Annotated in this window: 36 protein-coding genes and 1 pseudogene; 18 read left to right on the plus strand and 19 right to left on the minus strand. The window is 40.6% G+C overall.

From position 1 onward, the window contains the following. A partial coding sequence (locus ACC612_RS00005) for a disaggregatase related repeat-containing protein (protein ID WP_371852410.1) occupies positions 1 to 5,495 on the plus strand: 5,495 nt, incomplete at its 5' end. 398 nt (positions 5,496 to 5,893) lie between these two features. Here ACC612_RS00005 and ACC612_RS00010 read toward each other — a convergent pair. Further along, complete coding sequence (locus ACC612_RS00010) at positions 5,894 to 6,277, minus strand: transcriptional regulator (RefSeq protein WP_015324375.1); 384 nt, start codon at positions 6,275 to 6,277, stop codon at positions 5,894 to 5,896. Between the two features lie 108 nt (positions 6,278 to 6,385). After that, positions 6,386 to 7,537: a DUF2117 family protein gene (locus ACC612_RS00015; protein ID WP_371852411.1), complete on the minus strand. Its 1,152-nt coding sequence runs from the start codon at positions 7,535 to 7,537 to the stop codon at positions 6,386 to 6,388. Between the two features lie 76 nt (positions 7,538 to 7,613). Here ACC612_RS00015 and ACC612_RS00020 point away from each other — a divergent pair, with 76 nt between their 5' ends. Then, positions 7,614 to 8,306, plus strand: coding sequence for a metal-dependent hydrolase (locus tag ACC612_RS00020; protein WP_371852412.1), 693 nt, complete (start codon positions 7,614 to 7,616; stop codon positions 8,304 to 8,306). Between the two features lie 268 nt (positions 8,307 to 8,574). Here ACC612_RS00020 and ACC612_RS00025 read toward each other — a convergent pair whose 3' ends face one another. The 5 genes from ACC612_RS00025 to ACC612_RS00045 all read right to left on the minus strand — a co-directional run bounded on the left by ACC612_RS00025 (position 8,575) and on the right by ACC612_RS00045 (position 13,273). Beyond that, entirely contained in the window at positions 8,575 to 10,167 is a 1,593-nt protein-coding gene (locus ACC612_RS00025; protein WP_371852413.1) for a sodium:solute symporter, read from the minus strand. Further along, complete coding sequence (locus ACC612_RS00030) at positions 10,167 to 10,352, minus strand: symporter small accessory protein (protein ID WP_371852414.1); 186 nt, start codon at positions 10,350 to 10,352, stop codon at positions 10,167 to 10,169. Before ACC612_RS00030 ends, ACC612_RS00025 begins: the two co-directional genes overlap by 1 nt. Positions 10,353 to 10,460: 108 nt before the next feature. Continuing rightward, entirely contained in the window at positions 10,461 to 12,044 is a 1,584-nt protein-coding gene (locus ACC612_RS00035; RefSeq protein ID WP_371852415.1) for a sodium:solute symporter, read from the minus strand. Beyond that, on the minus strand, positions 12,044 to 12,205 hold the full coding sequence (locus tag ACC612_RS00040; RefSeq protein ID WP_371852416.1) for a symporter small accessory protein: 162 nt from the start codon (positions 12,203 to 12,205) through the stop codon (positions 12,044 to 12,046). The genes ACC612_RS00035 and ACC612_RS00040 overlap by 1 nt, the downstream gene beginning before the upstream one ends. Before the next feature lie 204 nt (positions 12,206 to 12,409). Beyond that, entirely contained in the window at positions 12,410 to 13,273 is an 864-nt protein-coding gene (locus ACC612_RS00045; RefSeq protein WP_371852417.1) for a class I SAM-dependent methyltransferase, read from the minus strand. 131 nt (positions 13,274 to 13,404) lie between these two features. Between ACC612_RS00045 and ACC612_RS00050 the strand changes: the two genes are divergently transcribed. Beyond that, positions 13,405 to 13,587 (plus strand): 4Fe-4S binding protein, encoded by a 183-nt coding sequence (locus ACC612_RS00050; RefSeq protein WP_371852443.1) that lies wholly within the window; start codon positions 13,405 to 13,407, stop codon positions 13,585 to 13,587. 48 nt (positions 13,588 to 13,635) lie between these two features. On the opposite strand, the gene ACC612_RS00055 is transcribed toward ACC612_RS00050, so the two are convergent. From ACC612_RS00055 to ACC612_RS00065, 3 genes are all read right to left on the minus strand, one after another. Then, a complete protein-coding gene (locus ACC612_RS00055) occupies positions 13,636 to 14,127 on the minus strand; it encodes a metallophosphoesterase (RefSeq protein ID WP_371852418.1) in 492 nt (163 codons plus the stop codon). A 51-nt stretch (positions 14,128 to 14,178) separates the two neighbouring features. Continuing rightward, complete coding sequence (locus tag ACC612_RS00060; RefSeq protein ID WP_371852419.1) at positions 14,179 to 14,886, minus strand: type 1 glutamine amidotransferase; 708 nt, start codon at positions 14,884 to 14,886, stop codon at positions 14,179 to 14,181. 352 nt (positions 14,887 to 15,238) lie between these two features. Then, positions 15,239 to 15,760 (minus strand): O-acetyl-ADP-ribose deacetylase, encoded by a 522-nt coding sequence (locus ACC612_RS00065; RefSeq protein ID WP_371852420.1) that lies wholly within the window; start codon positions 15,758 to 15,760, stop codon positions 15,239 to 15,241. Between the two features lie 110 nt (positions 15,761 to 15,870). Here ACC612_RS00065 and ACC612_RS00070 point away from each other — a divergent pair, with 110 nt between their 5' ends. From ACC612_RS00070 to fpoB, 5 genes are all read left to right on the plus strand, one after another. Next, positions 15,871 to 17,313 carry an aminoacyl-histidine dipeptidase gene (locus tag ACC612_RS00070; protein WP_371852421.1) on the plus strand — a complete coding sequence of 481 codons (1,443 nt, stop codon included), beginning with the start codon at positions 15,871 to 15,873 and terminating at the stop codon, positions 17,311 to 17,313. Positions 17,314 to 17,366: 53 nt separating this feature from the next. Beyond that, positions 17,367 to 18,341 (plus strand): YbgA family protein, encoded by a 975-nt coding sequence (locus ACC612_RS00075; protein WP_371852422.1) that lies wholly within the window; start codon positions 17,367 to 17,369, stop codon positions 18,339 to 18,341. A gap of 4 nt (positions 18,342 to 18,345) precedes the next feature. Beyond that, on the plus strand, positions 18,346 to 19,440 hold the full coding sequence (locus ACC612_RS00080) for a (Fe-S)-binding protein (RefSeq protein WP_371852423.1): 1,095 nt from the start codon (positions 18,346 to 18,348) through the stop codon (positions 19,438 to 19,440). Positions 19,441 to 19,632: 192 nt separating this feature from the next. After that, positions 19,633 to 22,335 carry a restriction endonuclease gene (locus ACC612_RS00085; protein WP_371852424.1) on the plus strand — a complete coding sequence of 901 codons (2,703 nt, stop codon included), beginning with the start codon at positions 19,633 to 19,635 and terminating at the stop codon, positions 22,333 to 22,335. A 417-nt stretch (positions 22,336 to 22,752) separates the two neighbouring features. Beyond that, the gene (gene fpoB, locus ACC612_RS00090) at positions 22,753 to 23,283 is read left to right on the plus strand and encodes a F(420)H(2) dehydrogenase subunit B (RefSeq protein ID WP_371852425.1); all 531 of its coding nucleotides are present in this window, start codon (positions 22,753 to 22,755) and stop codon (positions 23,281 to 23,283) included. A gap of 208 nt (positions 23,284 to 23,491) precedes the next feature. Here the strand turns inward: fpoB and ACC612_RS00095 are convergent, their stop codons facing one another. After that, a complete protein-coding gene (locus ACC612_RS00095) occupies positions 23,492 to 23,653 on the minus strand; it encodes a hypothetical protein (RefSeq protein WP_371852426.1) in 162 nt (53 codons plus the stop codon). Here ACC612_RS00095 and ACC612_RS00100 point away from each other — a divergent pair. Together ACC612_RS00100 and ACC612_RS00105 are read left to right on the plus strand one after the other, a co-directional pair. Beyond that, positions 23,629 to 24,105 carry a MarR family winged helix-turn-helix transcriptional regulator gene (locus tag ACC612_RS00100; RefSeq protein WP_371852427.1) on the plus strand — a complete coding sequence of 159 codons (477 nt, stop codon included), beginning with the start codon at positions 23,629 to 23,631 and terminating at the stop codon, positions 24,103 to 24,105. The two genes, ACC612_RS00095 and ACC612_RS00100, sit on opposite strands and share 25 nt — an antisense overlap. A gap of 103 nt (positions 24,106 to 24,208) precedes the next feature. Beyond that, positions 24,209 to 25,357 (plus strand): annotated as a pseudogene (locus ACC612_RS00105) (MFS transporter). 72 nt (positions 25,358 to 25,429) lie between these two features. On the opposite strand, the gene ACC612_RS00110 reads toward ACC612_RS00105, so the two are convergent. The 4 genes from ACC612_RS00110 to ACC612_RS00125 all read right to left on the minus strand — a co-directional run bounded on the left by ACC612_RS00110 (position 25,430) and on the right by ACC612_RS00125 (position 29,965). Beyond that, complete coding sequence (locus ACC612_RS00110; RefSeq protein WP_371852428.1) at positions 25,430 to 25,867, minus strand: hypothetical protein; 438 nt, start codon at positions 25,865 to 25,867, stop codon at positions 25,430 to 25,432. A gap of 297 nt (positions 25,868 to 26,164) precedes the next feature. Further along, positions 26,165 to 26,977, minus strand: a complete 813-nt coding sequence (locus tag ACC612_RS00115; RefSeq protein ID WP_371852429.1) for a hypothetical protein — start codon at positions 26,975 to 26,977, stop codon at positions 26,165 to 26,167. Between the two features lie 277 nt (positions 26,978 to 27,254). Continuing rightward, positions 27,255 to 29,435 (minus strand): diphthine--ammonia ligase, encoded by a 2,181-nt coding sequence (locus ACC612_RS00120; protein ID WP_371852430.1) that lies wholly within the window; start codon positions 29,433 to 29,435, stop codon positions 27,255 to 27,257. Positions 29,436 to 29,563: 128 nt separating this feature from the next. Further along, positions 29,564 to 29,965 (minus strand): hypothetical protein, encoded by a 402-nt coding sequence (locus ACC612_RS00125; protein WP_371852431.1) that lies wholly within the window; start codon positions 29,963 to 29,965, stop codon positions 29,564 to 29,566. A 175-nt stretch (positions 29,966 to 30,140) separates the two neighbouring features. Between ACC612_RS00125 and ACC612_RS00130 the strand changes: the two genes are divergently transcribed. From ACC612_RS00130 to purQ, 3 genes are all read left to right on the plus strand, one after another. Further along, entirely contained in the window at positions 30,141 to 30,800 is a 660-nt protein-coding gene (locus ACC612_RS00130) for a CDP-alcohol phosphatidyltransferase family protein (RefSeq protein WP_371852432.1), read from the plus strand. A 62-nt stretch (positions 30,801 to 30,862) separates the two neighbouring features. After that, complete coding sequence (purS, locus tag ACC612_RS00135) at positions 30,863 to 31,111, plus strand: phosphoribosylformylglycinamidine synthase subunit PurS (protein WP_321420832.1); 249 nt, start codon at positions 30,863 to 30,865, stop codon at positions 31,109 to 31,111. Beyond that, positions 31,111 to 31,809 (plus strand): phosphoribosylformylglycinamidine synthase subunit PurQ, encoded by a 699-nt coding sequence (gene purQ, locus ACC612_RS00140; RefSeq protein WP_371852433.1) that lies wholly within the window; start codon positions 31,111 to 31,113, stop codon positions 31,807 to 31,809. Before purS ends, purQ begins: the two co-directional genes overlap by 1 nt. A gap of 2 nt (positions 31,810 to 31,811) precedes the next feature. Here purQ and rnhB read toward each other — a convergent pair whose 3' ends face one another. The 3 genes from rnhB to ACC612_RS00155 are packed head-to-tail and all read right to left on the minus strand — an operon-like array spanning position 31,812 to position 37,138. Next, on the minus strand, positions 31,812 to 32,465 hold the full coding sequence (gene rnhB, locus ACC612_RS00145; protein WP_371852434.1) for a ribonuclease HII: 654 nt from the start codon (positions 32,463 to 32,465) through the stop codon (positions 31,812 to 31,814). A 40-nt stretch (positions 32,466 to 32,505) separates the two neighbouring features. Next, positions 32,506 to 34,761, minus strand: a complete 2,256-nt coding sequence (locus ACC612_RS00150; protein WP_371852435.1) for a type II secretion system F family protein — start codon at positions 34,759 to 34,761, stop codon at positions 32,506 to 32,508. A gap of 19 nt (positions 34,762 to 34,780) precedes the next feature. After that, complete coding sequence (locus ACC612_RS00155) at positions 34,781 to 37,138, minus strand: type II/IV secretion system ATPase subunit (protein WP_371852436.1); 2,358 nt, start codon at positions 37,136 to 37,138, stop codon at positions 34,781 to 34,783. Positions 37,139 to 37,472: 334 nt separating this feature from the next. Here ACC612_RS00155 and ACC612_RS00160 point away from each other — a divergent pair, with 334 nt between their 5' ends. The 4 genes from ACC612_RS00160 to ACC612_RS00175 all read left to right on the plus strand — a co-directional run bounded on the left by ACC612_RS00160 (position 37,473) and on the right by ACC612_RS00175 (position 43,408). Continuing rightward, positions 37,473 to 39,449: a PAS domain S-box protein gene (locus tag ACC612_RS00160; protein ID WP_371852437.1), complete on the plus strand. Its 1,977-nt coding sequence runs from the start codon at positions 37,473 to 37,475 to the stop codon at positions 39,447 to 39,449. Positions 39,450 to 40,054: 605 nt separating this feature from the next. Beyond that, the gene (locus tag ACC612_RS00165) at positions 40,055 to 40,978 is read left to right on the plus strand and encodes a UbiA family prenyltransferase (RefSeq protein ID WP_371852438.1); all 924 of its coding nucleotides are present in this window, start codon (positions 40,055 to 40,057) and stop codon (positions 40,976 to 40,978) included. Positions 40,979 to 41,074: 96 nt separating this feature from the next. After that, positions 41,075 to 42,691 carry a phenylalanine--tRNA ligase subunit beta gene (gene pheT, locus ACC612_RS00170; protein ID WP_371852439.1) on the plus strand — a complete coding sequence of 539 codons (1,617 nt, stop codon included), beginning with the start codon at positions 41,075 to 41,077 and terminating at the stop codon, positions 42,689 to 42,691. A gap of 210 nt (positions 42,692 to 42,901) precedes the next feature. Further along, on the plus strand, positions 42,902 to 43,408 hold the full coding sequence (locus tag ACC612_RS00175) for a chemotaxis protein CheW (protein ID WP_371852440.1): 507 nt from the start codon (positions 42,902 to 42,904) through the stop codon (positions 43,406 to 43,408). Between the two features lie 126 nt (positions 43,409 to 43,534). On the opposite strand, the gene ACC612_RS00180 is transcribed toward ACC612_RS00175, so the two are convergent. After that, on the minus strand, positions 43,535 to 44,470 hold the full coding sequence (locus ACC612_RS00180; RefSeq protein ID WP_371852441.1) for a magnesium transporter CorA family protein: 936 nt from the start codon (positions 44,468 to 44,470) through the stop codon (positions 43,535 to 43,537). 514 nt (positions 44,471 to 44,984) lie between these two features. On the opposite strand from ACC612_RS00180, the gene ACC612_RS00185 reads away from it, so the two are divergent. Further along, the gene (locus tag ACC612_RS00185; protein WP_371852442.1) at positions 44,985 to 47,798 is read left to right on the plus strand and encodes a PAS domain S-box protein; all 2,814 of its coding nucleotides are present in this window, start codon (positions 44,985 to 44,987) and stop codon (positions 47,796 to 47,798) included. Positions 47,799 to 48,069 lie beyond the last annotated feature (271 nt).

Below are 48,069 nucleotides of genomic sequence, written 5' to 3' on the forward strand. Positions count from 1 at the left end.
TAAGCGGTGATAACGGTAACAACATCCTTGAACCTGGAGAAGTCTGGGTATACAATGCAACCGGTACTGCAACTGCCGGTCAGTATGCTAACATCGGTAATGTTAGTGCCGATTACAGTGGTACTCCAGTAACCGATGAAGATCCAAGCCATTACTTCGGATCCAACTCTTCAGTTGACATTGAGAAGTACACTAATGGCGAAGACGCTGATGATCCGACCGGACCGTTCATACCCATCGGTTCTACAGTTACTTGGACTTACGACGTTACCAATAATGGTAACGTGAATCTTACCAATGTTGCTGTAACTGATAACATGGGTGTTGCACTGACTTATGTTGGCGGTGATAATGGTAACGATATCCTTGAACCTGGAGAAGTCTGGGTATACAATGCAACCGGTACTGCAACTGCCGGTCAGTACGCCAACATCGGTAATGTTAGTGCCGATTACAGTGGTACTCCAGTAACCGATGAAGATCCAAGCCACTACTTCGGATCCAACTCTTCAGTTGATATTGAGAAGTACACTAATGGTGAGGATGCTGATGATCCGACCGGACCATTCATACCCATCGGATCTACAGTTACCTGGACATACAACGTTACCAACAACGGTAACGTGAACCTGACCAATGTTGTTGTAAGCGACAACATGGGTGTAACTCCAGTTCTTGTTAGCGGTGATAACGGTAACGATATCCTTGAAGTTGGTGAAGTCTGGGTATACAGTGCCACAGGAGTAGCTACTGAAGGTCAGTACGCTAACATCGGTAATGTTACAGCTGATTACAGCGGTACTCCAGTCAATGACAGTGATCCGAGCCACTACTTCGGTTCCAACTCTTCAGTTGACATCGAGAAGTACACTAATGGCGAGGATGCTGATGATCCAACCGGACCATTCATACCCATCGGTTCTACAGTTACCTGGACATACAACGTTACTAACAATGGTAACGTGAACCTTACCAATGTTGTTGTAAGCGACAACATGGGTGTTAGCCCAGTGTATGTCAGCGGTGACAATGGTGATGGTATCCTGCAACCCGGTGAGGTCTGGGTGTACAGTGCAACCGGTACTGCTACTGCCGGTCAGTATGCCAACATCGGTAACGTCAGTGCCGATTACAGCGGTACTCCAGTCAACGATACTGATGAAAGCCATTACTTCGGCTCCAACTCTTCAGTTGACATCGAGAAGTACACTAATGGCGAGGATGCTGACGATCCAACTGGACCGTTCATCCCAATCGGATCTACAGTTACCTGGACATACAACGTTACTAACAACGGTAACGTGAACCTGACCAATGTTGTTGTAAGCGACAACATGGGTGTCAGCCCAGTGTATGTCAGTGGTGACAATGGTGATGGTATCCTGCAACCTGGTGAAGTCTGGGTGTACAGTGCCACAGGAGTAGCTACTGAAGGTCAGTATGCCAACATCGGTAATGTTACTGGCTACTACAATGAAGCTCCTGTAACCGATGAAGATCCAAGCCATTACTTCGGTGCTAACTCTTCAGTTGATATCGAGAAGTACACTAATGGCGAGGATGCTGATGATCCGACCGGACCGTTCATACCCATCGGTTCTACAGTTACCTGGACTTACGACGTTACCAATAATGGTAACGTGAATCTGACCAATGTTGCTGTAACAGATAACATGGGTGTTGCACCGACTTATGTAAGCGGTGATAACGGTAACAACATCCTTGAACCTGGAGAAGTCTGGGTATACAATGCAACCGGTACTGCTACTGCCGGTCAGTATGCCAACATCGGTAACGTCAGTGCCGATTACAGCGGTACTCCAGTCAACGATACTGATGAAAGCCATTACTTCGGCTCCAACTCTTCAGTTGACATCGAGAAGTACACTAATGGCGAGGATGCTGACGATCCAACTGGACCGTTCATCCCAATCGGATCTACAGTTACCTGGACATACAACGTTACTAACAACGGTAACGTGAACCTGACCAATGTTGTTGTAAGCGACAACATGGGTGTCAGCCCAGTGTATGTAAGTGGTGACAATGGTGATGGTATCCTGCAACCTGGTGAAGTCTGGGTGTACAGTGCCACAGGAGTAGCTACTGAAGGTCAGTATGCTAACATCGGTAATGTTACTGGCTACTACAATGAAGCTCCTGTAACCGATGAAGATCCAAGCCACTACTTCGGTTCCAGTACAGCTATTGATATCAAGAAGTATACCAATGGTGAAGATGCCGATAGTGCACCTGGACCTTATATTGGAATAGGTTCTCCAGTAACCTGGACTTACAATGTTACTAACACAGGTAATGTGAATCTGACAAGTGTTGTTGTAACTGATAACATTCCAGGAGTTACACCTGCTTATGTAAGCGGTGATAACGGTAACGGTATCCTTGAAGTTGGTGAAGTCTGGATCTACAGTGCAACCGGTATTGCAACTGTTGGTCAGTATGCTAACATCGGTAATGTAACTGCAGATTACAAGGGTACTCCAGTAACCGATGAAGATCCAAGCCACTACTTTGGTCTAAGTGGTGCTATTGATATTGAAAAGTATGTGTGGAACGGTACTGGCTGGGAAGATGCCGATACAGTTACAGGTCCTTCTCTGTCATCGGGTCCAGTTAAGTTCAAGATAATAGTTGCCAACATCGGTAATGTTGAACTTACTGGAATCAATGTAACTGACGACAAGTATGGTCCAGTCACTCTGACAACTACTACTCTCGCAGTTGGAGCTTCAACTGAAGCTGAGTACAATATGAGTTGGGCTTCAGGTCAGCAGGTAAACACTGCTGAGGTTGAAGGTTACTATGGCAGTACTAAGTATACAGACAGCGATGATGCGCACTACTATGGTCCTGCCTCTTACAAGGCTCAGTATGACAACAGATTGCGTGAGTCGTCTTCATGTGTTGTATTCTCTACTGCCACATATCTTGATGTAGGAAAGAATGTATCACGTAGCAGGGATGTGCTATGGTTTGATCTTAGCAAGTTCAACAAGACAGACACAGTATCCAAGGCGACTCTCTCGCTCTTCTGGTATTATCCGGAAGGTGCTACTCGGTCTTCTGATACTGTAGTCGATATCTACAGACCAATTAAGTGGGATCCAAATTATGTGACTTGGTACTACGTTAGCCAGAATAAGAAGTGGCCGATAGTAGGAGGAACCTGGTTCGATAAGAACAATGTTTCCCAGGGTAGTACACCATATGGCTCTGTAACCTTCCGGGCAAGCACAGTGCCTGATAACAAGTACTACGAGTTTGATGTCACTCAGCTTGTGCAGCAATACATAAATGGTACGTACGAGAACACTGGTTTCTTCCTCAAGGCCAGAACAGAGAGTGGCAATTACATCGCCTTCTACAGTTCAGATTGGACCAATCCAGATCAGAGGCCAAAGCTGACTGTAAGTCTTGCGAGTGCTCCAGCACCAACCATTGTAGCTCCAATAGCACCTGTTGATGAAGCACCAGTTGCAGAAGCTGGTGGCGCTCAGACAGTTATTACAGGTTCCACTGTGAGTTTCGATGGTAGTGGTTCAACAGATGACAATGGCATAATGTTGTACTCGTGGGACTTTGATGATGGTGCAACAGCTGAAGATGCGGTAGCTACAGCCAGTCATGCATATACAACAGCAGGTACTTACAATGTGAATCTCACTGTCACAGATACCATTGGACAGAAGGATTCAGATACAATGCAGGTAGTTGTAAATGACCCATCAAGTGCAACAACTCCAACAGATTGCACTTCATCTGCAGTTGTAGCCGATAACAGATTGCGTCAGACATCCCCAAGCACAGTTTACGCCACAACCACGTATATTGACGTTGGAAAGGGTGCATCTACTAGCAGGGATGTGATGATGTTCGACCTTAGTGCCTACGAACCAAATACTGTATCCAAGGCAACTCTGTCTCTGTACTGGTATTATGAGAATCCACGTACTTCTGATACTGTAGTCGATATCTACAGACCGGCAGAAGAGTGGGATCCAAAGTATGTGAGCTGGAACAACCGTGCGTCTGGTAAGCTATGGACTACAGCAGGAGGGGATTGGTTCGATAAGAATAATGTTCTTCAGGGCAGTACTCCGTATGCTTCTGTGACTTTCCCGAAGGGCACTGCACCTGACAACAGGTACTATGAGTTTGATGTCACAAAGCTTGTGCAGGAGTATACAAACGGTACGTATAAGAATAATGGTTTCTTCCTCAAGGCAAGAACCGAGAGCGGCAATTACATTGCCTTCTACAGTTCAGACTATTCAAATGCTGCCATGAGGCCGAAACTGACCGTGTGCATTGGTGGTGCTTCAGCACCCACTGCACCCGTAGCTCCAACACTACCTGTTGATGAAGCACCAGTTGCAGAAGCTGGTGCTAATCAGACAGTTACCACAGGCTCCACTGTAAGTTTCGATGGAAGTGGTTCAACAGATGACAAGGGTATAGTGTTGTACTCGTGGGACTTTGGTGATGGCACAACATCTACTGGAGTCTCAGTCACTCACGCATATGCAACAGCGGGTACTTACACTGTGACTCTTAATGTCACAGATGAAAGCAGCCAGAGCGATTCAGACACACTAAAGGTGGTTGTAAATGATCCAGTTGGTCCAGTTGACAATGCACCTGTAGCTGATGCTGGTGAAGATCAGGCAACTACTACAGGTTCATCTGTAAGTTTCGATGGCAGTGGCTCCACAGATGACAAGGGTATAGTGTTGTACTCGTGGGACTTTGATGATGGCACAACATCTACTGGAGTCTCAGTCACTCACGCATATACAACAGCAGGTACTTACACTGTGACTCTTAATGTCACAGATGAAAGCAGCCAGAGCGATTCAGATACACTGAAGGTAGTTGTGAGTGAACCAACAACTCCAACAGGAAGTGATTATGCGGTGGGTGTAGCTGACAACAGATTGCGTCAGAATAAGCCGAGTGTAGTTTATTCCACCACTACCTATATTGATATTGGAAAGAGCCAAAATTCAACTAGCAGGGATGTGATGTTGTTCGACCTTAGTGCCTACAAGCCAACGGATACAATATCCAAGGCAACTCTGTCTCTTTACTGGTATTATGCAGAAAGTGGTCGCACTTCTGACACTGTAGTAGATATCTACAGGCCTGCGGAGAAGTGGGATTCAAAGTATGTGAGTTGGAATAACCGTGTGTCTGGTGTCTCATGGACTACAGCCGGAGGAAATTGGTCCGATATGAACGGAGTTTCTCAGGGCAACACACCGTATGCTTCTGTGACTTTCCCGAAGGGCATGACGCCAGATAACAAATACTATGAGTTTGATGTTACAGAACTTGTACGGGCTTATATAAGAGGTGATTATGAGAATACTGGTTTCTTCCTCAAGGCAAGAATGGAGGACGGCAATTACATTGCCTTCTATAGCTTGGACTGCCCAGATCCTGCCATGAGGCCGAAACTGACTATTACTCGGTGAGAAGAGAAAGTATGAGTAATCACAAGAGATTAGTTCACAAATTTGAGTGAAAAAGTTCGCTCAAATTCTTTTTTACTCTGAATTTTCTTTTGTCTTTCAGGGTGTTAGATTTTTTATTCTCTGTAAGAGTAAATGAATACCGTTTTCTTTAGTAAACTCATGAGGCTTTTAGTAAATATTTACTGGGAACTATATGTTATTTTAAGAGTCTGTTTATGAGCTCAGCTCATTGAATTTTCGACCAGAAACTCGTTTATTATTTTGCAGATAATACTTGATTCATAACATAAGTTAGCAGAATTTATATGATAAGTAATAACTGTGAAACTTTATACCGAAAAATAGAACCATCAAACATGAATATTTAGAGTAAAAAAATCCACTGCAAAGAATGGATATTATTCCATTCCTTTGCTTATGGTCTTCAGCTTCTTTATTGCGATCATCGTAGTCTTTGTGTCTTCGATGATCTTTTCCTCGTAGTGCTTTATTATCTCTTCGATAGGAGCATTGAGGGTGTAGATCTTTGTTGGTCTGCCCTTTCCGACAGCCTTCTTATTGTGGACGCTGATCCAGTGCTTTTCACGCATCTGCCTCATTGCCACGCTGACTTCAGGCTGTCTTAGGCCCGTGCTCATTTCTATTTCCTGGGATGAAGCTTCTCTTACATTTGATAGATATGTAAGGGTTGTAGCAACATTCCTTGACATTCCTAGGTTCTTCAGTGCATCTATGAACCGATAGTCGGTATCATCCAATATTTTTACTTCAAAGTCCTTCATAAAATAACCCCTTATTCTATGTTAAATCTCTTCCGTGAGATCTAAGCTATAGTATGTACATTATTATATTTAAACTTTTATAGCCGGACTTTTTGTACGACAGGATATTTAATATTCCTTTATATATTTTATGGCACCAACTGCTTGTTTTATGATCATATCTTTCAATTCATCCTGGCTTGCAAAGTTCATATTCTTTTTATTCATGAACAAATTTATGAGTATTTTGCGGCCTATTACGTCATCGCTATCTGGTATTAATCTTAGAATTGTTGAACCTGGAAATATGTGTGTCTTATGAGAAATGCCGTCTGAATCTCCATCTGTAATTCCAATGATCGGTATGCCTAGCCTATACAGTATGTCTGCTGCAAGAATAGTTGTATCATCTCCTACGGTCACGGCAACATCTGCACCCGGTACGATTTCAAATACTTTTTCTGCCGCATGGTCAACTATAACTGCACATATTCCTTGTTTCTGCATCTTGTTTTCTTTATTTGAGAATGTACCAAGCTCGCATGTTTTTAGTGTACGTGCTTTAAAATTATCTGAGCGCAACCTGCCACTTTTAACCCAGGCACTTTTCAGATCGATAGGAGTAAGATTCTCATAATCGTGAATTTTTTCCACACCATGTTCTTTCATAGTTCCTCCCTTGATCTGAGTTATGTACCCATTCTCAGCAATTATGCTAACTTCAAAGGAAGTTGCTGAGCCTACTACTATGCCATTGACGAGTATCTTTTCTCCAGGTTGCACTCCAGTAAGATGCCTTACAACACGCTCTCCTTCTTTCTCCAGTAGGATTTCTTTTTCCTGCTCTGAAGCTATAATTATGGATAAGCCCAGCTCATTGGCAATAGTCTTTGCATGCTCATGCGCAAGTTTATTCCAGGGGATAACAACACCATCAGAGCTTCCAGGACTTTCGATATGTACTATAGGTTTTTCATCTTTCCTTTTTACGTGAGAAATGACCATGCGTGCAAATGCTATCCCCGTTTCCAGTTTCTTTCCATGGTTAAGCAGGTAGATCACATCTTTCGTGTCAATGCATTTTTCGATGCATTCACTTGGTTTAAGACTCCTGCGAATATCAATTATATTTTCCATGTGGGCATCGATCACAGCAGTTTTACCCATTGTGCCTGCTATCATAGACGTGACAGTTCCTTTTGAGCTCAGAAGCTCAATTATCTTTTTAGCCTGCCCCGAGTCAATGACCTCCGGACCATGAATCACTAGTCCAATTTCCATGATTTTCCATATATCAGTGATGAATATAACGTTCCCGCACGGAAAATATTAGTCTGAGAACATATTCTATTCTTTCATGCATGGAATTCAATTAATATGGCATGGTCATGCCTGTTTTGAGATAAGGGCTGCTTATAATATGCTGATTGATCCTTTTTTCAGGGGTAATCCAAGTGCAAAGCTACTTCCGGAAGATGTAAATCCTGATATCATATTTGTGACCCATGGCCATTATGACCATCTGGGAGATACAGTTGAGATCGCTCAAAGAACAGGGTGTAGAGTTATTGCAATGCATGAACTGGCTAATTACCTTAAATCTCAGAATGTAAAGGCGGAAGGCATGAACATAGGAGGTAAAGTCCAGGTTAATGGTATCTCAGTAATAATGACAGATGCAAATCATTCTTCATCCATATCTGATTCAGGACAAAGGTTATACGGAGGCAGAGCCGCAGGCTTCATATTACAGATTAATGGCTGTTCCATCTATCACACTGGCGATACTGGTATTTTTGGAGATATGCGGCTCATTGGAGATATCTATAAGCCAGAAATTGTGCTATTGCCCATAGGGGGTAAATATACAATGGATCCTGAAGATGCAGCAAAAGCCGTGGCCATGATTGGTCCAGGAATCGCAATACCGATGCATTATAATACATTTGATGTAATTTCTCAGAATCCAGTAGAATTTATGCACAAGGTAAAGGATATATGTGAAACAAAAGTACTGATACTGTCTGTAGAAGATGTATTGGAGCTATAAAAGCAGTGGCTTTCGAGATGAGGAGTATGTTTATATATAATTAATACTGAAGATAAGATGGCAAAAGTCGAACATCATTGTTCTCTATATCCCCTCTAGTTCTCGTCATACGGCTTTTGCCTTATTCATGCTATAATGTTGCCCGCTATATGGATTATTCTGTTTGGCAGACTTGTATCTTTTAATTGTCATTTATTCTCAATCTGAGCTGTTGCCTTGGCTGGATATGTCTTGTTTTAAAAATTAAATGATATGGTTAACAACCATATCATTTGATGTTCTCAAAGCATTTTTTCAGATGCTCACTGTTTAGAGGCTGTGTGAGTAGGCTAACCAAAATACCTATTAACAAAGCAACAGGTGTAGCGACTAGAATCGGGTCTACTAATGTCCATGTGCCTGTAAGTAAAGTTGCCTTACCAAAAAGTGCCTGACTTATGCCAAGTGGAACTGCTTCTTTTGCATGTACCAATACAAGCCATGCCAGACTACTAATGCTGCCTATCACCATACTGGCAATAGCTCCTTCTTTTGTCATCCGTTTCCAGAAAAGAGCCCCAATGTACATGGGCAGGAAAGCTGCAGCACATAATCCAAAAAATATCGATGTAGCAGGGGCTATAATGCTAGGTGGCAGAGTGTATGCCAAAATTACGCTTACAAGTATAGTGAAAGCTATCCCTAACTTTGTCACATTTGTGGTATGACTTATCTCTCCTTTCTTTAAGAACTGCCTGTATAGATCATGTCCTATAGCAGTACCCATTGTGTGGTACTGTGAGCTTAATGTAGACATGGCAGCAGCCAGCAGTACAAGCATGAATAGGACAACAAATATCTCTGGCATTGCCATGTTTATGTATTCCGGAATTATTAGGTCGACATTGCCGCCAGCAGCAGTAAGTGCTATTACTCCCTTTTCCCTGAAGAAATATACATTAGAAAGTGCACCTACTACAAAAGCAACGCCTGTCATCATGACGATGAAGGGTCCACCAACGAGCAATGCCCTGTATAAAGATCGGTCATTTTTAACTGTCATGAACCTTACGACCAGCTGCGGCTGTGCTAGCACTCCTATACCTACTCCCAGGACAAGTGTAGACACAACTGTCCACCATATAGGTGATCCTGTACTGGGCATTGCGGTCCACCCCACCTGTCCTCCTTTTGCGAGGGCTTCAGGGACCAGATATGCCATGTTTGTCAGAGCCTGATGGGCTTCGGTTATACCTCCCAATTTTGTGTATGTCAGGATAAGCAAAGTCGCCATACCAATGAACATGAGCACTCCCTGGAAGGCATCTGTGTACATGACAGCTATGATTCCTCCAGTTATAACGTAAGCCGCAGTTATTACAGTAAGGATTAGAAGAGCACTATTATAATTTATACCGAGTGTAGTTTCAACAAATCGTGCTCCTCCTATCAATACTATTCCAGTATATAATGGCATGAAAACACCTATGATCAAACCAGCATAACCCTGAATGAACCTTGAATCAAAACGTCTTCCAAGCAGTTCAGGGAATGTAACAGCTCGCAGGTTCTTTCCCATTTGTCGGGTTCTTGGACCAAATAGGGCAAAAGCGATGAAGATTCCCACCACTACATTCATAACCGCAAGCCAGAGTAATCCCATTCCCATAGCTCCTGCCGCACCCCCAAAACCTACTATTGCCGATGTGCTGATGAAAGTTGCACCGTATGAAAGTGCAAGAATGTAAGGGTTTGCCTTGCGGCCTGCAACCATGAAGTCATCAACTGCTTTGGTATTTTTGTAACCCAACCATCCAAGGTAGAAGATGATCATTAAATATACTAATACTGCTATTCCAAGCAAAGGTGTGCTTACAGCCATTAATTTTCCTCCTCAGGGTCTTTCTCGTTCCAACGTCTCAGGCCATATATTATGCAACCAAGTGCACCACCTATGCAGAGCAAGTATGCCATCCATATTTGCGGGTCATCTATTCCAAACATTTGTCTCTTTATCTCCTTATATTGGTTAATCGTGCTAAAATGTACCATGTCACGCGTTAGCATGGATTATTAATTAACCTTTCGATTTATAATTAGTCAAAAAGCACAAATCGATTCGAATAGATCACACACAGTGTGGTTCAATAAAAGAATGTAAGAGGATATTTCCTCTTACTCGCCAAAGCATTTATCGATGTGTTCCTTTGGTGCTGGTTTTGTTAGAATACTAACAACTATGGCAACAAGCATTGAAAGCGGTGTAGCTACAAGTATGGGGTCAACCAATGTCCAAGTACCTGTAAGCAATGTTGCCTGGCCAAAGATAGCCTGGCTTATCCCCAGTGCTGTTGCTTCTTTTGCATGCACGAAAGTAAGCCATCCAAGGCTGCTGAACGTACCTACCAGAAGGCTTGCAATAGCTCCCTCTTTTGTCATACGTTTCCAGAATATAGCTCCTATGTACATAGGCAGAAATGCAGCAGCTGTTAAACCAAAGAAAATAGCTGTTGCCCTGGCTATGATACCTGCTGGCAAAATATATGCAAGAATGACGCTTATTATAATTGTAACAGCAATGCCTAATTTTGTAATGTTTATTGTCTGTCCGATCTTTCCACGCATTATGTATTCTCTGTATAGGTCATGACCTATAGCTGTACCCATGTTGTGGAACTGTGAACTCAGGGTTGACATGGCAGCTGCAAGAAGGGTGAGCATGAAGAATACAACGAATATTTCAGGCATTGAGCTGTTTATATACTCTGGCATTATCTTGTCAATGTTTCCACCAGCTACATCAAATGCTAACATGCCTTTGGTATTGAAGAAATAAACGTTGGAAAGGGCTCCAACCACATAGGCGACTCCAACCATCATGAAGATAAAGGGTCCGCCGGACAATACTGCCCTTTTCAGTGAGGTAGTGTTTTTAACAGTCATGAACCTAACAGCCAGCTGAGGCTGGGCGAGAGTTCCTATTCCCACTCCGAGAATGATTGTAGAAACAAGGGTCCACCATATAGGGGAGCCAAAGGTGGGCATTGAGGTCCAGCCATTGTGTCCTTGCTGTACCATGGTTTCAGGTACCAGATATGCAAGATTGGTGAGTGCCTGATGTGCTTCAACTATACCTCCAAGTTTAGAGTAGGTGAGCACCATGAGAATTGCCATGCCTACAAACATAAGAACCCCCTGCATTGCATCTGTATACATCACAGCCAGGAGTCCACCTGTGATCACATAAGCTGCGGTTATTATTGTAAGCATAAGCACAGATGTATTATAGTCGACACCAAGGGCAGTTTCCATGAAACGGGCCCCACCTATAAGCACACCGCTTGTATAAATTGGCATAAATATGGCTATTAAAAGGCCTGAAAAGCCCTGAATAAAACGGGATTGAAACCTTCTGCCTATTAGTTCAGGAAACGTAACAGCTTTTAGATTAACTCCCATTCTTCTTGTTCTTGAGCCGAATGCAACGAATGCAATGAATATTCCAACAAAGATGTTCAGGAACACGAGCCACAATATACCCATTCCGAAAGCACCGGCATATCCTCCAAAGCCAATTATGGCTGAAGTGCTTATAAAAGCAGCTCCATAAGAAAGTGCCAGCACGAAAGGATTTACTTTCCTTCCGCCCACCATGAAATCATCAGTACTCTTAGTATGTTTGTATCCCATCCATCCACAATAGAAAGTAAGCATAAGATAAATGAGTACAGCAATTCCAAGGACCATCGTACTTGCCATTAGTTTTCCTCCAGTGGGTCTTTGTCATTCCAGTGCATTAATCCGTATATTATGCATCCCAAGGCACTACCTATACTGAGCAAATATGCTATCCATATCTGTGGATCATCGATTCCAAGCATTTCCATATCTCCATTAATTATAGTGACATTTGTTAGCATGGCTCATTCTTTAACCTTTCGAAGATGATCGGAACCTTCTCAGCTTATAGTTATTATAATTGAGGTGACAGAATATAACTATGTATTACTATGCAGTTAGTTTTTAATACTATAATGTCTTATAAGAAAAGTGCAACAGCCTAGCCTGGGTGTACAGGCTTTTCATTATTGGGGTGGTTTCACCCCCTCCTATTATCTTTTTTATTACTTCAGACCTGCACGTATGTACGATACTTTGTCTTTCTCCCATACCTCTACCGTATAACCTGCCTCCAAAAAGAGTGCTTTCCAGTCTTCGGGATATCTTTGTACGTCATGGAAGTGGTCAATAGGTTCTACTGCAAAGACTTCGCCAGTGGGTTTCAAAACCCTTCTTATATCTTTGAGTGCTCTTGGTATATCATCAAGATGATGCAGCATAAAGAAGCAGGTTACCGCATCAAAGTATCCGTCTTCAAAAGGTAACTCGTACGCACTGGCTGCAACGAATTTTGTATTATTCACACCTTCTACTCTTGCGTTGAACTTGCATTGCTCTATGACACTATCAAGCAAGTCTATACCGTGTATTATGGCATCTGGATTTGCGCTGGCTATCTTTATTGCGAGAGTTCCCAGGCCACAGCCTACATCAAGTATGTCCTTTCCATGCAGCAGTGGAAGAATATCATTGAAAGCCTTCATTTTTCTGGATTCCATGTTGCTTTGAGGAAATCGTGCCTCTTCAATAAGGTCAAAGGATGTATAAGGTAAAATAGCATATATTGCGGCGTTATTTTCAGCCATTAGTCCTCTTACATAATGCATGTCATCCTCCTTGCGGATATAACTTACAACAGAAGCCCCCATTGCTGAACAGAACCTTCTGTTCAGTTCTTCTCTGCTTTGAGGAAACTTTATTTTCAAGGGGTCGTGTATCATTATGTAATGCGAGTGCTCCTCTGTAAAAAATTCATCTTCATTACTTGTGATCTCAATACTGCTTATTGCCTGCTTCCAGAGTGGCAATATCTCCATGTTTTCTTCTGAAGCATGGTTATGAACTTTCCCTATAGATAATATATCCATGAATAATGGACTCGGTATTCCGATAAATAGATGTTATATCAAAGGGAAAGAGGATGTGCATATTTGATCAAGGGGGAGGCCACATTATGAGAATAGTAAAAACGTTAATCATAATATTTGGAATTGGTCATATGGTATTCATATCAGTGGATAAAAATAAGTGCACAGGTTGCGGTTCATGTGTTGAAGCATGCAGAAATCGTGTACTCGTTGTAGAGAACGGATTATGTCGAGCTGTAAGGGTAGAAAATTGCAAACGTTGTATGTCCTGTGTTTCAATGTGTGATTTCGATGCCATTAAGGTCTTTGTTTGAAAATTTTAGGGACGCAAAATAATACGTGAAACCTGGAATCATTTGACATTACAGCTCGACCATCTCAACATCAAGGCTTCCCAGGTCAAGCAAAGCCACAGTCCTGCGACCCGTGAGCAAACCTGTCGTTTCCCCGGGGTTGATTATGGGGGTTCCAAAATCTATTACAACTCCAGCATCGTGGGTATGGCCTCTTACAATAACATCGAACATGCCGGAGGCAGCTATGGCTTTGACCTGCTCCTCATAAATTCCATGCAGGAGGGCTATTCGTCTTCCTTCCAGTTGAATATCGCCAAAATCCTTGCAGCATTGTGCACCAAAATTCTCGAACCATTCTTTAAGCAATAACCTGTCACCGTCGTTATTGCCAAAGACAAAGTACAGTTTTGCATTCAGCTCTTTAAAGGCCCGTGCCGTAAAGGGTGATACAATATCTCCTGCATGTAAAACGGCTGTTACTCCTTTTTTGTTGAAGAATTCCACTGCCTGTTCGATGGCTTCAAGATTGTCATGCGAGTCCGCCATGATCCCTATCATCAATTATTACTCCCCTTGCTCATTTAATCTATTTCAATTTTCAAAATCACTCTAAATGATCCCTGCTATCCTTAAAAAATTAGTGAATACTTTTTCCGAGTTCCTTTCGTACTCATCTCTTACAGTAGCGTAGTCTTTCTTTACTTCTTCCGATGAAAGTTGCTTAAGGTCATCGTCTTCATCAAGCCAGGTATCTAGCATTTCTGTTGTAAGTTCTAGGTGTCCCTGGAATCCGTAGGCATTGTCCCCAACTTTAACCACCTGATTGCGACAATGTTTCCCAGTGGCCAACAGTTTCATTTCATCTGTGAGTTCCACTGTCTCCCCATGCAGGTGGAATATGGGCAATGTTGTTTCCAATCCTTCAAAAATTGTGTCTTTTTTCCCTGTAGGTGTAAGTTCCAAAGAGAATCCTTTTCCCTGTAAGTCCTTCCATCCTACTTCTTTTACGGGGCTTTTTATCACATTGCCACCACAAGCTTTTAAAAGTGCCTGCATGCCAAGACAGATTCCCAGATATGGCACATCTGCCTTTACTGCGTTTTCTATTCTGGTGATCTCCTGCCGCATTGTTTTTGTAGTGTCATTTGCACTGTCAGGACCCCCCATTACTATAAGAGCTTCATATTTTGTGGGATCAGGTATCTCTTCTTCATGTTCAAGTTCAATGATCTCATATCCTATGTCATTACTGCAGAGTATTTCTCCCAAGGTTCCAGGCCCTTCTCTGGCGCAGTTCTTAATGATCAGGACTGTCATACATATATGAGGAGTATTGAAAAGATATATGTGCGTCGCCTGGAAAAGAATATGATAATAATGGAGGTTCCTTTCCGATGTAACATGTGGAAAGGAACCTTTTTCCGTTTTTAGGCATTTCTGCCGGATACCATCGTACCACCGATGATTTCGTACCAACCAATCTATCCAGCCTTTTCAGGGCTTTATCCTTGCCTCAGCAATACAATCTTCGGTACTCAAATATTTAAATATATCTATACTAATGTATCTACTAATCATCATGATGATGAGTTTTCGTTTGGTTTGTCTATTAGTCAACATTCATCAGAGTACAACTTTTCTTTATATTTCATATTATTCAATTTATCTTTTAAATATCTTCTAAAGCAGCTGAATACATGTCAAAAGCATTCTTGTTGTAACACACAAGGATCACTTTGTTAATTGTATCTTCTTTCTTCAAGAAATCCCGCACGGCCCCGACAGCTATCCTAGATGCTCTTTCAACAGGGAAACCATATGCACCTATACTTATTCCTGGGAATGCTATGGATTTTATTTTATGTTGTTGTGCAAGTTCCAGAGAACTCTGGTATGCACGATAAAGCATTTTGTCTTCTCCTTGAGTGCCCCCTCTCCACACAGGTCCCACTGTGTGTATCACCCATTTTGCAGGCAGGTTGTATCCTCTGGTGATTCTTGCCTCTCCTGTGGGGCAGCCTCCAAGTTTCCGGCATTCTTCCAGCAGTCCGGGACCGGCTGCCTGATGAATAGCTCCGTCTACTCCTCCTCCGCCAAGCAGAGAATTATTAGCTGCATTAACAATAGCATCCACCTGTTGTGTAACGATATCATCCAGTATTATCAAAATCCTCTCATTTATCTCTTTCATTAAGATATCCCTTCTCCATGAATCGATTAAGATCTCAGCAAATATAAATCCTAAGGCATATGCAGATCAAATGTGTATGATAAAATACTAATAAAGACAATAATCATCGCATGGACCAGCGTACACAAAGCATTATTTCTATATTTGAACAGATAAGCAGCATCCCGCGATGTTCCAAACATGAGGAGCGGATAGCTAACTGGCTCAAGGAATGGGCTCTGTCCCATGGGCTTAGCTTCAAGTTCGACAGTGTTAACAATGTACTGATAACTGTTCCCCACGCTCCGGGTTATGAGAAATCTCCCACGGTAGTCATTCAGGGTCACATGGACATGGTATGTGAAAAGGTAGAATCATCCAGTCATGATTTCAGCCGAGATCCCATAAAAATGGTCTATGATGGTGACTGGCTGAGGGCAGATGGCACGACCTTAGGTGCTGATAACGGCATTGCTCTGGCCATGGCACTTGAACTTGCCCAAGACAGAACAATTGCCCACCCTCTTCTGGAATTGCTCTTTACTGTAGATGAAGAAACCTCAATGCAGGGTGTCAATGCCCTGACTCCAGATTTCATTTCAGGGAAGGTTTTCCTTAATCTTGATTCTGAAGAAGAAGGTGTATTCATTGTAGGATGTGCAGGCGGTGCCACTACCCGCATTGAAATGGGTGTGGACCGTGTTCCTATTCCAGAGTCTTATAATATCTGCAAACTAATTGCCGAGGGCATGGCTGGAGGTCACTCTGGTGTGGATATCCATGAAAAAAGGGCCAATGCTAATAAGGTGCTTGCTGCAGCTATTGATAAACTGATGGATCTTAATATACTGCTAATATCTGCCGATGGAGGTAAAGCCCATAATGCTATTCCCAGATATTCACAGGCGGTTCTGGCTTATCCTGCAGACAACTTGGAAGAAATGGGATTAATTATTGCGCAGCTGCAAAGTGAGTTACGCTTAGAGTATGCTGACAGAGAACCAGGTTTGACCCTGAGGATTGAACAGGAAAAATTTGATGCTGAGATACGAGCGATTTCTCCCGGCACTGCAGTGAAGCTTGTTGGGTTGCTGCTTTCTCTGCCACATGGTGTTGTTTCCATGTCAGCTGATCTGCCAGGCCTTGTTGAGACATCTAGCAATCTTGCTACTATAAAATCATCACAGGATAGTGTTACTATTGTTATTAGCCAGAGAAGTTCCGATATGGGTAAACTTGCACATCTTATAGACAAAATAAATACGATGGCCAGGTCAGCAGGGGGAACGGTGCATAACAGTGAAGGTTATCCTTCCTGGAAGCCGGATATGGATTCTCTCCTGCTGCAGCAGTGTAAGGAAGCATATTCTTCAGTTTGCTGTGAAAATCCCCGAATAGAGACAATACATGCCGGTCTTGAATGTGCTATAATCGGTTCCAAGTTCGCGGGTCTGGATATGATCTCATTCGGACCTACCATAAAGAACCCGCATTCACCGGATGAGCGGCTGTACATTCCTTCAGTATCGCGGACATGGGAATTCCTGGTAGCGCTGCTTGCTTCATTCAGGTGATATTTTATACTTGCTAAAGGCAAATAGATAATGAGGAAAAAAGAGGGCAGGGCATGAGGCAATTTCCAAGGCCTATAGTGGTAGTGAGCAGATGTCTGGAATTTGATAAGGTGCGATATGACGGGCAGGTGATACATTCGCGGATCGTCAGGGACCTGGAACCGTTCGTTGACTACATAAAAGTCTGCCCGGAAGTGGAGATTGGGCTAGGTGTACCGCGTGAGACTATTCGAATAGTGCGTAAGGATGGGTCTTACAGGCTCGTTCAGCCAGCTACGGGTGAAGATCTCACAGACAGGATGAACTCTTTTACCGAGGGTTTCATAGAGGATCTGCGGGAAGTAGATGGTTTTATATTCAAATCTAAATCTCCTACCATTGGCCTGCGTAACATCAAGGTATACGCAGGTGTGGAGAACGCACCAGTAGTGGAGAGGGGTACTGGTTTCTTTGCAGGAAAACTGCTGGCAAAGTATCCGGGCTATCCTCTGGAAGAAGAGGACAGGTTACGCAATACAAGGATAAGACAGCATTTCTTAACTCACCTTTATACGTTTGCAGATATGCGAAATCTTAGGAAGTCCGCAAGCCTGGAGAATGTGCAGGATTTTCTGAATAGGAATGAATTCCTTTTCCTGGCCTACAATAAGGATTTGCAAAAGAAGATGTTCGGATTGGTGCAGGATGGCACGAAGCCCATTGACAATATACTGGAAGAGCTGGCGTCCCTGCTGAAACAGTTGATGGTAAGACCACCGGTCCACCAAGCGAACATAGAAGCTGCAAGGGCAATGTTACAGTCGATAGCTGCTGATTTGTCTGAAACGGAACATCAGTTTTTTGAGGCCATGCTTGGCCGTTACGAGCAGAACAAGATATGTTTCAGTACAGTCTTGGAATTGCTTAAACTGTATTTCCTCATATCTGGAAAAGACCCTGCATATCATACTTTGCTATTGCCTTATCCCGAAGATTTAATACTTGAAGTCGATGAAGATAGGGATAAGGATTTCTGGAAACAGGGATGATCAAATGGATAAATTACAGGAACTTGCGGATCTGTGTATTGATTGTAAAAAATGCTGGGATGTATGCCCTGTGAATATGGTTACAGAAGGCAACATATATACTCCTCAGGGGAAGATCCAATCATTGTCAAAGATACTTGCAGGGGAAGAGCTGAGTCAGGATGAGTTCAATAACATCTATCTTTCCACAAGGTGTGGGGCATGTGATGATGTATGCCCTGTGGATATTCCCATTACACAGATTATCCAATATGAACGCAAGCTTTTGGCTGAGCAGGGCAAGGAACCTGCAAAGACAACTCTGATCTCAAAGAACATTCTGGAGAAGAACAGTCCGGGAGGGAAGGACCCTGCTCTGAGATTTTCCTGGGTGACACCAGACCTTGATATTGCTGAAAAGTCGGATGTGGCTTACATGGCAGGATGCTGGGTAGCCTACAGCCATCCTGAAATTGCACAGTCCACCATCAGGTTACTCAACAAGGCTGGCATAAAGCCAATGATACTGAAAGAGGAGAAATGCTGCGGCATTTTCCTCATCGACAGCGGCCATCTGGATGAGATCGCAGCACATGGCGAGAAGTATATGGAATACATCGAGTCCCTGGGCGTAAAAAAGCTGCTGGTCTCCTGTCCGGGATGTTATCATAGCATCAGGGATTCGTATGCCGAATTTTGCAGAGCTCCGAAGTTTGAGGTGGAGCTTACCATGAACGTGTTCAAGGAACTTCTGAACGAAGGTAAATTGAAGCCTCAAAAGCTGAACCGGACTGTGGCTATCAGGGATGCCTGCCCTATACGCCATCTTTCAGGTGTGCCCAGGGACATCCTCAAGACTATTGGTGTAGATGTTATCGAGCTATTCGATGGCAAGACACGATGCTGCGGTGGTCCTGGCGGTCTTAAACCCAACTTCCCTCAGATTTCAGGAGATATCGCAATGATGGCTGTCAACAGGTACAAGGAGGTCTCAGACACCCTTGTTTCATATTGCCCATTCTGCATGCACCACACCGAAGGCGTCTGCAAGGAGCGGAACGAAGAACTGAACATGAAGGACATTTCAGTGCTGCTGGCTGAGAGTGTGCTGGGGAAGTGAAAGCAATTGCCTTACAAATTTATTATGAAAACTATTAGTTGAAGAACATATTTCATTAAGTTTAAATAAGTATCTGTATTATTTCATTTAGAATTCTATGCATACTCTTTTGTTGTCACAGAGTTTAAAAAGTCGAAATCTTAAGATCTAAAAATTAATTGCGATAAATCAGATTTGTTGGGTGGATTACCAGTGAAAAAACAAATGATCATCATTTTAGATCCAAATGAATTTAAATCAAAAAAAGGAGACTTTTTTGAGGATATCGTTAGTCGTATTTTTGAAACGCAACGATATCACCTTAAAAAAAGAGTAAATTTCACTGGTATGGAAATTGATTTGATTGCAAGTCATAAAGATAAAACAGAACTTGCCTATATAGAATGTAAGGCAAAAGATAGGCTTGATTCCAGTGAAATAAAAGTGTTTGCTTTCAATGTAAAACACCATGAAGCAAATTGTGGATATTTCTTGTCAACTTCAGATTATGAACATCAAGTTGCTGGTTTAATCGATGAAATGAAAAATAGTGGGAAATATCCAAACTTATATTTCTGGGGCCCTAGTAAGCTTTTTGAATTACTCGAAAGTTCCAGTGAAATAAAACCTATAAATTATAGTCATGGATTTTATATTGTTACAAAACATACATTAGCTTGGACATATTTTGGCATATTTCATATATTAATTCTAATGGAAAATACTTTTCCCGTTTATTTCTGTGTCATTGATGCTAGAAATGGTAGCTATATTAATAATACTGAAATAGTTAATCAGTTGAAAGAAAACATTCCAGAAATCAACGATTTAGAAGTTATCTCTTTTTCAGAAGAAACATGTCATAAAGATCAGTCTACAAAAGAAAAACCAGTAGATGATATCGAAAATATAATTGAAGTTCAGGAAAGTGAAAATTGGTACGATTATCTGCCTGCGTCATCTAAGCATTTCATTGGTAGGAAAAGTATTACAGATGAATTATTAGATTTTATTCAGAAAGTTGGTTCAAAAAAGACATCAAGAAGAATTTTCTATATCGATGGAAAATCAGGGTGGGGTAAAAGTTCTTTAATAAACTATCTTCGTGGTTGGAACAACATCAAAAGAGATGTTAATCCATTTTATGTATTTGCTGTTGATGTTAGGAGTGCCTCATCTAGCAATTTTGTTGGTTTATCTTTTAAAAAACTAGCTCATAATGCAATAAGAGATAATTTTTTGCGAAACACTTTATTTTATTTAAAATTAGATCTTATTTCCGGCTTTGATGTTTTAGGTTCAGAATCTGCACATAGTTTATTAGACGAGTTAGAAAGACAAAATAAAATTTTAGTTTTAATTTTTGATCAATTTGAAGATGTATTTAGAAAACCATCTTTATATAAAGCTTTTCATAAGTTTTTACATGACGTAGATGGGGCAAAATCCAATCTCATTTTAGGATTCTCGTGGAAATCAGAAATAAATGTACCAATAGAACATGAAGCATATTATTTATGGCAACAGGATAAAGACTTTGCAGTACGTTTTTCTGTTAAAGAGTTTGATCAATTGGAAATAAAAGAAGTAATTAAACAACTAGAAAGTTCAATAGGACATTCAATTGACTCAACATTGAAAAGTAGGCTAATAGAAAGTTCACAAGGCTATCCTTGGTTAATAAAAAAATTATGTATCCATGTATATCAACAAATTAAATCTGGAAAAACTATTGAGAGCTTAATAGAGCAGGATTTGAATTGTAAAGCTCTCTTTGACGATGATTTAGAAGGTTTATCACCAAAAGAGACTTCTTCTCTAAAGTACATAGCAGTTCGTTCTTTTGAAGGAAATCTTTTTGAGACAACTGAAGTGGATGATATAATAGAGGAGAAGACGTTGACTGAATTAGTTAATAAGCGTTTAGTAATAAAATTAGGTACAAAATACAATGTTTATTGGGATATTTTTAGAGATTATCTAGTTACTGATAAAGTTCCACCTATAGGGGAAAGCTACATTCTTCGACAATATGTAAATGTATGTGTGGAAGTATATAAATTATTTTCATGTAAAGACAGATTTACCTTAGACGAACTTGTGGAGCTGTCCCCTAGCAATTTAGGATTGCGGACGATGGATAATATTTTACGTGAGCTTCGGATGATAGGTTTGGTAAGGAAAATCGATGACTCTTTCGAAAAAAGTAAATCTGATATCCCTCCAACAGATGAAGGTTTCAAGGTATTTATGCATGATAAATTTAGCAGATATACTCCTTATCAAAAGCTAAAACAGATAAATTCTGAATTTATTACTTTTTCTGATATTATTTTAGTTTTAAAAGACACATTTAAAGCCACTTCTTTTGAAGAAAAAACATGGGAAGTTTATGCAAAGAACCTTGTTAATTGGTTTTATTTTGCAGATTTAGATATTATGGAGAGATTTATAGATTATAACAAAATCCGAACATCTAGAAATAGTCCAAATAAAGATTTTATGCCCAATAAAAGACCAAAAAATGACATGAAAGTTTTTTCGGAGTTGAACGTGGAGACACAGATTGACGATTTTAAAAAATTACAAAATCCACTTTATGATTTGAAATGTTTAGGATTAATTAAATATCGAAATGGAACTGTAAATCTAACTGAAACAGGAAAGATAATCAAATCTAAATACGGAACACCAGAATTTGAAAAACTAATTGCAATCGAGGCCATGAAAACGACAAAAATATGTCAAGCTGCTAATTACCTATTCCATCACTCTGAATGCACAAGATATGAATTTGAAGATGGAATATCCGACATTCTCAACAATATTAAATCAGACGAGTACAAAATTCGTTCAAGAGATATACTTTACTCTTGGGCCAAGTTTATTAATGCTAATTTGGAGAAGGTTTCATAAATTTATTTGGCATAAGTTTTTGTTACATCCACCATCGAGCAAGTTATAAACTTAATGTACCTGTCAAGATTATGTACTACTATTTTTAATTGGCTTAGTTACTAATTACAGCCATTTTCTGACCCGATTCTCCTTTTTCTACTCCGTTCTCTTCTCTAACCTCTTCCATCCTCTCTTTCTCAAACAACCTTTCAGCACAGCATTTCACATCACAATAACTCTATCCATATCGTCTGGATCAAGTTCCCTGTGCGCCATTCCCTTATCCCAGAACACTTCAACTCTACCTTAAATACACCTTTACCTCCTTCTATTCCTCTTCTCATATCAACAACACCCTTAAATATCCCCTTCGCTTTAATTGTTGTCACAACAACTGTTGCTATGACAACAAACTAAAAAGAAAGAGGTTCTTAAATGGATGAAGTAAAGCAAACTAATGATGCCATACCCGGTACAGCGCTCATTGATTCGAATGCTATCTCAGACTTTCTTAAAAAGACGAAGCTTCAGGATGTTATCAACTGGGGTCGCAAGAATTCATTGTGGTTTACGGTAAATGCAATGGGTTGCTGTGGTGTTGAGATAATTGCTGTAGGTATGGCTCATTTTGATACAGACCGTTTTGGAATTCTCCCGCGTAACTCTCCAAGACATGCTGACGTGCTTATCATCAGCGGGTACGTGGCAAAGAAGTACCTTCCGGCTCTGATAAGGATATGGGAACAGATGCCTGCGCCTAAGTGGGTAATGTCCCTTGGAGACTGTGCCATAAGCGGTGGCCCTTTCTACGAATCCTACAGCACTGTTCAGAACATGGATGAGATATTCCCGGTGGATGTGTATATTCCGGGTTGCCCGCCAAGACCTGAAGCTATTATCCAGGGTTTTGTTGAGCTTCAGAAAAAGATCGAAGCAAAGAAGGATAAAGGTACTGAATACAGGTGAATCAACGGGTGATGTTCCTGGATCTCTTTACATGCCTGCAAATAGAGCTCTGCAGAAAACATACACATTATGTTTTAACCACAGAGTTCACGGAGAACACAGAGAAAAAAATAGTTATCCATCTCCGTGAACTCTGTGTGCTCTGTGGTTGTGTCTGTCCACGTTGAGGTTGAAACATGAAGATTTCTACATAAACACAAATAGCTTATTATATTGGATCCTCTGCTGCTTCCTCTTTTTCCCTTGCTGTTGCTGATTCGTGAACAACATCCTTAAATACTGGGTTGCCAGTTGTTGCCGTGACAACAATAATCTGCACAACTACATGATACAAAGGAGCAGCGCATGAAAGACCTACCACTGGGAGCATTCATTTCAATGATTTATCGCAGTCATTTCGTGAGGATAAACCATCGCATGAAAGAACTTGGACTATCTGCAGGCCAGTTCTTCGTACTCATGGTGCTCTCTGAAGAGCAGGGGATCACACAGGATTACCTTGCAGGCATATTTCTCATTGATAAGGGAAGCATCGCCCGGGCAGTCAATGTCCTTGAGCAAAAAGGGATCGTCAGACGCATCACGGATGAGAGCAACCGCAGAGCTGTCCGGCTTTACCTGACAGAGGCCGGTGAAAAGCTCATTCCTGAAGTGGTAAAGATAGACAAGGAATGGGAAGAAGCTGCTTTTTCAGGACTCTTGCAAGAGGAGAGAAAGCAGGCAATGACACTCCTTCGCAGGATCTCAGAGAACAGTTACGAAGCTGCTTACGAAAACGGTGATAAGAAATGGAAAGTATTTCCAGGAAAGGACCTGCAATAAATGGTCAGCAAAATTCAAAGAAACAATATGAGACATAAAAGCTCATAGTCATCCTCAGTGCATCCATGCTAACGATCATGGGTGCGGCTGGGTTGCACCGGCATTGCCCGAGATGCTCGAATACTTCGCTGACGTTCTCAACGCAGGTCTTTTGGTATCAATGGTAGTCACACTTCCGGCACTTGGTATCATTATCAGTTCCCCTTTCATAGATATTCTTGCTGACAAATACAGCAAGAATAAGATACTTATGATATCTCTTGCGATTTTTGCAATTGTAGGGGCTACAGGAGCTTTTCTCAACACACTTTACACTATACTTGCCTTCAGGGTATTGCTTGGGATCGGAATTGCAGGAATGAGTATCTGTGCAACTGCACTGCTCGCAGATAACTATTCCGGTGCAGAGCTCAAGAAAAAGATTGGCCTGCAATCAGCTTCAATGGGATTTGGAGCCGTGGTGCTTGAAGTAACAAGTGGGGTCCTTGCCGACATAAGCCGGCATGCACCTTATTACATATATCTCATCGCGCTGATTATAATTCCCGCGGCCATGTTGTCCATCAGCGAATAAAAGAACAAGAATTCTAAGAATATTGAACTTAAAAAAGAAAGTGCTGGAAATCTGATGAAACAAAAGCCTGTGTCTCTCAGGAGTATTGCTCTCATCTACATAGCCACATTCACACTCATGGTGCTCTTTTTCTCAGTTCCGACAAAGCTTCCTTTCGTGCTGAGCGAAAAAGGCATATCTTCGACACTCATGATCGGAGCGTTAATCTCTATCCCTGGATTTTTCGCAACCATCGGAGGGCTTGGAAACATGAGGATATCAAGATCCCTCTCAGAGATGAAGACAAATCTCTTCTTCTTTATCATGTTAGGAGCAGGTATTTTCATACTATCCATAGCTACCGACCTTACAACACTTATATCCGGACTAATAATAACAGGCATTGGCTTTGGAGTTATCAACGCCACAAACCTTAGCTGGCTGGGAAGGATAGCACCTGAGAAATCACGCGGAAAGATATTCTCAGGATTCACTACAGTGCTCTTCCTCGGACAACTTATGAGTCCTATTATCATCCAGCCAATACTGAATAATGGTACACTGTATGATGCGTATGCATTCCTTGGAATTGCGGGAATTATATTGGGGTTGGTTTTTGGAGTAGTAAGTATAATGGGTGTAATAGAACAAACATCAATAGTTATTGAACACCCTAATACTATCGAATCCGGAAAGTAAAGTTAAATGAAATCCCAATATGGCTCATAAGAGTCGGAAATTTACGATGAATGCTTTTTTCATTTTTTCTTTTTAGTTTTCCTTTGTTTCTAGTCTTATTCTTTCTATTTTCTCTTGATCGAACAACCCTTCCACAGCATCGCACATTGCAATAATCCTTTCCATATCAGACACCTCTGGCTCACCATGGTAATATTCATCAAGGGAGCAGATGTCGAAGATCTTGTCTAGGGATCTGATCTCGTCGTTGAGTTCCACAGGTACGACAATGAGCTTTTCAACGCTGTCCATGAGGCAGTTGTAATTGTGGTTAAAGGGTTCTACATCATACAGGTAGCACAAAGCAACAAGATAGCGTTCAAGTGCAAGGGAAGCTACGTTGAACACATCGCTATGGGCCATTCCCTTATCGCGGAAAAGTTTGGCTCTGCGAAGGTATGCCTTTGAGTCCATGTATTCCTTCTCGAACTCATCGTATCTTGACTTCTTTTCCATGAATTCTATTCTCATCTGGAAACCTCCGCTGGTTGGTCATTTTGGTTTATGTTTTGATACACTTTAATATATCTTCTGCTTATGCTATCGATTTTGTAGCTTCATTATTCTCTTTTTCATCTACACGGAATATTAATTCCTATTCATATTATTTAAAACAATCTTTAGTTGTATGTACTTTAAGTTTATTTCAGAAAGTGCAAATGTTGATAATTAGAAAATCATTCAGAAGATCATAAAAAAAGATATTTTTCTCAACAAAATAATGCACTGGTCCATATGAGGACCGGTGCAACGGCATGCTTGCATCATTTAGCAAGGAACTTTGACATCCAAGTGGATACCGTAGTAAGCATACTGGGGAATGGTTACTGTAGCGCTGCTACCAGAGAACGTACCCTTATATGTGGTAAACTTACCTGGGGAAGGATTATTTTCAGCTGGTACATCTGTATATCCCTGCATCTTGAGGTTTTCTTCCACATCAGCGAAAGCTGCACCGTTGTTAAGGTCGATAGTAATGGTCACATTTCCATTTGTATCAGGTGCCGAGAATGTGGCAGTTCCTACCTTTATGGTTTGGCCAGCATAGATGTCAACGGTCTTTGCTGCACCATCATAAGGTGTATATGTTGCCCAGTTTCCCTTCTCTATGTATCTGGAACCTGCAACCCAGGCAGTCTCGTCGGTATAGCAGATATTGTTATTGTCGATATTATCTCTCTGGTTTATGAAGTTCAGTCCCCTGACTATACGTGCTTCTCTGGGATATCTTATCAATTGTACTTCGTAGAAGCCAGTTGTCGGATACAGCTGTGTCCAGCCAGTCCTTGACTCTTCATACACGCGATAGGTTCCGTACGTACTCTTTGGGAATGGGGTCAGAGTTTTGTCAGCTTCACTGAAATGGTAATATCCATTTGCATCTGTAGTTGTCTCAGTCAGGTAAACAAACTTACCATTCACTAATTTGTACAGATAGATTGTCCAGCCTTCCACAGGCTGTGTCTCATCACCTACTTTTTCATACTTATATCCGCTTATTTCACAGGCACTGGCCACAGAAATTAGACCCAATACTGCTACTGTCAGCAGCATTGCTTTCATTAATTTGGAATATGTCATTTTTCACCCTCCGTTTTTAGATCTTCTCCCTCGTCCAGGATCTATCATCCTCTCTAGCCTTACTTGTTTACAGGCAATTGGGTAAGATCTACACTCCAAAATCGATTTGTCACGTATTTATACATTATGAATATATTAAATATGTTAATACTCATAATTATGAGATCTATGTATTGCGGAGTCTGTTGGGTCCATTCTTAGGCAAGGTTTTCGAAGCGATCAACACTCTACTTTAATAGTCTCATCGAAAAAAAATAATTCACGGAGCTGAAGAATATCATTCTTCTGCCTTATCCACCAGTACAGCATCCGTGATAGCGACTTTAGCCGTGTATTCGTCCAGCTCGATAACCTCAAATTCACGGATCTCAATCTTCTTTTTGTACATGGGTGCATCCAACACAAAGCTTTCGAACTCGCCGCCTTCACCGGCTATGTTAAGGCCGATCTTTTCGTTAAGCTTCACAAGGCGTTCTATGTCATTTTCCGTAATCATGCGCCCAACCCATTTATTGTTCAGGCCATAGGCTGCCACACTACTGAAAATAAACCTGAAGCCCAGGGCGAGCAACTGCCTCATTTCTTTTTCTTGATCTATGTGCCATAGGGGAGAGAACACCTTGAGGCCCAGTTCATCGCATATCCGCTCGATCCGCTCCCGCTGGTAGTTTGAGTACAGAGCGCCTGTGACAACTCCTTCTATGCCGAATTCCTGTTTTGCCCGAAGGATGGCTTTTTTCAGATCCTCCAGTTCGCTTTCTTTCTCTCCTTGGGTTATCTGTTCTATAAGGGGGATTCCCATGGCCTCTGCCTGCAGTTGTGCAAGGCCAATATTAGGAGTGTGGAACATATAGGAATCAGGATTGATGCTCTTTATGGTGATCAGACACTCAATGGCATAGTTCTGCTGCTGCATTATGTACATGGCATAGTTGCTGTCTTTGCCAGAGCTGAACAGCACTCCCAGTTTCAGGTTGGGATAATCATAGAACTGTTTCAGGTAATCTGTCTTTGTTTCATACCCTGCTCTTCTGGTAAGTTTGTCAATAGCCTTGTCGAACCTGCTGCCATACTGAGCAGCCTGTTTCTTTCTTTTGGTGAACTCCGCAGGTATGCCAAGTCTTTCCCCTACTTTGCGCAGGATGAGCTTGTTCTCAGTATCATTGATTTTGAATTGTGGAGGTATCCTAAGGCCGTATTCCACAAACTTCTTATCAAGGTAAGGCACACGTATCTCGATGTTGTTGTACATGGACACAACATCGTCCCTGTAAGTGTTCTTCTCGTATATCTTCAGGATATCTGCATAACAATCCCTGCTTATATCCGTGGAACGCTTATGCCTGTCGTATCCTGCAAACAGTTCGTCTGCTCCTGAACCCGAGAACATAACGCGTATTCCATCTTCCTTTGCAGCCTTGCAGGCGGTATACATGGTAAGTGCCACTCCGACCTTGGGAACATTTGTATCCTCTACTAGGGGCACTACAGTTTTCAGATACTCTTCTACTTGCTCCAGGCCGATCTGGTACACCACAAGTTCCAGACCGAGGATTTCTGCCACCTTGCGGGCATATTCTATATCCGGCGGGTTCTGCACATCTTTCAGGCCAGCACTATAACATTTGAAGTCCTTTCCCGGTATTTTTCCAAGCTTTTTGCACATGTAAGCCAGGATGGTTGAATCCAAGCCTCCGGAGAACAATATCCCGAAGGGTTCGTCGGGAAAGCGGATAGTTACAGCGTTTTCAAGCAAATGTTGCACTTGTTCTACTATTTGCTCAAAAGTGCCTTCATGCTGCGGTGCTATTGAGAAAAAATTGCGAGTGTAACGATTCACTGTTCCACTCTTGATGTCATAAGATATGATTTCTCTCGGGTTAAGCTCTTTTATATCTGTATATCCAGTTGCTTTTAGGGCTTTCTTCTCGGAAGAGAAAGCAAAGCCCTCTAAAAGGCTGTACCAGAGAGGTTTGAGACCAATAATATCCCGTGCGATATAAACTACTCCTTCCCTCCAGTATACGAATGCGTATACACCACGGAGCATTTCCAGTGTCTCACTGATATTTTGCATCACCGCTGCAGATTCATTGGTATTCACATTGCCATCATGCAATCTTTTTTCGATGAGCTTTACAAGCATATCCGAGTCGTTGGAAGCATCGATATGGAAGTTTTCTGTCAGTTCCTTCCAGTTGTATATCTCACAATTTGATGCAAAAATCCCCTCATAAACAAGAGGCTGCCTAGTAAAGTTAACCATGGAATGCAGGGTATGGCCAATAATATTGCTCTCATGCGGAAGGTGCAGTTTCTCAGGAATATTCTCATACTCCACCCACCCATTTCCTGCAGCACCTGCTCCGTCTTTTCCGCGATCTGCCAATATGTTCAAAGCCCTGAGCGTAAGTTCAGAAGCGTTTTCCCTGTTAAAAAAGCCATTAATACCGCACATTTTCTGTTCCTGTCAATTCCTATCGGATCAGCAGGATAAATGCGGTTCCTCGCTAATAATCTATCGTACCTTATCTAACAGGAATTGAAGTAACGGTAATTGAAGCTTCTACAAGAAAAGGTTTGAAGTTAGGGATTGCAGTTAAACTGTATCCTTTCTTCGGGTGTCAGTGATACATAGAACCTTAGAATGTCATCAGGATCTATGTCTTCTGAGAGTTTGAACCCTTTCTCTGCACCGGCCGCCAGGAACTTTTCTTCCTTTTCATGCTTCTTCATTATAAGTTCCCTTACCATCTCTTCACTCATACCGGACATATCGACCCTTCTGAGAAGTCCAATGTTGACAAAGTTTTCTTCGATTCGCCTGTAGAGCTCATCGGCAGTCCTATATTTGGGCTTTTCCTCCATCACAACTTCTGAATCCAGTAAAAAGATCTCTTCTCCATTCTCTTTTCTATAGGACAGGGCGATCTTCTTTACCACTATATTGCCGTTCTCGCAAACCACCATCTTGCGCTCAGGTCTCATGTTTGTTACCTCTTGCTGGGTGTTTGATCCAGTTAGATCTTGGATGGATGTACCACCTTTTTTCTTCCAGCATCTGGTAAAAATCACGTAAAATGGTATTTAATGTTTTCTCTAGTGTAGTATATACTAATACTCATACTCATCATAGAGACGTTTTATACAGTTGTTTGCTCTATTGATACCAACAACTAAAATACTATTATTGTTAAAACTGTACGAGATCAGCGAGGGATGCATCATTTTCAATAAGTTAAAAAGCACCATCAGGATATCTTTATTACCACTGGCCAAAGGAATACCCTTTTCTCCAAACATGCTTACTATTACAGGTCTTGTTGTAAGCATTATAACAGCAATGATCTTTGCCAGAGGTTATGTGGTGTTGGGTGGAGTCTTCATCCTTCTTAGCGGTATTTTTGATGTACTGGACGGTGCAGTGGCCAGAGCCTCTAACAGAATGACTGCTTTTGGAGCTGTGCTGGATTCAGTATGCGACCGCTATGCAGATGGTATTATTTTTGTTGGAATTATCTACGGGCTACTCAGCAGGAACATAATTTCAGTTTCTTCATTATTGTTCCCTGATTGGCTATGGTGTTCTCTCGCACTAATCGGGTCATATCTTGTAAGCTACACCAGGGCACGTTCAGAGGCAGCAGGTGCTAAATCCATGGATATTGGTTTTGCAGAAAGACCCGAAAGGATGATACTGTTGGTGCTGGGATCTTTCACTGGCTATCTGATTGCATCAATAGTTTTGATAGTTATTCTTACTCATATCACTTCTTTGCAGAGGTTGATACGGGCAGAACGCTCCTTAAGGTTTGGAAGATAAAGCGTTATTTTTAATTGCGTAGTCTGTCATACTATAGCAACTAACCCAACTGAGGATATACAATGAGATATGAAGCTGATGTTATCATCGAATTAAAATCCGGTATGCTTGACCCTGAGGGCACTACTATTAAAAGAGCACTGGAACACCTGGGATATACTCCGGAAAGTGTGAAAACTTCAAAGAAATACACCATTACACTTGAGTCAAAGAACATCCATGATGCAAGAGAGAATGTGGAGCAGATGTGCCAAAAGCTCATTGCAAATCCAATTATACACAATTATACTATTACTTTGAGGGAAATCTGATGACCATTGCCATTGTCCAGTTCGGCGGCAGTAACTGCGATCAGGATGTACTCCATGTCCTGAAAGATGTTGTGGGTCTGGATGCGAGACTTGTATGGTACAAAGAAGAAAACCTCTCTGGTTTTGAAGGTGTAGTGATCCCTGGTGGATTCTCTTACGGCGATTATCTCAGGGCCGGTGCCATCGCAGCCCGTACTCCTATTATGGAATCAGTGAAGAAACTGGCTTCAGAAGGAAAGCCCGTTCTTGGTATATGCAATGGATTCCAGGTATTGACAGAATCTGGTTTGCTTTCAGGTGCTATGACAACCAACATGTATCCCAAGTTCAGGTGCCAGCCTACCTGCCTGCGTGTGGAAAGCACAGAAACTCCATTCACTTCCAGGTTCAAGAAAGGAGAGGTAGTACGCATTCCCATAGCTCATAAGGAAGGCAATTTCTATGCTAATGAGGCTACTCTGGCCCAGCTTGAGTATGATGATCTCGTAGTATTCCGATACGCAGATGCAGAAGGTCATGTTACTGATGAAGTGAATCCCAATGGTTCACAGGAGAACATAGCAGGCATTGTCAGCACTTCCCGCAATGTACTGGGTATGATGCCTCATCCTGAAAGGGCTGCAGAGGAGATCCTCGGTTCAAAGGACGGTCTTAAAGTATTCCAGTCTATGGCAGATTACATAACAGGTTCTGCCTGAAATTATTTTTTCTTTTTTAGTACATTCTCAGCGGTTTTCCATGAATGTCTGACAAACTCCGGCAGTGTATCATGTTCCATGCTCCAGTCTTCCAGGAACTGTTTTGTCTTCGGATCTGAAGGATAACCGCTACCAAAATCAATGCCGATTTTCTTTTCCAGCTCCTTTATGAGTTCATCCCTTCTTACCTTAGCCACAATAGAAGCTGCTGATACTATAGGGTATGTCGCATCCGCCTGGTGTTCAGAAACCACTGCCAGCTCTTTGGCTTTTTCAGGGAACTTCTTCGCATATTGCGCTTTAAGGTTAGTTCCAAACCTTGTTGCGTTCACATCTGCAGCATCGACGTAAGCCATATCAGGCTGCAATTCTTCAAGCACTCTTGAAAATCCCAGAACCATTATCTGATTCATGGTCATGACCTTACGCAGCTCATCTATCTGCGAGGGAGATACTACAAAAATGTAGACCTTTTGTGCATATTTCCCGATCTGATGTGCCAGATGTTCTCTTTTCTTAGGCGTGAGCTTTTTGGAATCAGCCACTCCCAGATTCTTCAGCGAATCAATCTTTTCTTTATCGGCAAGTACTCCGCCTATGCACATAGGACCGATCACAGGCCCCTTCCCAGCTTCATCTATTCCTGCTATCCTCATCTTTTACTACAACCAGTGCAATGCATAAAAGTTGATATGGTCAGATGAACAGTGTGAAGATCAAAAATCCAATGGTCATCATGATTATTGAATGCTTAAGCCCGGACATAACGCTTCCTTCTCCCATAGCGCCAGCCATTAATCCTGAGCTAAGTCCCTGGATTAGAGCTGCGTGCTTGAATAACTGGGTGTATGCATCCAGATCAAAACTTCCCAGGAAACCACCTGAAGATCCGGAGGCTGCCATTTTCTCACCGGCTGTAGCCATTTCGGTCAGGAATGTAGTAGAAATAACGAATATCACGCCTACGAACACAAGGAAGGAAATGTAAATTATAACGATATAGATCATCATGCTCATGCTTCTTTCACGGCGCATTGCCTGTTCAGACGCAGCATCCCTTGCAGCAACAATAAGTACTTCTCCTATATCTCCGCTGGAATCGTTTGCCTTCGTGATAAGGGAAAGGGACCGGGTAATAACCTGTGTTCTTAGCCGGTTGGCGAAACGTATCAAAGAGTCGTTAATATCAAGCCCCCAGGTAATATCGTTCCATATCTTCTTTATTTCCTTACTTAGGGCATTTGTATCTGATTTGGCCATCAGGTGTATAGAATCTCTCAGGGTCATACCAGTTTCATTGGTACTTGCCAGTTTCTTAAGCATATCAGGGAAATTGTTTTCTATTTTTTTCTTCTTCATGTTCTTGATCTCATGGAATATGGCTAAGGGAATCAGAACTATGAAAAGTGCAAGAACAAGCTTGTCATCAATAAACTCCACAAGTTGTGCAGGAGTGACGATACTATGCATGTTAAGCATAAAAGGTATCATCAGTACAAGCAATGCTATAGGAACTGTTGCTGCTGCGGAGACCAGAGGATTGGCAAACATAGGCGCAAGCGGATTTTTTAACATTTTCTTCAGATTAAGCTCTTTTTTCGACTTGATAAAGCCTTCATAGTATTGCCTTTGTTTAACTTTCTCATCGCTCTCTTCGATCAATTCTCCATTCTCATCAAATTCCTGTTGCAGATTATCGGGAACTTGAGGTAGATCATGTTTAAGTGCTGCACGTGTGGGCAAGAGTTCAGGCTCTCCCATCTCGCTGGGAGTAATTATACTAATCATGACTACGAACATCACTGAACCCACGGGCAGTACTCCATAGATCACAGCGTATATCATAGTAGTGGTGCCAGATCCCATGACTGCCATCATGACACCCATTATTATAATAAACAAAGGACCAGCTACAAAGGCGGTTACATAAGACTCGGCTAGGAGTCCCAGGGTTTCCAGAAATCCCTTCTGATCGGTCTGTGATTTTAACAGGTAGCTTTCGGACTTATCCTGGAAATATTTTGGAATGCTTCCACCACTGTCTATCACTGTAAGCAGGTTATACATAAGGTCCTGGAATCTGTCGGAAGGCGTGATAGCGCATGCATTGGACAAGGCTGTCCTCAGATCGTGTCCGAAATATTCCATATCTCTTACGATTGAATCCATTTCCAGTGAAACTTCTCCGTAGGTATTCACTGATTTTGCAAGGGCTCTGAATACATCTATTATATTCATGCCTCCCTTGCTCATGGCATACATAAAGGTCACAGCATACGGCAGTTGTCTGTTGATCTTACCTTTTCTTTCACTTGCCTGAAACCCTGGGTACATCATGAATAATGCATAGGTTACTCCACCTAAGGAAACAGTGGAAAATACTACTATTATAAGAGAAATGAACAATTTCTTGAATTGCAGTAGCCAGGCTGTGGATGGACCAAATGTAAGTTGTGTGATCTGTTCAGGAAGCCCTATCACCGCAATCAACGTATATGCCATGAACAATCCCAGAATGGCACCTGTAATACCACATAACAGGGAATAGAAAATAGCATTAGAGATATACATCTCATATGATATCGGAATGCGGGCTTGTTTAAGCTGTATTTTCAGATTTTCATAGCTTCCTTTGTTTTCCTTTATCCTGTCCCCAAGGATCACAAAAGGTATTTTTTTAAGTATATTCAAATAGAAGATGAATTTAGTTTCTATAGATGATTCAAGAGGGTTTTTGACATCTCTTTTTCTGCGTGAAGAGAACGATGTAAACAAATCCCTAATTTGTTTTTTTTGTCTGGAAGTCTTTTTGTTATGTGATTCTGCATCATTCTTAGTTTCAGTTTTCTCTAAAACTGCTTTATCTTGCTGCATACCCTGCTCATCTATATGCTCTGATACCTGCTTTGCATCATTATTGGCCGTATCTAACTCGTTATTATTGTTATCCATGATGCGACCTGCTGTATATTTATTCAAGGTTCAGTTTCTTCAGGAGCTTATCAGGTTTAGACTGATACGCATTGATGGTGTCAGATATCTGCTTAAAATCTGTATAGTTATTTTTCACCATATACTCTAAAATTCGTTTTCTGTTACGAAGTTCCTGGTCAACCTTTGCATTTGTCCAGCCTCTACGCATCTTGATCTCCATGAGCGCTTTGGATTCTCCTGTCCTTACAAACACATCCCTTTCAGAATCCCATACAAAAATATCGTTAGTGCGAATGTTCCTGGTATTTGGGTCGATATCAGTTATCTCTACCAGTTTGATATTTCTTCTTACGCGTTTGCCTTTGGTGTAAGTCTGGGACTGGATGCTCATGATATCTAATGCCTGGATCATAGTACGAGGTACACTGATCGGGGGATTCTCAAGTCGGTGAATTGCAGAAGCTACAGAGTCTGCATGCATTGTGGAGAATGTTGTGTGCCCGGTAGACATTGCCTGGAAGAGTGTCAATGCTTCTTTTCCTCTCACTTCACCCACAAGCAGGAACTCTGGTCTTTGTCTTAAGGCAGCTTTTAGCAGATCGTACATATCCACAGCTCCACGTTCGTCTGCGGTGAAAGAATCCCTGGTAACACTAGGTATCCAGTTAGGGTGAGGTAATTTAAGTTCCCGTGTATCTTCAAGTGTGATGATCTTTGCTTTTTCCGGAATGAACAGGGATACGGCGTTAAGGGACGATGTTTTTCCTGATGCGGTACCTCCCGCATATATAAGACTCTTATTGTTTTCAATACAAAGCCAAAGGTAAGCCATGGATTCTGCTGAAAATGTACCCCATTTTATGAGATCTACAGGAGTAATGGGGACCTCGCTGAACTTACGTATAGTAAAAGTACTGCCATGAGCAGTAACACAGGTTCCCAGAGTCATCTGGATCCTGGATCCGTCGGGCATTGTGGCATCAACCATGGGTTCTGCCACAGATATATGTTTTCCACTCCTCTGTGCAAGCTGGATTATGAAAGAGTTGAGTTCATCTTCATGAAAGATCACATTTGTTGCAATATTAGTATGTTTTCGATGATACAGGAAGATAGGCACATCATGCCCATTGCCTGAAACGTCTTCTATAGAATCGTCATGCATAAGGGGATCGATCTTATTGAACCATATAAAGTCCCTTTTTATATAGTAAGAGATCTTTGCCAGCATTGCAGGTGTAACTTCGATAGCATAATCTTTCACTATATAGGCTATCTTCATGTCCAGTATTTTTTCTTTCTCGGTTTCCTCATCGACCTTTTCAACTAGAAGCATATCTCTCAGACGATCCTTGATCTCTGTGAGGAATATTTGTTCAAAATCTGTCAATTCAGGTTCTACTACATAGTAGAGGTAATTGTTGCGTTCAGAATTAAAGAGAATTACTACAAATGTATATGGTTCGCTGACCCAATAGCGTTCCACTTCTTCATAGCCTTCCACTCCGTTAAAATGAGATATCTGGCCATGGATATTCGGGTCGTATTTCTCAATCTGCTGTTCTTGTTGCTGAAACAAGCTGCGTATTTTTTCCTTTATAGGTAGCTTCTTTTTCAAATCGGTTTCAGGCAGCTTACATTCAGTTGTAACAGTTTTTTCGATGATCTGACTTTTAATATCAGTTTCAGCTAGTTTATTTTTTTCTATTTCCTTTTCAATAACTGCTGTCGATTCAATTGTAGGTTCTTCAATTGCTGATATTTTTTCCAGCGTTATCTCTGTGAGATCTGAAGTGTCATCACCTGAACTCTCATGAGAAACTATCTGATTCTCAAATGAAATCTCCGGTTTTTGATCTTTAAAAGGAGTTTCAGTTTCAATATTAGGAAGGCAAAGTTCAGAGTTAAAATTTTTATCAGTATTATCCGTCTTGTTTTCCTTCTCTTCTTCAAAATTACGAGGAATCCCAAATTTAGATGAACGTGGAACCAGTATTTCAATGTCCTTTAGTAAGGATTCTGCACTTTCCCCAGTCCTGAATATTTTTGTAACTGCTTCAATTTGATCATTTTTTCTTTCTGCATCGGAATTTTGATTTATATTTATTTCATCCTCATTTTTTGATGGTGAACTGCAGTATATTTGTTGTTCAATGTTTTGAGTTTTTATTCTAGGACGATAGATGGAAATATCAACTTCCTCTGTTTCTTTCTTCCCATTTTCGTTCATGTTTTTCTTGCCTGATTCATTCATCTCTCTTTGTTGCAATTTGCCTGTTTCGTTGTCAACTTGGTTTACAATTACTTCGTGGGCGGCTATAGATTTATGATTTGCAGATTCTTCTTCTAGGCTATCATTTTTCTCCCTTTCATTTAAACTGGAATTCTCAGCCATTTTCCACCATAATTATTAGTGCAAGGTATGCGGATATTAATATAAATAAATTAGTATTCTATTAAGTTTATAGATGATTTGTCGTTATATATAGTTATTGTTGCACAAAAGTTAGAGTTTCTGATCATTTGAGTAAAGTAATATGGGTAGTCACTGTACAGTCTCATTTTAATCAATCTGTATCATCGGTTAGTCCTATTTACTGGATTACATTACATTGATAAATCATAAAATAGGTAGCAGAGGCAAAATCTATGCAGAAAGATATATATAAGATATGATTATACATTTAATTGTTTATTACATCCATCTTCAAAGGTATTTTGTTGTTAACATGATCGCTGTAAACAAGAGTTTTGATCCAAAATGTGCAAAATATGCACAGGCATCTTTAAATCCAGAAATGCTACGCAGATTTGCTCAAGATCTTGAAAATGGTGAATCATCAATAGCAGAATTTTGTTTTGAAACAACAGCTGCTATGGTGATCATTCTTGATAAGAACATGTATGTTAAGTACATGAGTTCAAGTATTGCTGCAAACTTATCTTATACGGGTTCTGAGGTCAAGGGTGCAGATTGGTTTGAAACATTTGTTCCAGAAGATACGCGAGCTGCTGCAAAAGAAAAATGCTATTCTTTTTTATCAGACTCTTTTTCTTCTCACATGGATTTCTGCTGTCCTATTATCACGGCTAATGGAGAATATACATATTTGTGGAAGGTTTATACTCTAAAAGCAACAGAAGAAGGGACAGAAAACTTGCTTCTTATTCTTGAAGATGCTTCTAACTCAAGATGTTTGGGTGAGCAAGTTCGCAGGGTGGAAGAGAAGTATAATTGTTTTGTGCAAAATTTTAAAGGTATTTTTTTTCAGGCTGATCAATTTTATAACATACGTTTTATTTCAGGTGCCATTCAGGGCATAACTGGCTATGAAAGTGAAGATTTTCTTTCCGGGAGAGTTAACTGGGCACACATATTGCATCCGGATGACCTCTCTTCTTTCGTTCGCCATGCAGAAAAGGCTATTCTTATTCCAGGTTATTCCGCTGAGCATAGCTACCGCATAGTGCGCATAGATGGCCATGTGAAATGGGTCAACATTAATCTCCATCATAATATTTGCAAACATGAAAAATATGCTTCTATACACGCTATAGTATATGATATCTCAAATCTTAAGCAGACAGAAGAACTTGTAATTAAAGAAAGGAACAAAGCTCATCAGTATCTTGACGTGGCAGGTTCTTTAATAGGCGTAGTTAACACTGATATGAATATAGTGCTGGTCAACAGGAAAGCCTGTGAAGTTCTTGGGTACAGTGAAGATGAGGTTCTTGGTAAGAACTGGTTTGATACTTTTCTTCCTGATCGGGTACGTAACATAACAAAAGAGAATTATATAAAAGTCCTTGCTGGTGAAATGACACCGCCTCCATTTATGGAAAATTATATACAGACACGGACTGGGGAAGAAAGGCTGATTCTTTGGCATGATGTTGTGTTAAGGGATGATGCTGGTCGTATCATGGGAACTATCAGTTCGGGAGAAGACATAACTGAACGTAAGAAGAAAGAGGTGGAGCTTGCAAAAGCCTACGAAGAACTGAAATCCATGGACAAGTTGAAGGATGAATTCCTTTCAAACCTGAGCCATGAACTTAAGACTCCACTTATCAGCATCAAAGGTTATAGTGAACTTCTTGATGAAGGTGTATTGGGCTCTCTTAATGAGAAGCAGAAAAAGGCCATGGGTGCAATTGTGCGTAATTCTTCGCGCCTTAAAAGGCTTATAGACTCCTTGCTTTTCCTAAACATTGTGAACGCAGGCAAAGCAAAATACAAATTTGATCCTGTTAGCCTCAAGGAACTAATAGACCAGGCATTGTATTCATTGGATTTGCAGATAAAACAGTCTCGAATTAAGATTGAATGTAATGTTTCTCCATGCGAACCTCTGATAAGGGCTGATCAGGATTATATGCCTCAGGTGTTTTTACATATAATTGAGAACTCTATTAAATTCACGGCTGCAGGCGGAAGCGTTTTTATCGATGTTATAAGAGATGAAGATCATCTTCACATACAAGTCCGAGATACAGGTATAGGTATGCCCCAGGTAAAACTTGGTGAGATATTCAATAAATTCTATCAGATTGATGGCTCAATAACAAGAAGATATGGTGGCACAGGTCTTGGTCTTTATATTTGTAAGACCATTATTGATGCTCATGATGGTCAGATATGGATCGAGAGTGAAGAACAAGTAGGTACTACTGTTCATATCTCACTGCCCATTTATCAATGAATTTACTTTTTCAACTCTATTTATTTTTTATTCTTTTTGTTTTTTGATATCTTTTGTCAAATTAGATTAGTTTAGAATAGATCAAATTAATTATTGTACTTTTAAAGATGATTCATTGTTCTTCTTTGAGATACATCTCAAATACATATATCCATGTTTAATTTTTAGTGTGCTATATTTGTGAACATATTTTTAACTATTAATATAATATTTATAACATATTATTTATGTATATGTACATTAACCTTTTTTGTAATTTCAGTATGTAAGACTCTAGTTAGTGTTTTATAAATAGTAATTTATTTTGTTTTATTTATTCTGACAAAAAAGCATGTAAAAAGCCATCTTTTCTACAAACAGTACTACTATTATCATGTTCACGCAAAATTGATTTGCATTACTTATGAAAAAATTGTTCCAATTTTGGCTGCTTACTGATGTCGTTTTCTTAATATTCGTTTGCCATCCATAATTTATTCAGAACTCTTTTTATGAACATAATTTTTATTTTGAACAAGAAATCAATTCTTAGAACATATTTTTTAGTCTAAATTATAATATTATGTTCATAATACTTACAAACATGTCCACTTTCTGTTTAAGTCATGGTTTCCACGTTCAAGTATGTGTCAAATAACACTAATATTAGAATCGATATAGAAAAAATGATTATCTCTTTCTGGAAGGAGTTTATATTTGGAGGTCATCTTTTTGCTTTAGGTGCTACCTGTGTGGTAGCTATGTGTTCTCTTTTATTCGGATTACCGATTGGGCCAGACCTTCTGCTTGTAACCTATCTTATATTTTATCCTATCTATCTTTATGACTATACTCAGGGTGCAACTGATGACTTGATGACTAATTCCGCAAGAGCGAGCTATCTTTCAGGCAACAAAAAGGCATATTTTGTTGTTGCAGTTTCATTCGCTGTCCTAACAATGCTTTTCATGCAATTCAGTAACCTTATAACAATGCTTCTGGGATTTGTTGTTCTTGCTCTTGGCCTTCTTTACAGCTCCTATTTCAAGAAACTCACAAAAAACATAATCGCTTTCAAAAACTTTTTTGTCTCTGCGGTATGGGCTTTACTTGTGCTTTTCTTTTTCTTCTACTACTCCATTCCTATCACAGCAGCAGCTTTGATCATGGCAGGATTTGTATTTACCAGGATGGTCGCCATACAAATATTATTTGACGTTAGAGATGTAGAAGGCGACAGGAAAAACGGCCTCCTAACAATTCCCGTAGTATTGGGCAGTCATAAAGAATTCGGATTATTGAAATGCCTTAACATTGCATCTATTGCACTATTGGCTTTTGCAGTATATTTCCACATTCTTCCGCTAGTTTCTCTCAGCTTTGTGCCTGTTATGTTCTATGCATTTGGCTACATTAAAAAGGTAAAAAGTTCAATGAACAACTATACCTGCTATTTGCTCGCAGCAGTAGAACCTATTATATGGTTTAGTGTGGTCTTTTTTGGCAGCAACTTGGGTAAGCTCACAGTTCTTGTGTCAATTATGCTGTAAAGTATCTCTGGCATGTGCTGAACAAAAATATTAAATCTCAGATGGTTCATGTTCAGGTAGCATTCAGTCTTTCAATATACAAGAGGCTAACATTCCATGCCAGTGATCACCCTAGATTATAATGACCTTGAAAAGCTTACAGGAGCCGATAGGAAAACCATTGTCAGCCGCATCCCTATGATTGGTGCGGATGTCGAACGTGTAGAAGATGACCATGTTGACATCGAGTTTTTCCCAAGCCGCCCTGATCTTTATAGTGTAGAGGGTGCCGCAAGAGCCATGCGTGGTTTCCTTGGAATCGAAAAGGGACTTTGTGAATACGAGGTAAAACCTTATAGTGTTGAGATTTACAAAGATGCTGAGGTAGATAAAGTCAGACCTGTATTGGGGTGTGCCGTAGTAAGAGGAATGAAGTTCAGTTCCTCCTCTATAAAATCTCTTATGGACCTGCAGGAAGACCTTCACTGGGCTATCGGGCGTAACCGTAAGAAAGTTTCTATTGGTGTGCATGATATGGCACATATCAAGCCGCCTTTCAAATACCAGGCAGTAGATCCTGAGTTCACTTTTATACCTTTGGATTTCACAGAGCCAATGTCTATGAGGGAAATACTTGAAAAGCATCCAAAAGGAGTAAGGTTTGCCCATCTCGTAGACGGTCTGTCTAAATATCCGCTTATCACGGATTCTAATGGTAATGTGCTTTCCTTCCCGCCTATTATAAACGGTACACTTACAAGGGTTCATGAGGGCACTACAGACCTGTTTATCGATGTAACAGGTCTCAGTGATGCTGTATATACTGCTCTTATCATTGTTACAAGTGCTCTTGCAGAGAGGGGCGGACAGGTAGAGTTCGTACGTATCATAAATGCCGATGGTACCGAGAGCCTGACACCTGATATGACTCCTGAAATCCGCAAGTTAACTTCAAAGGAAGTATTAGATCTTTCGGGTATTGAGCTTTCTTTGGAAGAGATTGCTGAGATGCTTGAGCGCATGCGGTTCGGTGCAAAGGTCATGGAAGATGGCACTGTGGAAGTTCAGGTTCCGGGTTACAGAGCAGATATCCTTGATAACTCTGATCTTATAGAAGACATAGCCATAGCTTATGGGTACAAGAACATAAAGCCGATACTACCTATGAATGCTACAATAGGAACTCAGCATCCAGTTTCAATGGAGCGTGGCCATGTAAGAAGCATTATGGTGGGTCTTGGATACTCGGAAGTAATGCCATTTACACTTACCAGTGAAAAAGTTCATTTTCAATGGATGTGCCGTCCAGTAACGGATGATGTCACTTGTGTTATGCATCCGATCAGTGAAGATCAGACAATAGTAAGGACTACACTTTTGCCTAACCTTATGGAAATATTATCTCTCAACCAGCACCGAGAACTCCCTCAACGTATATTTGAAGTAGGGGAGGTAGTTGTTAACGGGAAAAATGGTTTGCATCTTGCTGCAGTATCCATTCACGCTGCTGCCAACTTTACTGAAGTAAGGGAGTTGGTTGATGCTCTTATGCGGGAAAAGCAGATTTCGTATGAGGTGGTAGAATCTGAAGATCCGGCATTCATTGCTGGCAGACGTGCTGATATTATAGTCAATGGAACTAAAGTGGGTGTAATGGGTGAACTTTATCCTCAGGTGCTGGTCAATTTTGGATTAGGCCAGCCAGTTGTAGGGTTTGAGATAAAACTCCTTTAGAACGTTTAAATCGATAGCCTGACCAACTTTCGGTTACCTGCTATCTTTATTTCTTTTTCTTTCATGGCAAGGTTGGATTAAAGCCTCAATGTTAGTTATTAGCTGCTGAACATCTTCTGTAGTGTGATCTATGTTCACAAAAGTGTTAACAAAAATGTTTATATATGTTCTAATAATATATTATCATTCTATATCTTTCGAGGTATCTTCATGGCCGAATTAGCACTAAAAAAAGAAACAGGACTAAAAAAAGAAACACGTTCCGAAGAACTGTTGCAACTTGTGGTATTCCAGCTAGCTGAAGAAGAGTTCGGACTTGACATCATGCAAGTGCAGGAAATCATTCGTATACCTGACATTACACGTATTCCTCATTCTCCTGATTATGTAAAAGGTGTTATCAACCTAAGGGGCAAGATCATCACAGTTATTAATCTTGATATAAGGTTCGGTATGCACCAAAAGGAACACGATGCGAGCTCACGTATAATAGTAGCGGAAGTTGATGATAATGTTGTAGGCATGGTCGTAGATTCTGTAAGTGAAGTAATGAGACTTCCAGTTTCTACAGTGGAACCTGTGCCGGATATTATTTCCAGTAAGATCGATACTAACTACTTAAAAGGCGTTGGCAAGCTTGAAGATAGGATGCTGATTCTTCTTGACATTACAAAAGTAGTAATTGACGACTCAGTCTCAAAAGTAGCATACTGCTGATTATACAGTTTACGGGATTGGTATCCAATAGTTCGATGATGTGAGATTCACATCATCGAAAACATTTACTTGGTCTATGATGCCTGTTTTTTGACTGGTTACTACAATAATAACCTGCTCTTGTTTTTAGAATAACTCTTTTCTTACCATGAAGACCGATAGTATTACAGAGAATAGTATTGACATCATAAATATTATCAGGAAAGCATGAGGATTATTCTGAAAAGGAACGTGTACGTTCATACCAAAAAAACTGGCAACCATCGTTGGAATGGATATAACTATCGTAACTGATGTCAAGAATTTCATTACCATATTAAGGTTGTTTGAGATTACTGAAGCATAGGCATCCATGGTTCCGGTTAAGATGTTGCTATAAATGTTTGCCATTTCTATTGCTTGCTTATTTTCTATTATTACATCTTCTAGAAGTTCCATATCCTCGGGATACATTTTAATGAGGTTTGCTCTCTGTATCTTCTCGAGAACAATTTCATTGCTCTTTAGTGAGGTTGAAAAGTAGACCAGACTTTTTTCAAGCTCTAAGAGTTGTATTAACTCCTCATTCTTCAAAGATTTATGTAGTCTATTTTCAATTACGTCACTTGTTTTATCTATATTTCTCAGATATTGAAGATACACTTTGGAATTACGGTAAAGTATCTGTAAGAGAAATCGAGTTTTTTTGAATGTCCAGAATGATTTCATATTATTTTCAAAAAAAGGCCGAAGAACTGAGATTTCTCTTAGAGAAACAGTTACAATGTTTTCATTGGTTATTATTATTCCAAGTGGAATAGTATAGTATATTCCTCTTTCCGGTGTATCTTTACTTGCAACGGGAACATCTATCAGGACAACGGTGCACTCATCATCCACTTCAATCCTGGCACGCTCTTCTTCATCCAAAGCTGCTTTAAGATGTTCAACAGGAATACTTAGTTTTTCAGAAAAGTCTATGATCTCTTTTCCGGTGGGATTTACAAGGTTTACCCATGCTCCCTTTTCAATTGTGTCGAGGCTAACAATCTTATTTTCTATTGATTTATAAATACTGAACATTAACTGCCTCCTCATCTCCATTTTATGGAGTGATCTTTATTAATCCCACCTGGTTACTATCCTATAATATCTTCTCCCTATTGGCTAAAAACGCCTATTAACACATATATCCTTTTCCACTGAGTATTGATCGCTGACATGGATTTGAATAGTTCATTTTGTGTGTTACATGATGCATTAAACAAACCTATGTCTAAAAGTATTATTCGTACTATCTTTAGAAAAATATGTATCAGGCAAAATAGATTTCAAGATTATTTCAATAACATATAAATAGTTATATTATATAATTACGATTAACAATATTATGGCTTAAAGTATGGCTTCAAAAAACACCCCTATTCCAAATTGTAAACCCGAAGTCTGTTCGATGGATTTTTGGGAAGATGGTATTGTCATACTATCTTCTGATGGAACTATTTGCTACACAAATAAAAGTTGGAATGAGTTTTTACAGAATAATTGTATAGATTATCCTGGACGTTGTGAAGGAAGTAATTATTTAAAACTCTGCATGGAATTCACACATAAGGAATCAGAATATTCTGGGATAGTGCAAGGGATACTCGATGTCATTGAAGGCAGATTGAAAGCATTCAAATTTCAATGTCAGTTATGTGGTCCGGCTGGGAAAAAATGTTTTTTAGTAAAAGTTGATCCTCTTTCTCAAGATTGCCCTACAAATGTGATTTTGCAGCATGTAGACATCACTGAAAGAAAAAAAATGGAACCCGAAGAATCTGAATTTGATAAATCTCTAAAGACTTTACTTAACAACGTCCGACTTGCCGGCGTAATACTTGATTCAAGTGCAAATATTATATTCTGTAACGACTTTTTGCTCCATCTGGCAGGATGGAAAACGGAAGATGTTTTTGGCAGGAATTGGTTTGATGTTTTCCTGCCAAAAGAAATAATCTCTGAAATTAAGACCGTCTTTCATAGAACAATTGAAAATGCTGATTTCCCATCATATTATGAAAATGAGATCATCACCAGAGATGGGAGTAAAAGAACTATCATTTGGAACAATACTGTTTTGAAGGACCGAAAGGGGAAAATCTGCAGTATTATTAGTGTCGGTGAGGACATAACAGACCTCAAGTTAGCAGACAGATCTTTGTTAAATAGCAAGGGACAATTGCGCACATTGGTAGATACTATTCCAGATCTGGTCTGGTTGAAAGATCAGAATGGTCATTACCTCATGTGCAATAGTAAGTTTGAACGCTTTTTTGGTGCAAAAGAAGCAGAGATCATTGGTAAAACCGATTATGATTTCGTAGATAAAGAGCTGGCAGACTTTTTTACCCAGAATGACAAGAAAGCCATGGATGCCTGTACGCCTAACATGAATGAGGAGGAAATCACTTATGCTGATGATGGGCATAGGGAATATCTTGAAACTATCAAAAGTCCAATGTATGACTCAAATGGGTATTTGATTGGTGTATTAGGGGTTGGCCGGGATATTACTCAGCGCAAGAAGGCTGAAGAAGAATTGCGAAGGCGAGAGATGCAGCTTCGCGCTGCACAGAAGTTGGGAGGCTTTGGAAGCTGGGAAATAGATTTAAACTCTGGCAAAGTGGATGCTTCCGAAGAAGCGATCAGGATATACGGATTAGAAGGAAAGCAGCTTACTATCGGAGTGATTCAGAATGTGCCATTGCCTGGATATCGTTCAATGCTTGATGAAGCGCTTAGAGGTCTTGTAGAACGGAAGTCACCTTACGATGTGTATTTTAAAATAAAATGGCAAAATGATGATGCTATCCGTGACATACATTCAGTGGCCGAGTATTTTGCTGAAAGAAATGTAGTTATCGGAATGATCCGGGATATCACTCAAATGAAGCAGACTGAGAATAAGCTGAGGGAAAATGAGGCTCTTCTTGAAGAGGTAGGCAGAATTGCAAAAATTGGAGGATGGGAAATTGATTTACCATCTGGAAAGGCTACATTAACTTCTGAGGTTAAAAGAATAAATGAAATAGATGAGGTTCGAAGCCTTCAGGGTGGATTTGACCATTACCCTCCAGGATCAAGGAAGATTCTAGAAAAGGCCATCAATGATGTTATTGAGAAAAGAGAACCATATGACCTTGAACTTGAATTTATCTCAGTAAAAGGCACACCTAAATGGGTCAGAGCAATTGGGCGTCCTCTTATAAAGGATGATAAAGTCGTAAAGTTATACGGCACTCTACAAGATATAACTGAACTTAAGCAGGCCCAGGATAAGATCGCAGAAGAAGCAACCAGAAGAAGTATTCTTTTTGAGCAATCTAATGATGGATTAGTAATTCTTGATCAAAATGGCAAGGTCTTTGAGGCAAATCCGAAATACGCTGAAATGCTGGGCTATTCATCTGAGGAAATTCTCTCATTGTATATGTGGGACTGGGATACCCATTATACCCGTGAGCAATTACTGGAAATGATCAGGCTTGCTGATAGCAAAGGGGTCATTCATGAGACCAAACATCGCCGCAAGGATGGTAGTTTCATAGATGTGGAGATAAGTGGAAATGCGGCCATGTTTGGAGACCAGAAATTCATTTTTTGTGTGTGCCGTGATATTACAGAGAGAAAGCAGGCTGAAGATATGTTACTTCATGCCAAGCTAGCTGCTGAGGATGCTAATAAGAGCAAGGGAGAGTTCCTTGCAACTATGAGTCATGAACTGCGTACTCCGTTAAACTCTATCATTGGCTTTTCTGATATGATGATAAATGGAACTGCAGGGAATCTTAATGAAAAACAGATACGTTACATGCATCATATATCAAATGGTGGCAAACATCTTCTGGAACTCATCAATGACATTCTGGACCTTTCTAAAATAGAAGCAGGTAAAATGGAGCTCAATCGAGAGCTTTTTTCTGTATGCGATGCAATTAATGAGATCAATTCTTTGTTATCTTCCATAGCACTTAAAAAGGGAATTAAACTTGATCTTAATATAGATGCCGAACTTCCATACATCAATGCAGATAAGACCAAATTCAAACAGATATTGTACAATCTTGTTAGCAATGCAATTAAGTTCACTCCCACAAAAGGTTATGTAAGTATCAGTGCACAACGTATCGATAACATGCTTGAGGTCAGTGTAACAGACACAGGTGTCGGGATAGCATCAAAGGATCTTTATAAACTATTCCAGCCATTTAAACAGCTGAATTCATATCTCACGCGTGAACATGAAGGAACAGGGCTTGGATTGGTCCTGGTCAAAAAGTATGTTGAAATGCATGGTGGTAAAGTATGGGTTGAAAGTGAAGTTGGCAAGGGCAGCATATTTAGTTTTACCCTGCCTTATTGCTAAGGAGATTAATACTTCTTTTCTAAAAAGTGAGTACAATCCTGGTGTTGTGTTTTATTTTCTATTGGATAAAAGGGTTTTTTGGTTGCTGAGTACTAAAGTCAATTGTCGTATAATATAGCTTTTTGCGTTGAATTTTCTATTCTAATAGGGTCCTTGTAGTATCCTCACTCAGCAAAGGCTTGTAAAGCCTTCTTTTCATTAATGCCGAGGTTTATGGTCATCCCCACTAAAAGTACAGCCAGAGAGCAGTATTTTTGAACAGATCTCCTTG

Origin of the sequence: Methanomethylovorans sp., from assembly GCF_041447285.1 — an archaeon.
Taxonomy (GTDB): domain Archaea; phylum Halobacteriota; class Methanosarcinia; order Methanosarcinales; family Methanosarcinaceae; genus Methanomethylovorans.

Excerpts from the sequence above, each read along its gene's own strand:
- ACC612_RS00010 (WP_015324375.1), bottom strand. The coding sequence starts at position 6,277 with ATGAAGGACTTTGAAGTAAAAATATTGGATGATACCGACTATCGGTTC.
- ACC612_RS00015 (WP_371852411.1), bottom strand. The coding sequence starts at position 7,537 with ATGGAAATTGGACTAGTGATTCATGGTCCGGAGGTCATTGACTCGGGG.
- ACC612_RS00020 (WP_371852412.1), top strand. The coding sequence starts at position 7,614 with ATGCATGGAATTCAATTAATATGGCATGGTCATGCCTGTTTTGAGATA.
- ACC612_RS00025 (WP_371852413.1), bottom strand. The coding sequence starts at position 10,167 with ATGGCTGTAAGCACACCTTTGCTTGGAATAGCAGTATTAGTATATTTA.
- ACC612_RS00030 (WP_371852414.1), bottom strand. The coding sequence starts at position 10,352 with ATGCTAACGCGTGACATGGTACATTTTAGCACGATTAACCAATATAAG.
- ACC612_RS00035 (WP_371852415.1), bottom strand. The coding sequence starts at position 12,044 with ATGGCAAGTACGATGGTCCTTGGAATTGCTGTACTCATTTATCTTATG.
- ACC612_RS00040 (WP_371852416.1), bottom strand. The coding sequence starts at position 12,205 with ATGCTAACAAATGTCACTATAATTAATGGAGATATGGAAATGCTTGGA.
- ACC612_RS00045 (WP_371852417.1), bottom strand. The coding sequence starts at position 13,273 with ATGGATATATTATCTATAGGGAAAGTTCATAACCATGCTTCAGAAGAA.
- ACC612_RS00050 (WP_371852443.1), top strand. The coding sequence starts at position 13,405 with ATGGTATTCATATCAGTGGATAAAAATAAGTGCACAGGTTGCGGTTCA.
- ACC612_RS00055 (WP_371852418.1), bottom strand. The coding sequence starts at position 14,127 with ATGATAGGGATCATGGCGGACTCGCATGACAATCTTGAAGCCATCGAA.
- ACC612_RS00060 (WP_371852419.1), bottom strand. The coding sequence starts at position 14,886 with ATGACAGTCCTGATCATTAAGAACTGCGCCAGAGAAGGGCCTGGAACC.
- ACC612_RS00065 (WP_371852420.1), bottom strand. The coding sequence starts at position 15,760 with ATGAAAGAGATAAATGAGAGGATTTTGATAATACTGGATGATATCGTT.
- ACC612_RS00070 (WP_371852421.1), top strand. The coding sequence starts at position 15,871 with ATGGACCAGCGTACACAAAGCATTATTTCTATATTTGAACAGATAAGC.
- ACC612_RS00075 (WP_371852422.1), top strand. The coding sequence starts at position 17,367 with ATGAGGCAATTTCCAAGGCCTATAGTGGTAGTGAGCAGATGTCTGGAA.
- ACC612_RS00080 (WP_371852423.1), top strand. The coding sequence starts at position 18,346 with ATGGATAAATTACAGGAACTTGCGGATCTGTGTATTGATTGTAAAAAA.
- fpoB (WP_371852425.1), top strand. The coding sequence starts at position 22,753 with ATGGATGAAGTAAAGCAAACTAATGATGCCATACCCGGTACAGCGCTC.
- ACC612_RS00100 (WP_371852427.1), top strand. The coding sequence starts at position 23,629 with ATGAAAGACCTACCACTGGGAGCATTCATTTCAATGATTTATCGCAGT.
- ACC612_RS00095 (WP_371852426.1), bottom strand. The coding sequence starts at position 23,653 with ATGCTCCCAGTGGTAGGTCTTTCATGCGCTGCTCCTTTGTATCATGTA.
- ACC612_RS00110 (WP_371852428.1), bottom strand. The coding sequence starts at position 25,867 with ATGAGAATAGAATTCATGGAAAAGAAGTCAAGATACGATGAGTTCGAG.
- ACC612_RS00115 (WP_371852429.1), bottom strand. The coding sequence starts at position 26,977 with ATGACATATTCCAAATTAATGAAAGCAATGCTGCTGACAGTAGCAGTA.
- ACC612_RS00120 (WP_371852430.1), bottom strand. The coding sequence starts at position 29,435 with ATGTGCGGTATTAATGGCTTTTTTAACAGGGAAAACGCTTCTGAACTT.
- ACC612_RS00125 (WP_371852431.1), bottom strand. The coding sequence starts at position 29,965 with ATGAGACCTGAGCGCAAGATGGTGGTTTGCGAGAACGGCAATATAGTG.
- purS (WP_321420832.1), top strand. The coding sequence starts at position 30,863 with ATGAGATATGAAGCTGATGTTATCATCGAATTAAAATCCGGTATGCTT.
- purQ (WP_371852433.1), top strand. The coding sequence starts at position 31,111 with ATGACCATTGCCATTGTCCAGTTCGGCGGCAGTAACTGCGATCAGGAT.
- rnhB (WP_371852434.1), bottom strand. The coding sequence starts at position 32,465 with ATGAGGATAGCAGGAATAGATGAAGCTGGGAAGGGGCCTGTGATCGGT.
- ACC612_RS00150 (WP_371852435.1), bottom strand. The coding sequence starts at position 34,761 with ATGGATAACAATAATAACGAGTTAGATACGGCCAATAATGATGCAAAG.
- ACC612_RS00155 (WP_371852436.1), bottom strand. The coding sequence starts at position 37,138 with ATGGCTGAGAATTCCAGTTTAAATGAAAGGGAGAAAAATGATAGCCTA.
- ACC612_RS00160 (WP_371852437.1), top strand. The coding sequence starts at position 37,473 with ATGATCGCTGTAAACAAGAGTTTTGATCCAAAATGTGCAAAATATGCA.
- ACC612_RS00165 (WP_371852438.1), top strand. The coding sequence starts at position 40,055 with ATGGTTTCCACGTTCAAGTATGTGTCAAATAACACTAATATTAGAATC.
- pheT (WP_371852439.1), top strand. The coding sequence starts at position 41,075 with ATGCCAGTGATCACCCTAGATTATAATGACCTTGAAAAGCTTACAGGA.
- ACC612_RS00175 (WP_371852440.1), top strand. The coding sequence starts at position 42,902 with ATGGCCGAATTAGCACTAAAAAAAGAAACAGGACTAAAAAAAGAAACA.
- ACC612_RS00180 (WP_371852441.1), bottom strand. The coding sequence starts at position 44,470 with ATGTTCAGTATTTATAAATCAATAGAAAATAAGATTGTTAGCCTCGAC.
- ACC612_RS00185 (WP_371852442.1), top strand. The coding sequence starts at position 44,985 with ATGGAATTCACACATAAGGAATCAGAATATTCTGGGATAGTGCAAGGG.